This window comes from Streptomyces sp. NPDC049687 (genome assembly GCF_044465285.1).
Classification (GTDB): domain Bacteria; phylum Actinomycetota; class Actinomycetes; order Streptomycetales; family Streptomycetaceae; genus Streptomyces.
This window is the reverse complement of record NZ_JBITLN010000014.1, coordinates 171,580-224,324: the sequence shown is the minus strand read 5'-3', so window position 1 is coordinate 224,324 and position 52,745 is coordinate 171,580. Positions and strand designations below refer to the sequence as shown.

46 protein-coding genes, 1 tRNA gene and 1 pseudogene (1 of these 48 running past the window's edge) are annotated in these 52,745 nt (G+C 70.0%); 21 read left to right on the top strand and 27 right to left on the bottom strand.

What is annotated here, in order from left to right; translation table 11 throughout:
* The 3 genes and pseudogenes from ACIBVL_RS34890 to ACIBVL_RS34880 all read left to right on the top strand — a co-directional run.
* A partial coding sequence (locus ACIBVL_RS34890; protein ID WP_399103716.1) for a carbohydrate ABC transporter permease occupies positions 1-720 on the top strand: 720 nt, incomplete at its 5' end.
* Positions 721-860: 140 nt separating this feature from the next.
* Positions 861-1,175 (top strand): annotated as a pseudogene (locus tag ACIBVL_RS34885) (hypothetical protein); the annotation flags it as partial.
* The gene (locus ACIBVL_RS34880; RefSeq protein WP_399103714.1) at positions 1,175-3,184 is read left to right on the top strand and encodes a beta-galactosidase; all 2,010 of its coding nucleotides are present in this window, start codon (positions 1,175-1,177) and stop codon (positions 3,182-3,184) included. The pseudogene ACIBVL_RS34885 and the gene ACIBVL_RS34880, both read left to right, overlap by 1 nt.
* 140 nt (positions 3,185-3,324) lie before the next feature.
* Here the strand turns inward: ACIBVL_RS34880 and ACIBVL_RS34875 are convergent, their stop codons facing one another.
* The 4 genes from ACIBVL_RS34875 to ACIBVL_RS34860 all read right to left on the bottom strand — a co-directional run bounded on the left by ACIBVL_RS34875 (position 3,325) and on the right by ACIBVL_RS34860 (position 8,156).
* Positions 3,325-4,764, bottom strand: a complete 1,440-nt coding sequence (locus ACIBVL_RS34875; RefSeq protein ID WP_399103712.1) for a GH1 family beta-glucosidase — start codon at positions 4,762-4,764, stop codon at positions 3,325-3,327.
* Positions 4,765-4,894: 130 nt separating this feature from the next.
* Positions 4,895-5,803 carry a carbohydrate ABC transporter permease gene (locus tag ACIBVL_RS34870; RefSeq protein WP_399103710.1) on the bottom strand — a complete coding sequence of 303 codons (909 nt, stop codon included), beginning with the start codon at positions 5,801-5,803 and terminating at the stop codon, positions 4,895-4,897.
* Positions 5,804-5,814: 11 nt separating this feature from the next.
* Positions 5,815-6,825, bottom strand: a complete 1,011-nt coding sequence (locus ACIBVL_RS34865) for a carbohydrate ABC transporter permease (RefSeq protein ID WP_399103737.1) — start codon at positions 6,823-6,825, stop codon at positions 5,815-5,817.
* 5 nt (positions 6,826-6,830) lie between these two features.
* A complete protein-coding gene (locus ACIBVL_RS34860) occupies positions 6,831-8,156 on the bottom strand; it encodes an ABC transporter substrate-binding protein (RefSeq protein ID WP_399103708.1) in 1,326 nt (441 codons plus the stop codon).
* A gap of 348 nt (positions 8,157-8,504) precedes the next feature.
* Here ACIBVL_RS34860 and ACIBVL_RS34855 point away from each other — a divergent pair, with 348 nt between their 5' ends.
* Positions 8,505-9,560, top strand: coding sequence for a LacI family DNA-binding transcriptional regulator (locus ACIBVL_RS34855; RefSeq protein ID WP_399103706.1), 1,056 nt, complete (start codon positions 8,505-8,507; stop codon positions 9,558-9,560).
* A gap of 27 nt (positions 9,561-9,587) precedes the next feature.
* Here the strand turns inward: ACIBVL_RS34855 and ACIBVL_RS34850 are convergent, their stop codons facing one another.
* From ACIBVL_RS34850 to ACIBVL_RS34830, 5 genes are all read right to left on the bottom strand, one after another.
* The gene (locus ACIBVL_RS34850; RefSeq protein WP_399103704.1) at positions 9,588-10,112 is read right to left on the bottom strand and encodes a GNAT family N-acetyltransferase; all 525 of its coding nucleotides are present in this window, start codon (positions 10,110-10,112) and stop codon (positions 9,588-9,590) included.
* Between the two features lie 45 nt (positions 10,113-10,157).
* Positions 10,158-10,230: transfer RNA gene (locus ACIBVL_RS34845), tRNA-His, on the bottom strand.
* A gap of 108 nt (positions 10,231-10,338) precedes the next feature.
* A complete protein-coding gene (orn, locus tag ACIBVL_RS34840; RefSeq protein ID WP_399103702.1) occupies positions 10,339-10,941 on the bottom strand; it encodes an oligoribonuclease in 603 nt (200 codons plus the stop codon).
* A gap of 164 nt (positions 10,942-11,105) precedes the next feature.
* A complete protein-coding gene (locus tag ACIBVL_RS34835) occupies positions 11,106-12,350 on the bottom strand; it encodes a helix-turn-helix domain-containing protein (RefSeq protein WP_399103700.1) in 1,245 nt (414 codons plus the stop codon).
* Between the two features lie 377 nt (positions 12,351-12,727).
* The gene (locus ACIBVL_RS34830) at positions 12,728-13,060 is read right to left on the bottom strand and encodes a hypothetical protein (RefSeq protein ID WP_399103698.1); all 333 of its coding nucleotides are present in this window, start codon (positions 13,058-13,060) and stop codon (positions 12,728-12,730) included.
* Positions 13,061-13,425: 365 nt separating this feature from the next.
* On the opposite strand from ACIBVL_RS34830, the gene ACIBVL_RS34825 reads away from it, so the two are divergent.
* Complete coding sequence (locus ACIBVL_RS34825) at positions 13,426-13,953, top strand: universal stress protein (RefSeq protein ID WP_399103696.1); 528 nt, start codon at positions 13,426-13,428, stop codon at positions 13,951-13,953.
* A gap of 157 nt (positions 13,954-14,110) precedes the next feature.
* Positions 14,111-14,674 (top strand): GPR1/FUN34/YaaH family transporter, encoded by a 564-nt coding sequence (locus ACIBVL_RS34820; protein WP_399103694.1) that lies wholly within the window; start codon positions 14,111-14,113, stop codon positions 14,672-14,674.
* A gap of 233 nt (positions 14,675-14,907) precedes the next feature.
* On the opposite strand, the gene glmS is transcribed toward ACIBVL_RS34820, so the two are convergent.
* Together glmS and ACIBVL_RS34810 are read right to left on the bottom strand one after the other, a co-directional pair.
* On the bottom strand, positions 14,908-16,725 hold the full coding sequence (glmS, locus tag ACIBVL_RS34815) for a glutamine--fructose-6-phosphate transaminase (isomerizing) (protein WP_399103692.1): 1,818 nt from the start codon (positions 16,723-16,725) through the stop codon (positions 14,908-14,910).
* 34 nt (positions 16,726-16,759) lie between these two features.
* Positions 16,760-17,017, bottom strand: a complete 258-nt coding sequence (locus ACIBVL_RS34810) for a hypothetical protein (RefSeq protein ID WP_399103735.1) — start codon at positions 17,015-17,017, stop codon at positions 16,760-16,762.
* A 186-nt stretch (positions 17,018-17,203) separates the two neighbouring features.
* Between ACIBVL_RS34810 and ACIBVL_RS34805 the strand changes: the two genes are divergently transcribed.
* Entirely contained in the window at positions 17,204-18,766 is a 1,563-nt protein-coding gene (locus ACIBVL_RS34805) for a fibronectin type III domain-containing protein (protein WP_399103690.1), read from the top strand.
* A gap of 69 nt (positions 18,767-18,835) precedes the next feature.
* Here ACIBVL_RS34805 and ACIBVL_RS34800 read toward each other — a convergent pair whose 3' ends face one another.
* From ACIBVL_RS34800 to ACIBVL_RS34770, 7 genes are all read right to left on the bottom strand, one after another.
* Positions 18,836-19,723 carry a DUF4429 domain-containing protein gene (locus ACIBVL_RS34800; RefSeq protein WP_399103688.1) on the bottom strand — a complete coding sequence of 296 codons (888 nt, stop codon included), beginning with the start codon at positions 19,721-19,723 and terminating at the stop codon, positions 18,836-18,838.
* 80 nt (positions 19,724-19,803) lie between these two features.
* Complete coding sequence (locus tag ACIBVL_RS34795) at positions 19,804-21,573, bottom strand: IucA/IucC family protein (RefSeq protein ID WP_399103686.1); 1,770 nt, start codon at positions 21,571-21,573, stop codon at positions 19,804-19,806.
* Positions 21,570-22,100 (bottom strand): GNAT family N-acetyltransferase, encoded by a 531-nt coding sequence (locus ACIBVL_RS34790; protein ID WP_399103684.1) that lies wholly within the window; start codon positions 22,098-22,100, stop codon positions 21,570-21,572. The genes ACIBVL_RS34795 and ACIBVL_RS34790 overlap by 4 nt, the downstream gene beginning before the upstream one ends.
* Positions 22,097-23,383, bottom strand: coding sequence for a lysine N(6)-hydroxylase/L-ornithine N(5)-oxygenase family protein (locus tag ACIBVL_RS34785; protein WP_399103682.1), 1,287 nt, complete (start codon positions 23,381-23,383; stop codon positions 22,097-22,099). Before ACIBVL_RS34785 ends, ACIBVL_RS34790 begins: the two co-directional genes overlap by 4 nt.
* Complete coding sequence (desA, locus tag ACIBVL_RS34780) at positions 23,367-24,809, bottom strand: lysine decarboxylase DesA (protein WP_399103680.1); 1,443 nt, start codon at positions 24,807-24,809, stop codon at positions 23,367-23,369. The genes ACIBVL_RS34785 and desA overlap by 17 nt, the downstream gene beginning before the upstream one ends.
* A gap of 136 nt (positions 24,810-24,945) precedes the next feature.
* Entirely contained in the window at positions 24,946-25,755 is an 810-nt protein-coding gene (locus ACIBVL_RS34775; RefSeq protein ID WP_399103678.1) for a siderophore-interacting protein, read from the bottom strand.
* 47 nt (positions 25,756-25,802) lie between these two features.
* Positions 25,803-26,852 carry an ABC transporter substrate-binding protein gene (locus tag ACIBVL_RS34770; RefSeq protein WP_399103676.1) on the bottom strand — a complete coding sequence of 350 codons (1,050 nt, stop codon included), beginning with the start codon at positions 26,850-26,852 and terminating at the stop codon, positions 25,803-25,805.
* Between the two features lie 248 nt (positions 26,853-27,100).
* Between ACIBVL_RS34770 and ACIBVL_RS34765 the strand changes: the two genes are divergently transcribed.
* Both ACIBVL_RS34765 and ACIBVL_RS34760 read left to right on the top strand, forming a co-directional pair.
* Complete coding sequence (locus ACIBVL_RS34765; protein WP_399103674.1) at positions 27,101-27,670, top strand: DUF6232 family protein; 570 nt, start codon at positions 27,101-27,103, stop codon at positions 27,668-27,670.
* Positions 27,667-27,996, top strand: a complete 330-nt coding sequence (locus ACIBVL_RS34760; protein WP_399103672.1) for a hypothetical protein — start codon at positions 27,667-27,669, stop codon at positions 27,994-27,996. The genes ACIBVL_RS34765 and ACIBVL_RS34760 overlap by 4 nt, the downstream gene beginning before the upstream one ends.
* A 12-nt stretch (positions 27,997-28,008) precedes the next feature.
* Here the strand turns inward: ACIBVL_RS34760 and ACIBVL_RS34755 are convergent, their stop codons facing one another.
* The 4 genes from ACIBVL_RS34755 to ACIBVL_RS34740 are packed head-to-tail and all read right to left on the bottom strand — an operon-like array spanning position 28,009 to position 33,703.
* The gene (locus ACIBVL_RS34755; RefSeq protein WP_399103670.1) at positions 28,009-29,169 is read right to left on the bottom strand and encodes an acyl-CoA dehydrogenase family protein; all 1,161 of its coding nucleotides are present in this window, start codon (positions 29,167-29,169) and stop codon (positions 28,009-28,011) included.
* Positions 29,170-29,175: 6 nt separating this feature from the next.
* The gene (locus ACIBVL_RS34750; protein ID WP_399103733.1) at positions 29,176-30,096 is read right to left on the bottom strand and encodes a hydroxymethylglutaryl-CoA lyase; all 921 of its coding nucleotides are present in this window, start codon (positions 30,094-30,096) and stop codon (positions 29,176-29,178) included.
* Positions 30,097-30,104: 8 nt separating this feature from the next.
* Entirely contained in the window at positions 30,105-32,075 is a 1,971-nt protein-coding gene (locus ACIBVL_RS34745; RefSeq protein WP_399103668.1) for an acetyl/propionyl/methylcrotonyl-CoA carboxylase subunit alpha, read from the bottom strand.
* A gap of 11 nt (positions 32,076-32,086) precedes the next feature.
* Positions 32,087-33,703, bottom strand: coding sequence for a carboxyl transferase domain-containing protein (locus ACIBVL_RS34740; protein WP_399103666.1), 1,617 nt, complete (start codon positions 33,701-33,703; stop codon positions 32,087-32,089).
* 96 nt (positions 33,704-33,799) lie between these two features.
* Between ACIBVL_RS34740 and ACIBVL_RS34735 the strand changes: the two genes are divergently transcribed.
* The 3 genes from ACIBVL_RS34735 (at position 33,800) to ACIBVL_RS34725 (ending at position 36,600) form a co-directional block, all read left to right on the top strand.
* Positions 33,800-34,393 carry a TetR/AcrR family transcriptional regulator gene (locus ACIBVL_RS34735; protein ID WP_399103664.1) on the top strand — a complete coding sequence of 198 codons (594 nt, stop codon included), beginning with the start codon at positions 33,800-33,802 and terminating at the stop codon, positions 34,391-34,393.
* Between the two features lie 119 nt (positions 34,394-34,512).
* Entirely contained in the window at positions 34,513-35,670 is a 1,158-nt protein-coding gene (locus tag ACIBVL_RS34730) for an acyl-CoA dehydrogenase family protein (protein ID WP_399103731.1), read from the top strand.
* Between the two features lie 36 nt (positions 35,671-35,706).
* Positions 35,707-36,600 (top strand): acyl-CoA thioesterase, encoded by an 894-nt coding sequence (locus tag ACIBVL_RS34725; protein WP_399103663.1) that lies wholly within the window; start codon positions 35,707-35,709, stop codon positions 36,598-36,600.
* Here the strand turns inward: ACIBVL_RS34725 and ACIBVL_RS34720 are convergent.
* Together ACIBVL_RS34720 and ACIBVL_RS34715 are read right to left on the bottom strand one after the other, a co-directional pair.
* Positions 36,587-37,381 carry a phosphatase gene (locus tag ACIBVL_RS34720; RefSeq protein ID WP_399103661.1) on the bottom strand — a complete coding sequence of 265 codons (795 nt, stop codon included), beginning with the start codon at positions 37,379-37,381 and terminating at the stop codon, positions 36,587-36,589. The genes ACIBVL_RS34725 and ACIBVL_RS34720 overlap by 14 nt on opposite strands.
* Positions 37,382-37,443: 62 nt before the next feature.
* On the bottom strand, positions 37,444-38,928 hold the full coding sequence (locus ACIBVL_RS34715) for a helix-turn-helix domain-containing protein (RefSeq protein ID WP_399103659.1): 1,485 nt from the start codon (positions 38,926-38,928) through the stop codon (positions 37,444-37,446).
* A 111-nt stretch (positions 38,929-39,039) separates the two neighbouring features.
* Here ACIBVL_RS34715 and speB point away from each other — a divergent pair, with 111 nt between their 5' ends.
* The 8 genes from speB (at position 39,040) to ACIBVL_RS34675 (ending at position 48,430) form a co-directional block, all read left to right on the top strand.
* Positions 39,040-40,008: an agmatinase gene (speB, locus tag ACIBVL_RS34710; protein WP_399103657.1), complete on the top strand. Its 969-nt coding sequence runs from the start codon at positions 39,040-39,042 to the stop codon at positions 40,006-40,008.
* Positions 40,005-41,711, top strand: a complete 1,707-nt coding sequence (locus ACIBVL_RS34705) for a thiamine pyrophosphate-binding protein (protein WP_399103655.1) — start codon at positions 40,005-40,007, stop codon at positions 41,709-41,711. The genes speB and ACIBVL_RS34705 overlap by 4 nt, the downstream gene beginning before the upstream one ends.
* A 552-nt stretch (positions 41,712-42,263) precedes the next feature.
* Positions 42,264-42,821 carry an ATP-binding protein gene (locus ACIBVL_RS34700; protein ID WP_399103653.1) on the top strand — a complete coding sequence of 186 codons (558 nt, stop codon included), beginning with the start codon at positions 42,264-42,266 and terminating at the stop codon, positions 42,819-42,821.
* Positions 42,822-42,959: 138 nt separating this feature from the next.
* Positions 42,960-43,355: a hypothetical protein gene (locus ACIBVL_RS34695; RefSeq protein ID WP_399103651.1), complete on the top strand. Its 396-nt coding sequence runs from the start codon at positions 42,960-42,962 to the stop codon at positions 43,353-43,355.
* A 237-nt stretch (positions 43,356-43,592) separates the two neighbouring features.
* Positions 43,593-44,033 carry an Ig-like domain-containing protein gene (locus ACIBVL_RS34690; RefSeq protein ID WP_399103649.1) on the top strand — a complete coding sequence of 147 codons (441 nt, stop codon included), beginning with the start codon at positions 43,593-43,595 and terminating at the stop codon, positions 44,031-44,033.
* 630 nt (positions 44,034-44,663) lie between these two features.
* Positions 44,664-45,470 carry an IPT/TIG domain-containing protein gene (locus ACIBVL_RS34685; protein WP_399103647.1) on the top strand — a complete coding sequence of 269 codons (807 nt, stop codon included), beginning with the start codon at positions 44,664-44,666 and terminating at the stop codon, positions 45,468-45,470.
* Between the two features lie 1,000 nt (positions 45,471-46,470).
* The gene (locus ACIBVL_RS34680; protein WP_399103645.1) at positions 46,471-47,217 is read left to right on the top strand and encodes an IPT/TIG domain-containing protein; all 747 of its coding nucleotides are present in this window, start codon (positions 46,471-46,473) and stop codon (positions 47,215-47,217) included.
* A gap of 193 nt (positions 47,218-47,410) precedes the next feature.
* Complete coding sequence (locus ACIBVL_RS34675) at positions 47,411-48,430, top strand: IPT/TIG domain-containing protein (RefSeq protein ID WP_399103643.1); 1,020 nt, start codon at positions 47,411-47,413, stop codon at positions 48,428-48,430.
* 41 nt (positions 48,431-48,471) lie between these two features.
* On the opposite strand, the gene ACIBVL_RS34670 is transcribed toward ACIBVL_RS34675, so the two are convergent.
* The 3 genes from ACIBVL_RS34670 to ACIBVL_RS34660 form a co-directional block, all read right to left on the bottom strand.
* Complete coding sequence (locus tag ACIBVL_RS34670; RefSeq protein ID WP_399103641.1) at positions 48,472-49,077, bottom strand: hypothetical protein; 606 nt, start codon at positions 49,075-49,077, stop codon at positions 48,472-48,474.
* A 155-nt stretch (positions 49,078-49,232) separates the two neighbouring features.
* Positions 49,233-50,036 carry an endonuclease I family protein gene (locus tag ACIBVL_RS34665; RefSeq protein WP_399103639.1) on the bottom strand — a complete coding sequence of 268 codons (804 nt, stop codon included), beginning with the start codon at positions 50,034-50,036 and terminating at the stop codon, positions 49,233-49,235.
* 202 nt (positions 50,037-50,238) lie between these two features.
* Positions 50,239-52,488, bottom strand: a complete 2,250-nt coding sequence (locus tag ACIBVL_RS34660) for a glycosyltransferase family 39 protein (protein WP_399103637.1) — start codon at positions 52,486-52,488, stop codon at positions 50,239-50,241.
* Positions 52,489-52,645: 157 nt separating this feature from the next.
* On the opposite strand from ACIBVL_RS34660, the gene ACIBVL_RS34655 reads away from it, so the two are divergent.
* Positions 52,646-52,745, top strand: partial view of a serine hydrolase gene (locus ACIBVL_RS34655; RefSeq protein WP_399103635.1) — the start only. The gene runs 752 nt beyond the window's last position; only the first 100 of its 852 coding nucleotides appear in the window; the start codon lies at positions 52,646-52,648; the stop codon falls past the right edge of the window.

Genomic DNA, 52,745 nt, shown 5'->3' with positions numbered 1-52,745 from the left:
TCCTGGCCGGACAAGCTGGGCTTCGACAACTTCACCAACGCGTTCGAGCAGTCGGACATGCTGCACTACTTCGGGAACACGCTGCTCATCGCGGTCCCGGCGGTGCTGGTGACGCTGTTCCTGTCGTCGTGCGTGGCGTTCTACGTCAGCCGCTTCGACTTCCGGGTCAACCTCTTCCTGCTCCTGGTCTTCACCGCGGGCAACCTCCTCCCGCAGCAGGTGATCATCACCCCGCTGTACCGCATGTACCTGCTCATCGACCTGCCCGGCATCACCATGAGCGGCAAGCTCTACGACTCCGCGCTCGGCCTGGTCCTCATCCACGTCGCCTTCCAGTCCGGCTTCTGCGCCTTCGTGCTGAGCAACTACATGCGCTCCCTGCCGCACGAGCTGACCGAGGCCGCCCTCGTCGACGGCGCCTCCGTCTGGCGCCTGTACTGGCAGATCGTGCTGCCCCTGTGCAAGCCCGCGATGGCCGCCCTGGCCACCCTGCTCTCCATCTGGATCTACAACGACTTCTTCTGGGCGATCGTGCTGATCTCCACCGGCGAGAACATGCCGATCACCTCCGCCCTGAACAACCTCTCCGGCCAGTACTTCACCGACCCCAACCTGGTCGCCGCCGGCGCCCTGCTCACCGCGATCCCCACCCTGATCGTGTACTTCACGCTCCAGCGCCAGTTCGTCAGCGGCCTCACCCTGGGCGCCAACAAGGGCTGACGGCCCCCGCGCACAAGCTCCCCCCGAAAGAGACCCTCGTGCACCACCCCTTCACCCCGGTGGCCTCCGTCCCCGTGGACCCGCGGCGTGCCCGCGTCCACGAGGAGGGCTGGCAGTCCTGGAGCCCGAGCGGCGCATACTCCCTCGACGCGCGTCCGCACCGCCCGACGAACGCCAACCGGGCCACCGTCTGCTACCGCCCCGGGGTCGGCGACTACAGCCGGCCCGGCCAGGACCCGGCCGAGTTCACCGGGGCCGCCCGCCAGTGGCAGCACGGCCGGCTCTGGACCAACGACCCCGACTGTCCGACGGCCCGCCCGGCGGTGGAGACCCGGGAGCGGTGGGCGGCACACGTGGAGGCGACGGGCGGCCTGATGGCCTCCAGCGACCGTCTCCCGTCCCTGGATCCGTGGGGCGTGGACACCACACGCCGTCTGCTGTCGGGAGGCGAGTGATGGAACGCGTTCTGAAGGTCCCCGGTATCGCGTACGGCGGTGACTACAACCCCGAGCAGTGGCCCGAGGAGGTCTGGGCCGAGGACGTGCGCCTCATGGCCGAGGCCGGGGTGAACATGGTCAGCGTCAACATCTTCTCCTGGGCGCTGCTGGAGCCCGCCGAGGGCGCGTACGACTTCTCGCGCCTCGACCGCATCCTCGACATGCTGTACACCCACGGCATCGCCGCGGACCTGGCCACCCCTACGGCGGCGCCGCCGGCCTGGTTCTTCAAGGCCCACCCCGAGGCGCTGCCGGTGGACCGGGACGGGCGGGGACTGTCGTACGGCAGCCGTCAGACGTTCTGCCCCTCGAGCCCCGCCTACCGCGAGGCCGCCCTTCGGGTCGCCCGCGTGCTCGGCGAGCGGTACGCCGACCACCCGGCCGTCGTCATGTGGCACGTCCACAACGAGTACGGCTGCCACAACGCGGAGTGCTACTGCGACACCAGCGCGGAGGCCTTCCGGGGGTGGCTGCGGGCCAAGTACGGGGATCTGCCGGCGCTGAACGAGGCCTGGGGCACCACCTTCTGGAGCCAGTGGTACTACGACTGGGACGAGATCATCCCGCCCCGCGCCACCGGCGCCGTCCCCAACCCCACCCACCAGCTGGACTGGCGCCGCTTCTGCAGCGACGAGCTGCTGTCGCTGTGCAAGGCCGAGCGGGAGGTACTGGCCGAGGCCGCTCCCACCATCCCCGCCACGACCAACTTCATGGTGATGTACAACTTCGACGCGCTGGACTACTGGCGCTGGGCGCCGGAACTGGACATCGTCTCGAACGACCACTACCTCCGCTCGACCGACCCCGAGTCGGAGATGGACATCGCGATGAGCGGTGACCTCGTACGCTCTCTCGCGGGCGGCCCCTGGCTGCTGATGGAGCACTCGACGGGCGCGGTGAACTGGCAGCCCGTCAACCGTGCCAAGGGGCCGGGTGAGCTGCGGCGCAACGCGCTCGCCCAGGTCGCCCACGGCGCCGACGGCATCGCCTATTTCCAGTGGCGGGCGGCCAAGGCGGGCGCCGAGCAGTGGCACTCGGCGATGCTGCCGCACGCGGGCACGGACAGCGTGATCTGGCGGGACGTGGTGGCGCTGGGCGCGGACCTGAAGGCACTGGCCGAGGTGCGCGGCAGCACGGGCACCGCCGAGACGGCGATCGTCTGGGACTGGGACGCGAAGTGGGCGCTGGAACTGCCCTCGCAGCCCAGCGAGCAGGTCCGCCAGCTGGAGCTGGTCCGCTCCTGGTACGAGCCGCTGTGGCGGGCGGGCGTCGCCGTGGACTTCGTACGACCGGACGCGGACCTGTCGGCGTACCGCATGGTCCTCGCCCCGAGCCTGTACCTGGTCGACGACCGGGGAGCCACGAACCTGACCGCCTTCGCCGAGCACGGCGGCACGCTGGTGGTGGGCTTCCACAGCGGGGCGGTGGACGCGAACTGCCACGTCCGGCTGGGAGGTTACCCGGGCGCCTTCCGGGAGGCGCTCGGAGTGAGGACCGACGAGCTCTTCCCGCTGCTGCCGGGGGAGAGGGCCGGCCTCGACGGCGGGGGCAGCGGCTCCCTGTGGTCGGAGCGGGTACGCCTGGCCGGCGCGCAGGCGGTGTCCTCGTACACGGAGGGCCCGTTGACCGGAGTTCCGGCGATCACCCGCCACGGCTACGGCACGGGCACCGCCTGGTACGTGGCGACCCTGCCCGACCCGGACACCCTGGCCGCCCTGCTGGCCCGCGCGGGCCGCGAGGCCGGGGTCGCACCGGTGCGCGCCGGAATCCCCCGCGGCATCGAGGCCGTGGTGCGCCGGGGCGCCGACGCCGACTACCTCTTCCTCATCGACCACACGGGCCGGGGCGCGGAGGTCCCGGTCGCGGCCGACGGCGTGGAACTCCTCTCCGGGAAGCCGGTGGACGGTGGGTCGGTGCGGGTGCCGCCCGGGGAGGTCGTGGTGGTGCGGGAACCGGGTTCCGGGTGACTCCTCGGGCCGCGAGGTGACATCCCGCGGGAAACGCCCGTCCGCCGGGGGCTCACGCCGGACTCCCTGAGCAGGCCCTTGAGAAACGCCGGGGCGCGGCACGCCCCCACAGCGTGCCGCGCCCCTCCCCTTTCCCCGGGTCAGGCGGTCTCGGGCGAGGGCAGCGTGCCGGTGCGGGCCGCCTCTCCGTACCAGTGGGCGCTCGACTTCGGTGTGCGGGCGAGCGTCGCGTAGTCCACGTACACCGCCCCGAAGCGCTTCTCGTAGCCGTACGCCCACTCGAAGTTGTCGAGGAGGGACCAGAGGTAGTAGCCCCTCACGTCCGCGCCGTCCGCGATCGCGCGGCGGACCGCCGACAGGTGGCCGTGCAGGTACGCGACGCGTTCCGGGTCGTGGACGCGGCCGTCGGGGTCGGGCTTGTCGTCGTACGCCGCGCCGTTCTCCGTCACGTAGATCGGCAGGCCCGGGGCCTCGCGCGTGTAGCGCATGATCAGCTCGTGCAGGCCCGTCGGGTCGATCGTCCAGCCCATCTCCGTGCGGTCGCCGGGGGTCTGGTGGAAGGCGACGTCGTCCGCGGCCGGCCAGGGGGAGTGGTCGCTCGCGCCATGGCCGTCCGTGCGTGGCCCCTTGACCTGCGCGTCCGCCGCCGAGACCAGCGTGGGGGTGTAGTAGTTCAGGCCGAGCGCGTCCAGCGGCTGGTTGATGGTGCTCAGGTCGCCGTCGTGGACGTACGACCAGTCCGTCAGCGACTTTGTCGCCGCCAGCAGGGTCTCCGGGTACGCGCCCCGCAGGATCGGGCCGTGGAAGACGCCGTTGGCCAGGTCGTCGATCTTCTGGACCGCCGCCAGGTCCGCCGGGTCGCCCGGCGAAAGGGGCCGCACCACCGAGGAGTTGAGGCTGATCGCCACCGTGTTGCGGGCCGGCATGGTGGAGCGGAGCGCCGACGTGCCCAGGCCGTGGGCGAGGTTCAGGTGGTGCGCGGCCCGGAGGGAGGCCACCGGGTCGGTACGGCCGGGCGCGTGCACGCCGGACGCGTAGCCCAGGAAGGCGCTGCACCACGGCTCGTTCAGGGTGATCCAGTTCTCCACGCGGTCGCCGAGCGCCTCCCCGACGATCTGCGCGTACTCGGCGAACCGGTACGCCGTGTCCCGCTCCGGCCAGCCGCCCGCGTCCTCCAGCTCCTGGGGGAGGTCCCAGTGGTAGAGGGTGATCGCGGGCTTGATGCCGTTCGCCAGCAGCTCGTCGACCAGCCGGCGGTAGAAGTCCAGGCCGACCTGGACCGCCGGGCCGCGGCCGGTCGGCTGGACCCGGGACCAGGAGATGGAGAAGCGGTACGCCGACAGGCCCAGCTCCGCCATCAGCGCGACGTCGTCACGGTAGCGATGGTAGTGGTCGACAGCGATGTCACCGTGCTCGCCGCCGGCGGTCTTGCCCGGGGTATGGCTGAAGGTGTCCCAGATCGAGGGGGTGCGGCCGTCCTCCCGCACCGCCCCCTCGATCTGGTACGCGGAGGTCGCGGCGCCCCACAGGAAGGTGGGAGGAAAGGTCACCGGGGTCACCGGCTCTGCGGACTCGGACATGGAAGCGCTCCCATGGATGGTCGTCGAGGTCGTCGAGACCGACCGACGAGGTTGGGGGGATGAAGTGGGGGGCGGAAGGGGCCGGGGCGGCGGTGACCCGGCCCCCCCGGAGGTCACGGGGCGGGGGGCATCAGCCCTTCACCGCGCCCTGCATGATGCCGCCCACGATCTGCTTGCCGAAGATCGCGAAGACCACCAGCAGCGGCAGCGTGCCCAGCAGCGCACCCGCCATGATCAGGGACTGGTCGGGGGTGTACCCGCGGCCGAGGCCCGCGATCGCGACCTGCACGGTCGGGTTGCCGGTCTGGCTCAGCACCAGGAAGGGCCAGAGGAAGTCGTTCCACGTCTGGACGAACGTCAGCATGCCGAGCACCGCCATCGCGGGGCGTGCCGCGGGGAACACCACGTGCCACACCACACGCCAACTGCTCGCGCCGTCCACCCGGGCCGCCTCGATGATCTCGTCGGGCAGCGCCTGGATCAGGTACTGCCGCATGAAGAACACACCGAAGGCGCTCACCAGCGACGGCAGGATCACCGCCTGGAGCTGATCGGTCCACTCCAGCTTGGCGACCATCATGTACAGCGGGATGATGCTCAGCTGCGGCGGCACCATCATCGTGCCGATCACGATCAGCATCAGCGCGCCCTTGCCCCGGAACCGCAGCTTGGCGAAGGCGAAACCGGCGATCGTGGAGAGGACGACGATCGTCGCCGCCGACGTCCCCGCGACGATCGTCGTGTTGAGGAAGGCCTTGCCGAGGTTGGCGTCGCTCCAGGCGAGGTCCAGCTTCTTGAAGAGGCCCGAGCCGAACCAGAGCGGCGGGGGCGTCTGCGCCAGTCGGTTGTTGTCGCGGGAGGCGGCGATCGCCGTCCACACCAGCGGGAACAGCGAGCCGATCGTGAACAGGATCAGGACGGCGTACGCGATCGGGCCGCCGTGCAGTTGGCCGCCCGCCCGGGCGGACTTGGGCCGGCGCACCCGGCGGTCCGCCGGTACGGCGTCCTCCGGCTCGCTCTTGGTCAGGGTCGTCGTCACGGCCGGTACTCCTAACTACTGGCGCGCAGCCGGCGCGAGATGACGTAGTTGACGATGCCCACGACGATCAGGATCAGGAACATCGTCCAGGCGATCGCCGAGGCACGTCCCAGGTGCTGGTTCACCCAGCCCTGCTCGTACAGATACAGGCCGAGCGTCTGGAACTGGTGTTCAGCGCCGCCCGACGCGCCCTTGTTCGCGTCGAACAGGAGCGGCTCGCCGAAGACCTGGCTGGCGCCGATCGTGGAGACGACGACCGTGAACAGGATCGTCGGCCGCAGCGACGGCAGCGTCACATGGAAGAACTGCTGCCAGCGGTTCGCGCCGTCCAGCGCCGCCGACTCGTACAGATCCTGCGGGATCGCCTGCATCGCGGCCAGATAGATCAGCGCGTTGTAGCCGGTCCAGCGCCAGATGATGATCGTGGAGACCGCGATCTGGGACGGCCACTTGTCGTTCTGCCAGTCGATCGCGTCGATCCCGACGAAGTGCAACGCCCAGTTGATCATGCCGTAGTCACGGCCGAAGAGCAGCACGAAGACCAGGGAAGCGGCGGCGATCGAGGTCGCGTACGGCGCGAGCATCGCGACCCGGTAGAAGGTCGAGGCACGGAGCCGGTAGTTGAGGATGTGCGCGAGGCCCATCGCCATCAGCAACTGCGGGACCGTCGAGATGATGCCGATGGTCAGGGTGTTCTTCGCCGCGTTCCAGAAGAACTCGTCGTCGAAGATCCGGGTGTAGTTGCGCAGGCCCACCCACGTCATGTCGGTGGGGGCGGTCATCTCCACCTGGTGCAGCGAGGCCCAGCCCGTGTAGATCAGCGGGAACAGACCGAAGGCGAGGAACAGCAGGAAGAACGGCGAGACGAAGGCGTACGGGCTCCAGCGGATGTCCCGCTGCCAGCGGCGCGAGAGCCGGGCCCGGCGCCGCGTCTCCGCCTCCGTGGCTTTCGCGGGCGGGCGGCCCGGGGCCGCGCCCCCCTCCTTCACGGGGGGCGCGGCGATGTCGTGGCGGGTGGCCATACGGGTCACTTGTCCAGGTTGTTGTCGATGGTCTTGGTGGCCGTCTCCCAGGCCTCCTTCGCCGACTTGCCCTTCGTCACGAGGAAGACGCCGTTGTCGCTCAGACCCTGCTGGATGATCTGGTCCTTCGGGCCGATCACCTGCACCGGGGCGGTCTTGGCGGCCTCGGCGAAGATCGTGCCGATCGGGGAGTCACCGGTCATCTCGTTCTTGGCGCCGGTCACCTCGGGGGAGGTGTACGTGCTCGGCGCGCTCGGGAAGTTGCCCTGCACCTTGAACAGCTTCGTCTGCTGCTCGGGCGCGGTCAGCCAGGTGATGAGCGCCTCGGCCTCCTTCACGTGCTTGCCGCTCTTGGGCACGGCCAGGAAGGAGCCGCCCCAGTTGGCGGACTTGGGCGCGGTGGCCACGTCCCACTTGCCGGCGTCCTCCGGCTTCGCCTTGCCCTTGATGGTGCCGAGCATCCACGGCGGGCAGGCGATGGTGGCGAACTTGCTGTTCGCGATCGTCTGCTCCCAGGTCGGCTGGAACTGGGTCTGGGACTGCACGAGCCCCTCTTCGGCGGCCTTCGCCGCCAGGTCGAAGGCGGTCTTCACCGCCGGGTTCGACTTGTAAATGATGTTGCCGGAGGAGTCGTAGAACTTCTCCTTCTCACTGCCCAGGATCGCGTTGAGCAGACCGCCGGGGGAGTCCATGAAGAAGGTGCCGGCCTTGGCCTTCTTCTTGTACTGCTCGCCGGCCTCGACGAACTTGTTCCAGTCGCCCGTCCACAGCTTGGCGACCTCCGCGCGGTCGGTAGGCAGACCGGCCGCCTCGTAGAGGTCCTTGCGGTAGCAGATGGCCATCGGGCCGACGTCGGTGCCGAGCCCGATCGTCTGACCGTCCTTGGCGGTGGCCTGCGCCCACTTCCAGGCCAGCCACTTGCTCTTGTCCACACCCGAGATCTTGGACACGTCCACGAACTTGTCCGCCTGCGTGGCCACGACCTCGGCGATGTTGCCCACTTCGATGGCCTGGACGTCCATCAGGCCGCTGTTGGTGGTGAGGTGGTTGACGAGCGCCGGGTAGTAGTTCTCGTTCCGCTCGGTGACGTTCTCCTCGATCTTGATGTTCGGGTGGAGCTTCTCGTACTCGGCGTAGAGGCCGGCCTCCTTGAAGCCGAAGGTGCCGAAAAGGCCGAGCGTGATCGTGGTCTTGCCCTTGCCGCTGCCGGACGACGAATCGTCGGATGCGTCGCCGCCGTCGTCGGCACAGCCGGCCAGCAGCCCGGCGCCGAGTGTCGCGACGGTCGCCAGGACCACCACCCGACGGGAGGTTCCGGTACGTGCTCGCATTGCGTCCTCCTGTTGCCCTGACGTGCCGACCCCCCGGCCAACTGCATTGTTGGGCCCGTTGTTTCTCGCTGCGGCTCGGGCGGGGAACGTGCGGGATGTGTATGTGTCAGGTACCGTGGGAGCGCTCCCACAGGTGATGTGTTGAAGAGTCGTCGGTTCGGGCGGGGGTGTCAAGGGTGGGGACACGGAGAGATGCGTTCAGTTATCCGGCTGTTAGCTAACCCCGGAGAGTGGTGCACGTTTGGTCTATTTCGGGGCAGAACAGACCGTTGGGCTCCGGGTTGGCCGAACGGCCGGGACTGTTAGATTCCAGGCCAGCGTGATGACGACGGCGGGAAGGCGGAGCCCATGGCAAGCCACGGAGCGCGGGGGCGGAGTGGCGGTCGGCCCACCCTCGAGGAGGTGGCCGCACGCGCCGGAGTGGGCCGCGGCACGGTCTCCCGAGTGATCAACGGTTCCCCGAGGGTCAGCGACGCGACCCGCGCGGCGGTGGAGGCGGCGGTCGCCGAGCTCGGCTACGTCCCCAACACGGCGGCCCGCGCCCTGGCGGCCAACCGTACGGACGCGATCGCGCTCGTCGTCCCCGAGCCGGAGACCCGCTTCTTCGCCGAACCGTACTTCTCGGACATGCTGCGCGGTGTGGGCGCCGAACTCGCCGACACCGAGATGCAGTTGCTGCTGATCTTCGCGGGTAGCGATCGGGAACGCCAACGCCTCGCGCAGTACCTGGCGGCACACCGGGTGGACGGCGTCCTGCTGGTGTCCGTCCACGCCGACGACCCCCTGCCCGATCTGCTCTCACAGCTGGAGATCCCGGCGGTGATCAGCGGTCCGCGGTCCGCCGCGGAGACGCTTCCCTCGGTGGACTCCGACAACTACGGCGGGGGCCGCTCGGCGGTCGAGCACCTCCTCGCCGGCGGTCGCACCCGCATCGCCCACATCACGGGCCGCCTCGACGTCTACGGCGCCCAGCGCCGCGTCGACGGCTACCGCGACGCCTTGCGCGACGCCGGGTACGAGGTGGACGAGGGTCTTATCGAGCCCGGCGACTTCACCGAGGAGGGCGGCCATCGCGCGATGACGGCGCTGCTGGCCCGTACCCCCTCCCTCGACGCGGTCTTCGCCGGCTCCGACGTCATGGCGGCCGGCGCCCGCCAGGCCCTGCGCGAGGCGGGCCGCCGCATCCCGCAGGACGTGGCCCTGGTCGGCTACGACGACTCGGCCATCGCCCGCCACATGGACCCGCCGCTGACGAGCGTGCGCCAGCCGATCGAGGAGATGGGGCGGCGGATGCTCGACCTCCTCCTCACGGAGATCGCGGATCGCCGTCCGGCGGTGTCACGGGGGTTGGAGCCGCGGCAGGTGGTGCTGGCCACGGATCTGGTGGAGCGGGCTTCCTCGTAGGGCGGGGGAGCGGTTGCCCGCGGCCCCCTACGCGTCGAGCCGCCAGCGCACCTCGCCGTCCTGGGTTTCCTCCGTGGGCGCCAGTCCGGCCGCCCGGGCCACCGCGGCCGAGGCCGAGTGGCCGGGGTGGACGTGGGCGACGATCGTGCGGACGCCCTGCTCCAGCAGCCAGGTCACCAGCCCCTGGGCCGCCTCGGAGGCGAGGCCGCGGCGCTGGTACGCCGTGCCGACCACCCAGGCGATCTCTGCCTGCTCCTCGCCGGTCACCGTGGCCTGGACGGTGCCCACGAGCCGCGATCCCTCCCGGAGAACCCAGTTGAGCCAGGAGACGGCCGGGTCGGGGGAGCCGGCGACGAGGCGTTCGTAGCGGGTCCGCAGGGCGGCGGGGGTGCTGGGGGTGCCGCCGATGAAGGTGTGCAGGGCGGGGTCGTCCAGGACCGCGGCCATGTCCGCCGCGTGCTCGACCCGTAGGGGCAGCAGGGTGAGCCGGGCGGTGGTGATCAGCTGCGGGTGGATGGCGGCCTCCGTATAGGGCGTTCCCCGGAAACGCATCAGCCGGTGACCTCCCTTTCGGGAAGTCACCGGCTGATGACTCAGGGTGAGTGACGGGACTCGAACCCGCGGCATCCTGGACCACAACCAGGTGCTCTACCAGCTGAGCTACACCCACCACGACCGGCGGTTCACTTTGTGTCGTTCTCCGACCGGCCGAGAAAAAGTGTACAGGGTCCGAAGGGGTGCTCGTGCACGCATTTCTCCGGCGGGGCGCCGGGGCGGGTTACCGGGCGGGCAGGACGTGCTTCGCGGCGATCGTCTTGGCGGTGTCGGAGTCCGGCCCCGGCTGCGGCACGAAGACGGCCTCGCGGTAGTAGCGCAGTTCCGCGATGGACTCGCGGATGTCGGCGAGGGCGCGGTGGTTGCCGTTCTTCTCGGGGCTGTTGAAGTACGCCCGCGGGTACCAGCGCCGGGCCAGCTCCTTGATGGAGGAGACGTCGACGATGCGGTAGTGCAGGTAGTTCTCGAGCGCCGGCATGTCACGCCCCAGGAAACCGCGGTCGGTGCCGACGGAGTTGCCGCACAGGGGTGCCTTGCCGGGTTCCCTCACGTGCTCCCGTACGTACGCCAGCACCTGCTCCTCGGCCTCGGCGAGGGTCGTGCCGCCGGCCAGCTCGTCGAGCAGACCGGACGTGGTGTGCATCTGGCGCACCACCTCCGGCATCGTCTCCAGTGCCTTCGCCGGCGGCCGGATGACGATGTCCACCCCCTCGCCGAGGATGTTCAGCTCGGAGTCGGTGACGAGGGCGGCAACCTCGATGAGCGCGTCGTCGGACAGCGAGAGGCCGGTCATCTCGCAGTCGATCCACACCATGCGATCGTTCATGCGACCACCCTAAAGCTGACGTCCGCTTTTGGGGTGCCCCGCGTCGGGGTGGACGCCCCGGGGAAGGTCGCCGCGTTCCGCGCCCAGGGCGTTCGAGGACACGGCACGTACGCGGAACGCCGGACGGGCAGGGATGCCCGTCCGGCGTTCAAGAGGTCAGCGCCTCACATTCCGCTTCGCTGCCCCGGCAGGCTCGCGCGCGAGGTCGCGTACGCCTCGCGGGCGTGTTCCGCCGGGTGTCCGGTCGGGGAGCCCATCGCGGCCGCTGCTGCCGCCGTGCGCCTGACCTGCGGAGGGACCGAGCCCGGGCCGTCCGGATGCAGTGCCGGAGGGGGGCCCGCCGGCGCCGGTGGTGGCGACGACGGTTCGGCCTCCAGGGGACGCTCGCCCTGCGGCCTGCGCGCCCGGTACGCCGCCCGGTACGCCGCCGGGGACGAGCCCAACTGGCGGCGGAAGTGGCCGCGCAGCGCCACCGGTGAGCGGAAGCCGCAGCGGCCCGCGACCTCGTCCACCGAGTAGTCCGACGTCTCCAGGAGGCGCTGGGCCTGGAGCACGCGCTGCGTGATCAGCCACTGGAGCGGTGCGCTTCCCGTCAGCGACCGGAACCGGCGGTCGAAGGTGCGGCGGCTCATGTAGGCGCGTGCCGCCAGCGTCTCCACGTCGAACTGCTCGTGGAGGTGTTCCAGTGCCCAGGCGACGACCTCGGCGAGCGGGTCGGCGCCGATCTCCTCTGGTAAAGACCTGTCGAGGTAGCGCTCCTGGCCACCCGACCGGCGCGGCGGGACGACGAGGCGTCGGGCCAGCGCGCCGGCCGCCTCGTTGCCGTGGTCCGTCCGCACGATGTGGAGACAGAGATCGATTCCGGCCGCCGTGCCCGCCGACGTCAGGACGTCGCCGTCGTCCACGAAGAGTTCTCGTGGATCCACGTGCACGGACGGGTAGCGCTTGGCCAGCGTCGGCGCGTACATCCAGTGCGTGGTGGCGGGGCGGCCGTCCAGCAGGCCCGCCGCAGCCAGCACGAACGCGCCGGTGCACAGGCCCACGATGCGGGCACCCTCTTCGTGCGCCCGGCGCAGCGCGTCGAGCGCCTCCTCCGGTGGCGGAGAAGTGATCGAACGCCAGGCCGGCACGACGACCGTGCCCGCCCGCGAGATCGCTTCCAGGCCATGCGGCGCGGTGAGTTCCAGGCCCCCTGTGGTCCGCAGCGGGCCCTCTTCGCCGCCGCACACCAGCAGGCGGTAGCGCGGCACGCCGGCGTCCTGGCGGTCAATCCCGAACACCGACAGCGGAATGGAACTCTCGAAGATGGGGCCGCCGCTGAACAGCAGCACCGCGACGATCTCCTTGCGGCGTCGCCCGGAGAGTTTCCGGGCCGCGGCTTCCGGCGCGGCAGTGGAGTCGTGGCTCATCCTGCTAAGCCCCCCTCGGTGGTCGCGGCTCCTCGGTTGTGTCGCTCCTGCACGTTTCCCCTCGGTCCTGCACGAGTCCCCCGCCGTAGACAGTCAAGATCGAATCTACTGTGTCGCGTGATGCCGGAGTGGCCAGTTCAGCACCCGGCAGAATGTCGACTTGGCAACTTGGCGTGAAGCATTCGATCACGAAGCGTTGCACTCGTGGGGCGTGCAGGGAAGTGCGCCTCGTCGTAGTGGCCAATCCCCATAGGGTGCGCGGGGCTCCCGAGGGCTTGTCCGCGCAGGTGGCGCGGGGGGTGGGGGGTGGTTACGGCAAGAGATGCACAGGGGGCGGAAGTTGGCTGAAAACCAACGCCCCGGTGCATGAAAACCGGTCAACCGGCCGGTGAGTTTCCCCCGGAGTGACGACCGCCACGGTGTGACCCCGTTCCGGTGCGCTGATGGCGCCCCCGGTGGTGCGCGGGCGGCGTGTGTTCCCCGGCGGGCGGCTGGGCCGCGCCCCGCTCGGACTGGCGCAGCAGCAGCCGGCAGACGGCCGTGACGGCGGCGAGGCCGAGAGCGGTGCCGCCGGCGCCGGCCAGGGAGGTGCCGTACAGGAGGAGGACCACCGGGACGAGCACGCAGGAGAAGGCCGCCCAGCGGATCAGGTCGGTCGTGCGCTCGTCGCCGGGGCGGGTGGGGGAGGGCGTGCGGGACGAGGGCGGCATGGCGGGCTCCTCCCTGGGGCGGCGGTGCACGAGGACGGTGGTCGGGGCGGCGGCGGACGAGGACGGCGGTGCGCGGGACGGTCGTACACGAGGATCAACGCCCGAAGGGGCCGTCGGTCACTCACACGGTAGGCCCGGGGGCGAGTGAACCCTGTGCAAACCGCCTGTACCGGGCAGCAACCATTGCGTTACGGGCGGGCCGTCGTGCATGCTCCCTGGAACCCCCACGGACGTGTGCGGGATCTGGGCATCGGATGCGTGCCGCCGTACCCTTGGGGGTATGGGGTTGGGAAGATGATTCCCGGACACACGCTCCGCCGCTCACCTGCGTCCCACCCATAAAGGATCGATACGCCGAGACAGCCATGGCCGGTCACGAATTCTTCGAACCCGCGGACCGCAAGCGGCCCGTCGCCGACCCCACGGCGGCCGAGCCCCAGGCGGCGGAAGAGGCACGCCCCACCTGCGATCCCGCCTTCAAGCATGGCGTGGTCGTCGGTTTCGACGGCTCCACCTCCAGTGAACGAGCCCTCGCGTACGCCATCGGGATGGCCCACCGCTCCCGCTCGGGCCTGATCATCGTCCACGTCGCCAACCGGCTGCCCACGACCGTGTGGGCGGGCTGCGAGCCGCCGGTCTTCGTCGACGTACCGGACCACCGCACCGAGGTCCTCGGTCTCGAACTCGCCTGCGCGGACTATCTCGCGGAAGTGCCCTGGATTCTCGTCGAGCGCGGCGGTGACATCTGCCACGAACTCGAAGAGGTGGGGCGGGAGTACGAGGCCGACGCGATCGTCGTCGGCTCGACGCACGGCATCGTGGGGCGGATCTTCGGATCGGTCGCGGGGCGGCTCGCGAAGCGGGCGAAGCGGCCCGTCATCGTGATCCCGTAGAGCGATCTCCGGCTCTGTCGTCCCACCGGGGCTCCTGGCTCTCAGGCCTCCCAACTCCTTTGTGCGCCGCATGAATCCACCTCGCCGTAGAGGTGTTTGTGCCCTTGTGAAGGGCATATATCGGTCACCGCGCACAACCGCATGAAGGGAGCCCGCCGTGGACAATGACGTCTCTGCGGGAAGCATCACCACGATCGCCGGCCGACTCGCCCTGGGCATCACCCTGTTGGCGTTCGGACTCGGGTACACCGATCTGATCGACGGCGTGACGGCGGCGGACGCCGTGACCATCGCCCAGTACGTCGGCGGCGTCGCACTGTTCGTCGTCGGCCTGCTGGCCCTCCGGGACCGCGACGGGGCCGGCGGTACGGCCTTCACCGTCCTCGGCGCCTTCTGGTTCACCTGGGCCGTCTCGGCCGGTGACCAGGTCTCCGACAACGCCGCCGGGCTCTTCCTGCTCCTCTTCGCCCTCGTGGCGCTCTCCCTGACCGCGGCGGGCGGGGACCAACTCTCCCGTGGGACCTACGGGTTGTTCCTGGTCGCGCTCGTGCTGACGGCGGTCGCGCGCTTCGCCGACAGTGACTCGCTCACCAAGGTCGGCGGCTGGTTCGCGGTCGCCGCGGGCGCTGTGGCGTGGTACGCGGCGACCGCGGCGATGGCCCACTGGCCCACGGCGCTGCCACGACGGGCTGCCGGCCGGGGTGTGACGGCCACCGGCTGAAAGGGCGGCCGGCGCCGGGGCGGGCTTCCCCGGCGATCTGGACGGACCCCCGTGACAGGTGGCGTCACGTGGGGTCCGTTCCCTGTGCCCCGCCTGGAATTCAGCCTCGTCCACCTGTGGCACCGGGCCTGTGATCAGGTCATCGCCCACGCACGGCACCTGGCTCTTCACCCCGCGGAACCGACCCCCGCGGAACCGAGCCGCGCGGGGCTCGGTTCCGCGGGAGCGAGTCCCTACTCGACGGTGACCGACTTCGCCAGGTTGCGCGGCTTGTCGATGTCCCGGCCGAGGGCCTTCGCCGTGTAGTACGCGAGGAACTGGAGCGGGATGCCCATCAGGATCGGGTCCAGTTCGTCCTCGTTCTTCGGGACGACGATGGTCTGGTCGGCCTTCTCCTGGCACTCGTGGGCCACGGCGAGGATCCGGCCGCTGCGGGCCTTGATCTCCTCCAGGGCCGCGCGGTTCTTCTCGAGGAGGTCGTCGTTCGGGACGATCGCGACCGTAGGGAGGGCGGGCTCGATGAGGGCCAGCGGGCCGTGCTTCAGCTCGGAGGCCGGGTAGGCCTCGGCGTGGATGTAGGAGACCTCCTTGAGCTTCAGGGAGGCCTCGCGCGCCACCGGGTAGCCCCGGACGCGTCCGATGAAGAGCATCGAGCGGGCCTCGGCGAACTCGTCGGCCAGCTTCTTGATCTCCTCCTCGTAGGAGAGGATCTCCGCGATCTGGCCGGGCAGCTTGCGCAGCCCCTCGATGATCCGCTTGCCGTCGCGCACCGAGAGGTCGCGGGTGCGGCCGAGGTGGAGGGCGAGCAGGGCGAAGGCGACCGTGGTGTTGGTGAAGCACTTCGTCGAGACGACGCAGACCTCGGGGCCGGCGTGCACATAGACGCCGCCGTCCGCCTCACGGGCGATCGCCGAGCCGACCACGTTCACCACGCCCAGCACCCGTGCGCCCTTGCGCTTCAGCTCCTGGACGGCGGCGAGGACGTCGTACGTCTCACCGGACTGGGAGACGGCGATGTAGAGGGTGTCGGGGTCGACGACGGCGTTGCGGTAGCGGAACTCGGAGGCGGGTTCGGCGTCGGCGGGGATACGGGCCAGCTCCTCGATCATCTGGGCGCCGATCATGCCCGCGTGGTACGAGGTGCCGCAGCCGAGGATCTTCACGCGACGGATCTTGCGTGCCTCGCGGGCGTCCAGGTTGAGGCCGCCGAGGTGCACGGTGGAGAAGCGGTCGTCGATGCGGCCGCGCAGCACGCGGTCCACGGCGTCGGCCTGCTCGTGGATCTCCTTGTGCATGTAGGTGTCGTGGCCGCCCATGTCGTAGGACGCGGCCTCCCACTCCACCGTGGTCGGCTCGGCCGTGGTGCGGGTGCCCTCCGTCGTGTACGTCCGGAAGTCGTCCGCCTTGAGGGTCGCCATCTCGCCGTCGTCCAGCGTGACTATCTGGCGGGTGTGGGCGACCAGCGCGGCGATGTCCGAGGCGACGAACATCTCCTTCTCGCCGATGCCGAGGACGACCGGGGAGCCGTTGCGGGCGACGACGATACGGTCCGAGAAGTCGGCGTGCATGACGGCGATGCCGTACGTGCCCTCGACCACGCGGAGGGCCTGGCGGACCTTCTCCTCCAGGGTCTCCGCCTGGGAACGGGCGATGAGGTGGGTGAGGACCTCGGTGTCGGTCTCGGAGAGGAACTCGACGCCGTCCGCCTCCAGCTTGCGGCGCAGGTCGGAGGCGTTGTCGATGATGCCGTTGTGGACGACGGCGACCTTGTTGTCGGCCGACATGTGCGGGTGGGCGTTCACGTCGGAGGGGGCGCCGTGGGTGGCCCAGCGGGTGTGCGCGATACCGGTGGTGCCCTTGAAGCGCGCCGGGACCTTGGTCTCCAGGTCGCGTACCCGGCCCTTGGCCTTGACCATCTTCAGGCCGGCGGTCTTCGGGGAGGTGACGACTATGCCCGCGGAGTCGTAGCCCCGGTACTCCAGGCGCTGCAGGCCTTCCAGCAGCAGGGGAGCCACGTCACGCTTCCCGATGTATCCGACGATTCCGCACATGTATAGGTATCCCTCAGTCCTGGAGTGGGTGGACTCACCCGTAGACGATGCGCCGCAACTGCCTGACCGACAGCTCCGGCGGCGCCACCGCCCGGTATTTCAGATCCGCCCCGATCCGTTCGAAGATCTCCGTGTTCACCAGGCCTTGGGCCTGGAGTTCACGGTGGCGGCGACGGACGTAGTCCTCGGTCGTCTCGTCGAAGTAGGCGAGGACGTCCTGGATCACCCGCAGTGCCTCGCCCCGCTGGAGGGGCGTGGACCGCATCAGATGATCAACAAGTTCGTCGTGCACCCGGTAGATCCTGAGGTACGCGAGCGGGTTTCGCAAGAAACCTGCCCGATTTCGGGCAGGACCCTGTTAAGGGGTCTTGGCGGAACCTTGAATGTGTTATGAGCGCCTGTTCGCGCACCGTCCATGTGGCGTCTTGCGGTCCGTCGTCCGGGGCGACGAGTTTCAGACGTCATGGACACTCCTCGCATGGGCGTACCCGAGCAGCTCGCCGAGCGCATGAGCATGGCCGAGCAGCACGAGTACCTGCGCGCAAGATTCTCCCGCCGCACGATGATCCGCGGCGGTGCCGTCACGCTGGGCGCCGTCACGGGTGGCGCGTTCGTGACCGGGGCCACGGCCCGGGCCGCCGTACCGACGCAGCCCCTCACCCACACCGAGACCGTCGACGGCTCCCTCGTCGCCCCCTTCGGCCGTCACCTCGCCTGGGGCAACGACCCGCGGACGGAGGTCACCGTCTCCTGGCAGGTCCCGGTCGCCGTGAAGAAGCCGTTCATCCGGATCGGCGCGCACCCCTGGGACCTCTCCCGCAAGATCGAGGCCGAGGTGCGCACCCTTCACACCCCCGCCGGGGTCGGCGCCAGCGGCGACCACAGCCAGTACTACCTGCACGCCGAGCTCACCCAGCTGCGCCCCGGCAGGACCTACTACTACGGCGTCGGCCACCAGGGCTTCGACCCGGCCGAGCCGCACCTGCTGGGCACCCTGGGCACCTTCACCACGGCCCCCGCCCACAAGGCGCCCTTCACCTTCACCGCCTTCGGCGACCAGGGCGTCAGCTACCACGCGCTGGCCAACGACAGCCTGATCCTCGGCCAGAACCCGGCCTTCCACCTGCACGCCGGCGACATCGCCTACGGCGACCCGGCCGGCCAGGGCAAGACCTCCGACACGGGCTTCGACTCGCGCACCTGGGACCAGTTCCTCGCCCAGACCGAGTCCGTCGCCAAGTCGGTCCCGTGGATGGTGTCCTACGGCAACCACGACATGGAGGCCTGGTACTCGCCCAACGGCTACGGCGGCGAGGAGGCCCGCTGGAACCTTCCGGACAACGGCCCGGACAAGAAGAACCTCCCGGGCGTCTACTCCTTCGTCTACGGCAACACGGCGGTCATCTCACTGGACCCCAACGACGTCTCCTTCGAGATCCCGGCCAACCTCGGCATCTCCGGCGGCACCCAGACGACGTGGTTCGAGGCGCAACTGAGGAAGTTCCGGGCCTCGAAGGACATCGACTTCGTCGTCGTGTTCTTCCACCACTGCGCGTACTGCACCTCCACCGCGCACGCCTCGGAAGGGGGCGTGCGCCAGGAGTGGGTGCCGCTGTTCGACAAGTACCAGGTGGACCTCGTCATCAACGGCCACAACCACCAGTACGAGCGCACGGACGTCATCAAGGGCGACACGGTCACCAAGAAGCTCCCGATCGGCGGCACCGCCTACCCCGAGACCGAGGGCGTGGTGTACGTGACGGCGGGCGCGGCGGGCCGCAGCCTGTACGCCTTCAGCGCCCCGGACTCCTACGAGGGTCACGAGCACGAGGTCGACTCCGTGGCCTCCTTCATCAACACCAAGGACGGCAAGGTCGACGAGACCGTCACCTGGTCCCGTGTCCGCTACCTGAACTACTCGTTCCTGCGCGTGGACGTCACCCCCGCGCCGAAGGGCCACTACACGACCCTGACGGTCCAGGGCATCGCCGAGACCGGTGACCGGATCGACCACTTCACGGTGGCCCGCAAGGCCAAGTAGGCCGAGCCGCCCCGAAGTGCGCCCGGAGGGCGGGGCGCACCACCCGCCGGCGGGCGGTCCTCACCGGCGTCACAGACGCTTGAGGACCGCCTGTTTGGCCATCGTGAACTCGTCGTCCGTCAGGACACCCTCCCGGTGCAGCTCGCCGAGCTCGCGCAGCCGGCGCAGAAGCGCGTCGTGGTCGCCGCCGGGACTCGGGCCGTCCGGTTCGGGCCCGGACGGCCGCAGGGCGGGCCGTAGGGCGTCCTGCGGGCCGGTGGCCGGATGCGGCAGCCGGGCCTGCACCGCCGCCGCGACCAGCGCCATCAGCGGGTCCTTCTTGAACCCCCACAGCTCCACGGCGTTGGGGTCGTACTTCGGCGGGGCCTTCGTGGGCGCGTGGCGCACCCGGAACCGCAGGTGGCCGTTCTCCAGGCCGACGGCCGGCTGCCACTCGACGCCGGTGATGTCCTCGACGCGGATCGTGCGGGTGCCGGCGGAGGCCTTCGCGTCCTCCGTCTTCCAGTTCCACTCCAGGCGCACGTGGTCGCCGTCGAAGCTCGCGGTGCCGTCCCCGGCCGAGCAGGACAGCGGCACCGAGGGGCCGGGCAGCAGATACGCGTCCACGGGACCGGCCGGCACCTCGTCGAGCAGGAGCGCGTGCCGCACCTCGTCCACGAAGTACTCGGCGACGCCGTACCGGTCGGATTCGACGATCAGCTGGTAGGGGTCGTGCGGCTCGGTCAGCCGGCCGCCGGTGGCGTGCAGCAAGGGGTCGGCGCCGTCCCGCAGCCGCAGCCTCAGCCGCCCGGTCCGCTTCCCCTGTTCGAACGAGATCCCCGCCAACGCCCCCAGGGGGAGGACCAGTTCACCCAGTTCCTTTCGCAGCAGTCCGACGCCCTTGTCCCGCCCCGGCGTCAGCCGCAGCGCGTCACCGTCGAAGACCCAAGTGCCGTCCTTCTGGAGGATTTCCGCCATGTGATGATTGTTCCAAGAGGTCTGCGCAAAGACACGACGGGCGCCCCGAGGACCGTACTCGGGGCGCCCGTCCGTCTTGATCAGAACCCTGTGACGGGATTTTTCAGGGTGCCGATCAGCTGGAGGGCGCCCGACGGGTCCGCCAGGTCGACCATCTGCCTGTTGTCGCGCAGCTGGAGCCGGTTGAGGCAGGACAGGGCGAACTCGGGGGCGAACATGTCGTACTGGCGGAACTTGTCGGCCAGTTCGGGGTTGGCCTCCTGGTAGGCACGGGTGACCTCGGCGACCGTGCGCCAGAAGTCGTCCTCCGTCAGGATCCCCTCGGTGGCCAGTTCGGCCGCGAGGAAGCGGAAGAAGCAGTCGAAGACGTCCGTGAAGATGGACAGCAGCTTCTTGTCCTCGGGCACCTCGACGCGGATCCGCCGCACCTCCGGCGGCAGTACCGCGTCCGGGTCCATCACCGCGATCTCCTCGGCGATGTCCTTGTAGATCGCCCGCTGCACGACCCCGTCCTTCAGCACCAGGATCGTGTTCTCGCCGTGCGGCATGAAGACCAGGTCGTAGGCGTAGAAGCTGTGGAGCAGGGGCGTGTAGTACGCCTGGAGGTAGGCGCGCAGCCACTCGGCCGGCGCCAGCCCCGACTGCTCGACGAGCGCGCCGGCGACCGACCTCCCCTCGTGGTCGACGTGCACCAGGGACGCCATCGTCGCGAGCGACTCCCCGTCCTGGAGCATCGGCACCGGGCTCTCCCGCCACAGCGCGGCCAGCATCTTGCGGTACGGCGAGTAGCGGTCCGTCGCCGCCTCGTACTCCAGGTGCCGGTAGCCCACGGCCGCCCGCTCCCGGATGATCGACAGACCGGCCGACTTGAGCACCGGATCGTTGTCGATCAGCTGGGCGAGCCAGTCGTTGATCGCCGGGGTCGCCTCCATGTACGCCGCCGAGAGGCCGCGCATGAAGCCCATGTTGAGGACGGACAGAGCCGTCTTCACATAGTGCTTCTCGGGGTGCGACCGGTTGAAGAAGGTCCGGATGGACTGCTGGGCCAGGTACTCGTCGTCGCCCTCGCCCAGGCAGACGAGGTTCTTGCGCGCGACCTCGGCGGCGAAGGTGACGGTGAGCTTGTTCCACCACTGCCAGGGGTGGACGGGGATGAGGAGGTAGTCGGCGGGGTCGAGGTGCTGCTCGCGCAGGATCCCGTCGAACCGCTCGACCGTCTCCTCGCCCAATTCCTGCCGTACGAACGTCTCGTACTCGATCCCGACACCCGCCGTGAACGCGGCGCGCGACCGGTGCGCGGCCAGCCACACCAGCCGGACCGGGCTCGCCGTCTCCGGGGCGTACGACAGGTACTCGTGGACGCCGAAGCCGAGCCGCCCGTTGTTGGCGACGAAGCAGGGGTGGCCCTCGGTCATGCCGGTCTCGATGGCCTGGAAGCCGCTTCTGACCAGCTCGGCGGAGGTGATCTGCGGTTTGGTGAGCTTGTAGCAGGTGCCGGAGAGGGTGGAGGAGATCTCCTCCAGGTAGACCGGCAGGATCTCGTCGCTCAGCCCCAGCGCCTGCTTGAGCTCGATGAAGAAGTCCAGCGCGGCGACCGGCAGTTCGGCCCCGTCGCGGGTACGGCTGATGGAGTCGGCGTCCACCTGCCAGTGGTCCAGGGCGCGGCGTACGGCGGTGAAACGGTAGTACGTGAGCCCGTCGTCGCTGCGGACGACGTACCGCCCGCCCTGCTCCTCGGGCATGATCAGCCGTTCGTGGGCGAACTCCGCGAGGGCTTTGCGGACCAGCAGACGGTTGGCCTTCTCCCAGCGCTCGGGGGAGAGGTGGGCGACGGCGTCGGCGAGGCTCATGCGGCCACCCCCGTCGCGGCGAGGAACCGCTCCCGGGTGCAGAAGCTCAGCAGGGCCTTCTTCTCCGGCTTCTGGATCTCCCGTTCGGGCACGAATCCGACGGCTTCGTTCAGGGCGTGGACGGCCTTGTTGGACACGTCCGGCTCGACGACGACGCGTCGCACGGACGGGTCCTCGAAGAGGTGTGCCATCACGGCGGTGATGACGGACCGGGTGAAGCCGTGCACGGGCGTGTCGGTCGGGGGCGTGAGGAAGTGCATGCCGACGTCGCCCGGCTGCGGCTCGTAGAGGCCGACCAGCTCGCGGTGGGCGGGGTCGTACCTCTCCATCAGGAAGGCGGGGACGCCGTCGAGCAGCCCGAGCAGCGCGTGATGGTGCTCGTCGGCGGCGATCTCCAGGTAGGCCCGCTCGACGTCCTCCAGCTTGGCGTCCTGCATCATCCAGAAGGCCGCCTTGGGGTGGGTGACCCAGGAGTGCAGAAGCTCGGCGTCCTTCAGGGGGTCGAGCGGGCGGAAGGTGAAGGTCATATGCCGAACTCCTGGAACGCGATGGTCTTCTCGACCGGGTAGTACTCGCTGCCGAGCAGCTCACGGATGATGCAGCTGTTGCGGTAGGCGCCCATGCCGAGGTCGGGGGACGTGATGCTGTGCGTGTGCACGGCGGCGTTCTGCAGGAACACGCCCCGGCCCGTGGTGTCGATGGCGTAGTTGCGGGTGACGTCGAAACGACCGTGGTCGTCGAAGCGGAGACGGTCGCGGACCGGCTCCAGGAAGGCCGGCGGCTCGTAGTGGTAGCCGGTGGCCAGCACCAGGCCCTCGGTGGCGATCTCGTAGTCCTTGCCCTGCTCGTCCTGGCGGAGGCCGAGGGTGTACGTGCCGTTCTCGTACCGTGCGCTGTGCAGCGTGGAGTTGGTGAGCAGCCGGGTGGGGACGGGCCGGTCGCCGTACTCGACGTCCTTCTGGTAGAGAAGGTCGAAGATCGAGTCGATGAGGTCCGAGTTGATGCCCTTGAACAGGCCCTTCTGCTGCTTCTCCAGCCGGTAGCGGGTCTCCTCCGGCAGCGCGCGGAAGTAGTCGATGTAGTCCGGGGACGTCATCTCCAGGGTCAGCTTGGTGTACTCCAGCGGGAAGAACCGCGGGGAGCGGGTGACCCAGTTGAGCCGGTAGCCGTGGACGTCGATCTCGGAGAGCAGCTCGTAGTAGATCTCGGCCGCGCTCTGGCCGCTGCCGACGATGGTGATGGACTTCTTCGCCTGGAGTTCCGCCTTGCGGCGCATGTACTGCGCGTTGTGGAAGAGGTCGCCGTCCAGCCCGCGGCAGGGCTCGGGGACGAACGGGACCGTTCCCGTGCCGAGGACCAGACGGCGGGCGCGGTACACATCTCCGGCCGTGGTCGTCACGACGTACAGCTCGTCCTCGTACGTCACCTGCGCGACCGTCGTCGAGAAGCGCACGCTGCTCAGCTTGCCTGCGGCCCACCGGCAGTAGTCGTCGTACTCGACCCGGAGCGGGTAGAAGTTCTCGCGGATGTAGAAGGAGTAGAGCCGGCCCTTCTCCTTCAGGTAGTTGAGGAAGGAGTACGGCGAGGTCGGGTCGGCCAGCGTCACCAGGTCCGACATGAACGGGGTCTGGAGGTGGGCGCCGTCGAGGAACATGCCGGCGTGCCACTCGAAGTCGGGCTTGGACTCGAGGAAGACGCCGTCGAGTGCGTCGATCGGCTCGGTGAGGCAGGCGAGGCCGAGGTTGAAGGGGCCGAGCCCGATCCCCACGAAGTCGTAGGTCTTTTCCGTGGTTTCAGGAAGCGCGGTCAAGGGACTCTCCCAGGTACTGCTCGGCGTGGCCGGCGATCAGGTCGAGGACGGCGGCGATGTCGGCCGCGGTGGTCTCGGGGTTGAGCAGGGTGAACTTCAGGTAGTGGCGGCCGCCCACCTTGGTGCCCGCGACCACCGCGTCGCCGGAGGCGAACAGGGCCTTGCGGGCGTACAGGTTGGCGCGGTCGATCTCGGCGGGGTCGGTGACGGCGGCGGGGATGTGGCGGAAGACCAGGGTGGACAGGGACGGCTGCACGACGACGTCGAAGCGCGGGTCGGCGGCGAGCAGGTTCCAGGCCTCCACCGCCAGGTCGCAGACCTCGTCGAAGAGCTGCCCGATGCCGTCGGCGCCCATCACCCGCAGGGTCATCCACAGCTTGAGCGCGTCGAAGCGGCGGGTGGTCTGCAGGGACTTGTCCACCTGGTTGGGGATACGTTCCTGCACCATCCGGCGCGGGTTCAGGTACTCGGCGTGGTAGGTGGCGTGGCGCAGCGTGGCCGCGTCCCGGACCAGCACGGCGGAGGAACTCACCGGCTGGAAGAAGGACTTGTGGTAGTCGACGGTGACGGAGTCGGCGCGCTCGATGCCGTCGATGCGGTCCCGGTACTTCAGGGAGGCGAGCAGACCGCAGCCGTAGGCCGCGTCGACGTGCATCCAGGTGTCGTACTGGTCGCAGAGCTCGGCGATCTCGGGCAGCGGGTCGATCGAGCCGAAGTCGGTGGTGCCGGCGGTGGCGACGACGGCCATGGGGACGAGGCCGTCCTGCTCGCAGCGCTCCAGTTCGTGGGCGAGGGCGACGGTCTGCATGCGCTTGTCGTGGTCGACGGGGATGGAGACCACGGCGTCCTGGCCCAGGCCGAGCAGTTTCGCGGACTTCTTCACGCTGAAGTGGCTGACCTCGGAGGCGAAGATGCGGAGTTTGCCGAGGTCGTCGGCCTTGGCCTCCTCCCGGGCCAGCAGCAGCGCCTGGAGGTTGGACTGCGAGCCGCCGGAGGTGAAGATGCCGTCGGCGGCCGGTCCGAGGCCGATGCGCTCGGCCGTCCAGTCGATCAGTTTCCGCTCGATGAGCGTGCCACCGGCCGACTGGTCCCAGGTGTCGAGGGAGGAGTTGACGGCGGAGAGGACCGCCTCGCCCAGCACGGCGGGGATGACGACCGGGCAGTTGAGGTGGGCGAGGTAGCGGGGGTGGTGGAAGTAGATGGCGTCGCGGAGGTAGACCTCCTCCAGCTCGTCGAGCACCGCGGCGGTGTCGTACAGGGGCTGGTCGAGGTCGATCCCCTCGATACGGGGTGCGAGGGCGTCGACCGTGACGCCGGTGAACGGACGGTCGGTGGCGGCGAGTTTGGCGGCCACCCGCTCGACTCCTTCGGTCACGGAGCGGCGGTACTGCTCCGCGGTCGTGTCATTGAGCAGGTGCGAGCGCATGTGGGGGCCCTCCGGGGGTGGGGACGGGTCCGCTGCGGGACGGACTCAGGGGCGGAGCCTCGGGTTCAACTTAGGTAAGCCTAACCTAATTAACCCGGCTGAAACTCCGCCCCTGCCGTGACCGTGATCACGTCGGTCACTCCTGCTCGCGCAACTGCTCCTCGCTCAGACCCTGGCGCCAGTACCCGACGAAGGTGACCCGGCGCCGGTCGATCCCGCGCTCCTGCACGAAGTGCCGGCGCAGCGCCTTCACGGACCCCGACTCACCGGCGATCCAGACGTACGGCCGCACGGCGGGCGGGAGTTGGGCGGCACGGAGCGCGTCGAGCGAGGACCCGGCGCCCAGCCAGGTGACCTCGGCGTCCGCCAGGGTGATCAGATCCTGCGCGGTGCCCGGATCGCGCGCCTCCAGCCACACCCGGACACGCTGCCCGGCCGGGAGCGACTCCAGGATCGACGAGATCGCCGGAAGGGCCGTCTCGTCCCCCCACAGCAGCATCAGATCGCAGTCCGCGGGCGGCCGGAAGCGGATCGCCCGGTTGTCCGCGACGGCCGGCCCGAGCAGCACCACCCGGTCGCCGGCGCACGCGCGCGAGGCCCAACTGGAGGCGGGCCCGGCAGGGGTGTGCAGCACGAAGTCGATGTCGATCTCGTCCGGATCGCGCCGCAGCGCCCGGAGCGTGTACGACCGCATCACCGCCCGTACGTCATCGGGCAGTTCCCGCCATCCCTGCCACCACCCGTCACCGAGCTCGACGGGCACGGCGGGCGCGTCCTGCCCGGGGTGCGGGAGGAAGAGGGAGAGGGACTGGTCGCGCCCGTCGGAGAAGAAGTGCCGCAGGTCGTCCCCGGCGAAGGTCACCCGGACCACGGACGCACCGAGCCGTCTCGTCCGCGTGACCTGGAGGGAGAAGAAACGGAACGGGGCGGCGACGGCCGTGGTCATGGGGGTGCTCCTGGAGACGTGGGGGACGGCTACTGGCCCAGGGCCGGTCAGGCGACCTTCTTCGCCTTCTCGAGGGCCTCGGCGAGGCTCTCGAGCAGCGGCACGCACTTGTCGTACGACAGGATCGGCTCCGGCGAGCGGGCGATGATCTGACCGGCCTTCACGGCGGGAAGCTTCTTCCAGGTCGCCTCGGTGATCGCGGCGGGCTGCAGCGCCGAGGACCGGTCGTCCATCATGATGATGTCCGCCGCGTACTTGTCGACGTTCTCCCAGCTCAGCGACTCGTACCAGCCGCCACCCTCCTTCTTCGCACTCTCCGGAGGCTCGACGAAGTTCACGCCGAGGGCCTTGAAGTACTCAAGGTCGATGGAGAGGTTGGTGCCGGAGACGTAGAACAGCTCGGCGCTCGCGGACCCGGCCATGACCTTGATGTCGGGCTTGGCCTTCGCCGCGGCGCGCAGCCGCGTCGCGGCGGCCTCGAACCGCTTCTTCGCGTCGGTGACCTTGGCCGCGCCCATGTCCGCGCCGAGGGATTCGGCGAGCTCCCACATGCGTTCCAGCGGAGCGGTCAGCTGACGGTCGTAGACGGAGATGCCGACGCTCGGGGCGAGCTTGGCGATCTTGTCCTTGGACGCCTCGGGGACGTACCAGAGGGTGCCGGCGTCGTCGAACATCGTGGAGATGAGGACGTCGGGCGCGAGGGCCGCATACTTCTCGACGTTGAACTCGTCCCACACGTTGCCCAGGATCTCGACCTTGGATATGTCCATGTCGCCGGCCTGGACGTCGGCCTTGCCGTCGGTGGTCTTGGTCGGGCCGAAGACACCCTTGACCTGGACGCCGTAGTCGTAGAGGGCGGCGCCGACACCGGTGAAGGCGACGATGTTCGCGGGGATTTTGTCGAGCTCGACCGTGGTGTCGCGGTCGTCCTTGAAGGTCCAGGGACCGGACTTGGCGGAGGCGCTCGCCGACGATGCCGAGCCACTGCTTTTCGCGTCGTCGTCCCCGCAGGCCGCGAGCACGGCACCGAGGCCGAGGGCGCCACCGGCGGCCAGGATGCCGCGGCGGGTGAGGTGGTTGGCGCTGGCGTTGGGCATGAGAGTGGCTGCTTTCGAACGTGCGGATCACCGCCGGACAATTCGAAGGTAGGTTAGCCTAACCTCAGCACATGTCCAGAGGGGGGAGTGCCGTGATCCCGAACCTGTGGCATCTCTGTGCTCCGCCCTCTTCAGTCAATTTGCCGTTTGTGAGCGGGAGTTGGCCGTAAATCGCCTCTTGCTGAACACGCTTCGGGCGCTTAATGGTCCCCACGTGGTCACAAGTGCACGTGCTGACGGGGGAACGTGTGGAGACTCAGGGAACAGTTGGCGGGCCGCTGCCCGAACCGCCGCTTCCGCAGGGCGCGGGCGGTGTCGATCTCAAGGTGAGCAAGCGGCTGTTGTGGGTGGGCGAGGCCGCCTACCCGCTGCACAACATCACACGCGTCCATACGTTCGTGCTCAGACCGAAGCGGGGGGAGGCCGTCAACGACTTCCTGAAGTGGGCGGCCGTCGCCTTGGTGGTCTACCTCGTCGCCATGAACTTCATGGCCGACGACAGCATGGCGGTGCTGCTGACGCTCCTGCTGGTCGCCACGCTGATCACGCTGGGCGTGCGACTGGCGAAGGTGTGGACCGCCCCGAACGAACACGTCCTGGCCGTCGAGACGTCCAGCGCGTCCACGGCCCTGGTGACGCTGCCCAATCCGGCCCAACTGCGGACGCTCGTCGACTACATCGTCAACGCCATCGAGCACCCGGAGGCGGAGTTCGAGATCCGGGTGGAGAAGGTGCTGGTCAACCCGAGGAACTACCACTTCGGGGACACGGTGAACATGTACGGCGGCCTGGCCAACACGGGGATCGTGAAGAATTGAACACCTTCAACTTCAGCCACGGCGGCGCCGGTGACCAGGTCAACATGGTCAACACCTCGAACAGCATCGGCATCGTCAAGGGGCAGACGGGCACCCCCGCGGACCAGGCGATCGCGCTGCTGATGCGAGAGGTCGAGGAACTGCGCGGCCGGCTGACGCCCGAGGCCGCGCGGACCGTCGACGGCAACCTGCCGGTCGTCGCCGACGGCACACGCGCCCCCGGTGAGCGGCTCACGGCCCTGGCGGCCGTCTCCGGCGCCCTGGCCGCGGCGGGACAGTCCGTGCTGGGCCTGATCGACGGGGTGCGGCAACTCCTCGGCGGATAGGCCCCGTCGGCGTCAGCCCGCCAGACCCAGCTCCCGGGCGATCAGCATGCGCTGGACCTCGCTCGTGCCCTCGCCGATCTCCAGGATCTTGGAGTCGCGCCACATACGTGCGACCGGGTACTCGTTCATGAAGCCGTAGCCGCCGTGGATCTGGGTGGCGTCGCGGGCGTTGTCGACGGCGATCGTGGACGAGTAGAGCTTGGCCAGGGCCGCCTCCTTCTTGAAGGGATCGCCGGCCACCAGCCGGGACGCGGCGTCACGCCAGGCCAGCCGGGCCGTGTGGGCCTTCATCTCCATGTCGGCGATCTTGAACTGGATGGCCTGGTTGGCACCGATCGGACGCCCGAACGCATGCCGCTCCCGGGCGTACTTCACCGACTCGTCCACGCACCCCTGCGCCAGCCCGGTCGCCAGCGCGGCGATCGCGATCCGGCCCTCGTCGAGGATCCGCAGGAACTGCGCGTACCCGCGCCCCTCCTCGCCCAGCAGGTTCGCCGCCGGGACCCGCACGTCGGAGAAGGACAGCTCACGGGTGTCGGAGGCGTTCCAGCCGACCTTGGAGTAGGGCTGCGCGACCGTGAAGCCCGGGGTGCCGGACGGGACGATGATCGCGGAGATCAGCGGCCGGCCGTCCGGCTTGCGGCCCGTGACCGCAGTGACCGTCACCAACCCCGTGATGTCGGTTCCCGAGTTGGTGATGAAGCACTTGGTGCCGTTGATCACCCACTCGTCGGTGGCCGGGTCGAGGCGGGCCGTCGTACGCGTCGCGCCCGCGTCCGACCCGCCGTCGGGCTCGGTGAGCCCGAACGCGCCCAGGATCTCGCCCGAGCACAGCCGCGGCAGCCACTGGCGCTTCTGTTCCTCCGTGCCGAACAGATGGACCGGCATGGCGCCCAGCGAGACGCCCGCCTCCAGGGTGATCGCCACCGAGGAGTCGACGCGCGCCAGCTCCTCCAGGGCGATGCCGAGCGCCAGGTAGTCGCCGCCCATGCCGCCGTACTCCTCCGGGAACGGCAGCCCGAACAGGCCCATACGGCCCATCTCGCGGACGATCTCGTACGGGAACTCGTGCCGCTCGTAGAAGTCGCCGATCTTCGGGGCGACGACGTCATGGGCGAACTCCTCGACCGTACGGCGGAGTTCTTCCAGCTCGGGGGAGAGACGGTGGTCCATGGCGGGTCACTGCTCCTTGTGGGACAGGGCTCGGACGGTGCGGGAGGGGCTGGGTCGGCCCAGGTGGTCGGCCATCCACACGCTGGTGGCGACGAGGCGGCCGAGGTCGACCCCGGTGTCGATGCCGAGGCCGTGCAGCATCCACACGAGGTCTTCGGTCGCGAGGTTTCCGGTGGCGGACTTCGCGTACGGGCAGCCGCCGAGGCCGCCCGCGGAGGCGTCGACGGTGGTGACGCCCTGCTGGAGCGCGGCCAGGGTGTTGGCGAGCGCCTGGCCGTAGGTGTCGTGGAAGTGCACGCCCAACGCCTCCACCGGGGCGTTCGCTTCGGCGAGCGCGTCCAGCAGCGCGACGACGTGACCCGGCGTCGCGACGCCGATGGTGTCGCCGAGGCTCAGCTCGTCGCAGCCCAGGTCGAGCAGCGCCCGGCACACCCGCACCACCTGGGCGACCGGTACCGCGCCCTCCCACGGGTCGCCGAAGCACATGGAGAGATACCCGCGCACATGCACGCCCTGTGCCTTGGCCCGCGCCAGCACCGGCTCGAACATCGCCAGTGCCTCGTCCACCGTGCGGTTGAGGTTGGCCTTCGCGAAGGACTCGGTGGCACTGGCGAACACCGCGACGCGCGTCGCCCCCAGCGCCAGTGCCCGGTCCAGCCCGCGTTCGTTCGGCACGAGGACCGGGAGCGCCACGGGCAGGTCGGCGACCAGCGGGTACAACTGCTCGGCGTCGGCGAGCTGGGGCACCCACTTGGGGTGCACGAAACTGGTGGCCTCGACGGTGGTGAGGCCCGCGTCGGCGAGGCGGCGGACGAACTCCGCCTTCACCTCGGTCGGCACGCTCACCTTCTCGTTCTGCAGCCCGTCGCGTGCGCCGACCTCGTGGATCCTGACCCGCGCGGGCAGGCCCCGGGCGGGTACGACCATGGGGAGTGTCACCGGTCCTCCTCTGCCGGGGCCGCCCCCGGGGTTTCCGCCGGGTTGATGACGGCCAGCACCTGGTCCATGGCGACCGTCGTGCCCGGGGACACGTCGAGTTCGGCGACGGTGCCGGCGTGCGGGGCGGAGATGACGTGCTCCATCTTCATCGCCTCGACGACCAGCAGGCTCTGGCCCGCGGTCACCTCGTCCCCGACGGCGACCTTCACCACCGTCACCGTCCCCGGCATGGGCGCGGTGAGCGAGTCGGCGCCCGCGTGGGCTCCTCGGGTGAGGGAGGCGGCCACCGGATCGTGGTCGCGTACGTGCCATGCGTCGCCGTCCCGGCCGAGCCAGTCGGCGGCGCGGTGGAAGGTGTGGCGGACGCCGTCCAGCGTGACCGACACCCGGTCCTCGGTGACGGTGTGGGTGCCGCGCGGGACGTACTCGATGGGTTCCTGCGTCCGCAGATGGAAGCCGACGGGCTGGGGGACACCGCCGAGCCGCCACCCGCTCGGCACCGAGAAGGGGTCGGTCCAGCCGCCGTCCCCGCGCGGCCGCAGCCCCTCGAGACGTACGGCGGCCGCGGCCTCGTAGACCTCCTCCGGCACCTCCGTGGAGACCAGTTCGTCCACCACCCGCTCGACCAGCCCCGTGTCCAACTCGCCCGCCACAACCGCCGGATGGGCGAGGAGCCGGCGCAGGAACCCGGCGTTGGTCGGCACGCCCAGAGTGACCGTCTCCGCGAGGGCCGCCCGGAGTTTTCTGAGCGCGGTCGCGCGGTCGGGGCCGTACGCGATCACCTTGGACAGCATCGGGTCGTAGAGGCTTCCGACCTCGGTGCCCTCGCTGAGCCCGGAGTCGGTGCGGACCCCGTCGCCCTGCGGCTCGTACAGCCGCAGTACCGTCCCGCCGGACGGGAGGAAGCCACGGGCGCCCTCTTTGACCGACACCGTCTCGGCGCAGACGCGGGCCTCGATCGCGTGCCCGGTGAGCCGTACGTCCTCCTGTCCGAAGGACAGGGCCTCGCCCGCCGCCACCCGCAGCTGCCACTCCACCAGGTCGAGTCCGGTGACGAGTTCGGTGACCGGGTGCTCCACCTGGAGGCGGGTGTTCATCTCCATGAAGTGGTACGAGGAGGGGTCACCGCCCGGGACGATGAACTCCACCGTGCCCGCGCCCCGGTACCCGCACGAGCGGGCCGCCTGCACGGCCGCCTCGCCCATGCCGGCGCGGGTCCTGTCGTCGAGGAGCACACTCGGCGCCTCCTCGATGACCTTCTGGTGCCGCCGCTGGAGGGAGCACTCGCGCTCGCCGAGATGGACGACGTTCCCGTGGCCGTCGGCCAGGACCTGGATCTCGATGTGCCGGGGCCGGTCGATCCACCGCTCGACGAGGAGCGTGTCGTCCCCGAAGGAGGCGCGGGCCTCGCGGCGGGCGGCGGCGATCTCGTCCGCCAGCGCGGAGGCGTCCCGCACCAGCCGCATGCCCTTGCCGCCACCGCCGGCGGACGGCTTCAGCAGCACGGGTACGCCGATCTCCCGGGCGGCGGCGATGAGCTGGTCGTCCGTCAGACCGCTGCCGCTCGACCCCGGGACCACGGGTACCCCGGCGGCCTGCACGGTCTCCTTCGCCCGGATCTTGTCGCCCATCAGGGCGATGGCGTCGGCGGGCGGCCCGATGAAGACCAGGCCCGCGTCGGCGCACGCGCGCGCGAAGGCCGCGTTCTCCGCGAGGAAGCCGTATCCGGGGTGGACGGCCTGGGCGCCGGTCCGCGCGGCCGCCTCCAGCAACCGCTCCACCGACAGATAGCTCTCGGCCGCCGGTGCCGGACCGATCCGTACGGCCGTGTCGGCCTCCCTGACGTGCCGGGCGTCCGCGTCGGCGTCGGAGAAGACGGCGACCGAGCGCACCCCCAGCGAGCGCAGCGTAGCGATGACCCGTACGGCGATCTCGCCCCGGTTGGCGACGAGCACGGTGTCGAACACGAGTCCCCTCCTCACATCCGGAAGACGCCGAACTGGGGGTGACCCAGGGGCGCGTTGGCACAGGCGGTCAGGGCGAGACCCAGCACCTGGCGGGTCTCCAGCGGGTCGATGACCCCGTCGTCCCAGAGCCGGGCGGTGGCGTAGTAGGCGTTGCCCTGACGCTCGTACTGGGCGCGGATCGGGCTCTTGAAGGCCTCTTCCTCCTCCACCGGCCACTCCTGCCCCTGAGCCTCGAGCTGGTCGCGCTTGACCGTGGCCAGGACGGAGGCGGCCTGCTCGCCGCCCATGACGGAGATCTTGGCGCTCGGCCACATCCACAGGAAGCGGGGGGAGTAGGCCCGGCCGCACATGGAGTAGTTGCCCGCGCCGTAGGACCCGCCGACGACGACGGTCAGCTTCGGGACCCTCGTGCAGGCGACGGCCGTCACCATCTTCGCGCCGTGCTTGGCGATGCCCCCCGCCTCGTAGTCCTTGCCCACCATGAACCCGGAGATGTTCTGCAGGAACACCAGCGGGATCCCGCGCTGGTCGCACAGTTCGATGAAGTGGGCGCCCTTCTGGGCCGACTCGGAGAACAGGATGCCGTTGTTGGCGACGATCCCGACCGGGTGGCCGTGGATCCGGGCGAAGCCGGTGACCAGGGTCTGCCCGAACTCGGCCTTGAACTCGGCGAAACGGGAGCCGTCGACCACCCGCGCGATGATCTCCCGTACGTCGTAGGGGGTACGGGAGTCGACCGGGACGGCGCCGTACAGCCCGTAGGGGTCGACCTTCGGCTCCACGACGGGCGCGACCTCCCAGGGGAGCGGCCCGCGCGCGGGGAGCGTGGCGGCGATGGTGCGCACGATCCGCAGGGCGTGGGCGTCGTCCTCCGCGAGGTGGTCGGTCACGCCCGACACACGCGCGTGCACCTCGCCGCCGCCCAGTTCCTCCGCGGTGACGACCTCACCGGTGGCGGCCTTCACCAGCGGGGGGCCGCCGAGGAAGATCGTCCCCTGGTCGCGGACGATGACGGCCTCGTCGCTCATCGCCGGGACGTACGCCCCGCCGGCCGTGCACGAGCCGAGGACGGCCGCGATCTGGGGGATGCGGGCCGCCGACATCCGGGCCTGGTTGTAGAAGATCCGCCCGAAGTGCTCACGGTCCGGGAAGACCTCGTCCTGCATGGGCAGGAAGGCGCCGCCGGAGTCCACGAGGTAGAGACACGGCAGCCGGTTCTCCAGGGCCACCTCCTGCGCGCGCAGGTGCTTCTTCACCGTCATCGGGTAGTACGTCCCGCCCTTGACGGTGGCGTCATTGGCGACGATCACGCACTCGCGCCCGCTGACCCGCCCGATCCCGGCGATCACCCCGGCGGCCGGGGCCGCCCCGTCGTACATCCCGTCGGCGGCGAGCGGCGCCAGCTCCAGGAAGGGCGAGCCGGGGTCCAGCAGTGTGTCCACCCGGTCGCGCGGCAGCAGCTTGCCGCGCGCGGTGTGCCTGGCCCGCGCCCGCTCGCCGCCGCCGAGCCGAGCGGCGGCCAGCTTGCCCCGCAGCTCCTCGACGAGTGCGAGGTGAGCCTGTTCGTTGGCCTGCCAGGCCTCCGACGCGGGGTCTGCCGCGCTCGTCAGCTCCGGTGCCTCGTGCATCCTGCGGTTCCCCTCACCCGGTGATCGCCTGTTAATGAGCGTTAACCATCTCCATCAGGTTAACGAGCGCTAACCTCCCTGTCTAGAATTACGGGCATGGCCACCAGAACCGACGCCCCCACCCGCCGCGAGCAGATCCTCAAGGAGGCCGCGAGGCTGTTCGCCGAGCGCGGTTTCCACGGAGTCGGGGTAGACGAGATAGGAGCCGCGGTCGGCATCAGCGGCCCGGGTCTGTACCGGCACTTCCCCGGGAAGGACGCGATGCTCGCCGAGCTGCTGGTGGGGATCAGCGGCCAGCTCCTGACCGGCGCGAAGCGCCGCCTGGCGGAGGCCGACGGGGGTTCGGCGGAGGTGGTCCTCGACTCGCTCATCGAGGGGCACATCGACTTCGCGATCGACGACCGTCCCCTGATCACCCTGCACGACCGCGAGCTGGACCGCCTCCGCGACAGCGACCGCAAACTGGTCCGCCAGCTCCAGCGGCAGTACGTCGAGCTGTGGGTGGAGGTGGTCCGGGAGATCTACCCGGCCCTCACCGAACCGGCGGCCCGCTCGGCCGTCCACTCGGTCTTCGGCCTGCTGAACTCCACCCCGCACCTCGCCCGCCCGGGCGCTCTCCCCAGCCGTACCGCCACCGCCACCCTGCTGCACCGGATGGCGAGGGGGGCCTTCGCGGCGGCGGGGGCGTGACGAGCGTTACGGCCGAGGGTGCTTGGATACCCTGGACGCCTCTCGCTACCCACCGGTACGGTAATCATCTGAGCAAGCGCTTAGATATGGAACCTTTGAGCCAGGTGGAGGTGGCGGCGGTGCGCCGTACGGTGTTCAACGAGGATCACGAGGCGTTCCGGGAGACCCTCCGGGCCTTCATCGAGGCCGAGGTCGTCCCCGTCTACGACGAGTGGTTCGCCGCCGGCCAGGCGCCGCGCGACTTCTACTACAAGCTCGCCGAGCTGGGCCTCTTCGGCATCAACGTGCCGGAGGAGTACGGCGGCGCCGGCATCGACTCGTACAAGTTCGAGGCCGTGATGTACGAGGAGACCGCCCGCGCCGGCGTCCACTTCGGCGGCTCCGGCGTGCACGTCCTGCTCGGCCTGCCGTACATCAAGATGCTCGCCAACGACGAGCAGAAGAAGCGGTTCCTGCCGAAGTTCGTCTCGGCCGAGGAGATGTGGGCCCTCGCGATGACCGAGCCGGGCACCGGCTCCGACCTCGCGGGCATGAAGACCACCGCCAAGCTCAGCGAGGACGGCACCCACTACGTCCTCAACGGCTCCAAGACCTTCATCACCGGCGGCGTCCACGCCGACCGCGTCATCGTCTGCGCCCGCACCGCCGCGCCCACCGCCGAGGACCGCCGCCACGGCATCTCCCTGTTCGCCGTGGACACCAAGTCCGAGGGCTACTCCATCGGCCGCAAGCTCGACAAGCTCGGCCTGCGCACCTCCGACACCGCCGAGCTGGCGTTCGTCGACGTCAAGGTGCCCGTCGAGGACCTCCTCGGCGAGGAGAACAAGGGCTTCTACTACCTCGGCCACAACCTCGCCTCCGAGCGCTGGGGCATCGCCTTCGGCGCCTACGCGCAGGCCAAGGCCGCCGTCCGGTTCGCCAAGCAGTACGTGCAGGAGCGCACCGTCTTCGGCAAGCCGGTCGCCCACTTCCAGAACACCAAGTTCGAGCTGGCCGCCTGCCAGGCCGAGGTGGACGCCGCCGAGGCCGTCGCCGACCGCGCCCTCGAAGCACTCGACGCCGGTGAGCTCACCCCCGCCGAGGCCGCCAGCGCCAAGCTGTTCTGCACCGAGGTCGCCCACCGCGTCATCGACCGCTGCCTCCAACTGCACGGCGGCTACGGCTTCATGAACGAGTACCCGATCGCCCGCCTGTACGCGGACAACCGCGTCAACCGCATCTACGGCGGCACCAGCGAGATCATGAAGTCGATCATCGCGAAGGACATGGGTCTGTAAGCCCACCGCAATTACTGGCCGCTACAACTAGACGCCATGAGCCAGGCACTTCAGGATCTCCTCGATCTGCTCGACCTCGAGCAGATCGAGGAGAACATCTTCCGCGGCCAGTCCCGCTCCGCCGTCGTCCCCCGGGTCTTCGGGGGACAGGTGGCGGCGCAGGCGCTGGTCGCCGCCGGGCGCACGGTCCCCGCCGACCGGCACGCCCACTCCCTGCACGCGTACTTCCTGCGCATGGGCGACCCGGGCGCGCCCATCGTCTACAACGTCGAGCGGATCCGCGACGGCCGCTCCTTCACCACCCGGCGCGCGGTCGCCGTGCAGCACGGCCGGCCGATCTTCGCGCTGTCGGCGTCCTTCCAGACGTACGAGGAGGGCCTTGACCACCAGGCCCCCATGCCGCCCGCGCCCGACCCGGAGACCGTCCCCACCGGCCAGGAACGACTGCGCGGCTACGACCATCTCGACCCCGCGATCGTCGAGCGGTTCCTCCAGGCCCGTGAGGCGATCGACCTGCGGTACGTCGACGACCCGCCGTACGGCAGGTTCGGCGAGCCGCGCGAACCGCACAGCCAGGTCTGGTTCCGCGCCAACGGCAAGCTCGACGGCGCCATCGACGAGCCGCTCCTGCACGTCGTCCTCGCCACCTACGTCTCCGACATGACGCTCCTCGACTCGGTCCTGCTCGCGCACGGGCGCGGCGGCTGGGCCGTCGGGGACGTGGTCGGGGCCTCCCTGGACCACGCGATGTGGTTCCACCGGCCGTTCCGCGCCGACGAGTGGCTGCTCTACGACCAGGAGTCGCCGTCCGCCTCCGGCGGGCGCGGCCTCGGCCAGGCCCGCATCTACACGCAGGACGGACAGCTCGCGGTCTCGGTGATCCAGGAAGGGGTCGTACGGGTACCGAGGCCCGCGCCTACTTCTCCGTGAGCCCGGCCTCCGCCAGCAGGTAGGCGATCATCGGGTCGTAGTGCCGCGGGCTGACGACGTGGTCGTCGAGGGGTACCGCCACCTGCACGGTCCCCTCCGCCTCGGCGATGAACAGCGCCGGGTCGTTGCAGTCGGCGTAGCCGACGGAGTCGATGCCGTGCTGCCCCGCGTAACCCGCCCAGCCGTGGTCGGCGACGACCAGGTCGGGCAGCGGCCGCCCCTTGCGCTCCAGCCCGGTCAGGATCGCCCTCATCGGCTCTCTCGAGTGGGTGTGCCACAGCGAGGCCCCGTGCTCGAGGACCGCCACGTCGGCCACTTGCCAGACGTACCCCTCGTCCGTCTGCAGCCCCTCCGGGATCACGACGATCTGGCAGCCGGCCGTGCGCAGCGCGGCGGCGGTGGCCCGGTGCACGTCGAGCAGCCCGCCCGGGTGACCGGTCGCGAAGAGCACCCGCTGGCGCCCCTCGGCGGCCTTGCGCAGCCGCGCCGCCAGCCGGTCCAGGCCGTCGACGGTCAGCTCGGGATCGATGGTGTCCTGCCCGTACCGGTACTCGGGATCGTCGTTCACCCCGACCCTTTCCGCCATCACCGCGAGCACGTCCTGCTCGTCGGTCCAGCGGTCGCCGAGTTCCAGGCCGAACCAGTAGTTGCGGTTGCCGTTCGCGAGCTGGCGGAAGTGGGACAGGTTGTTCTCGCGCGGTGTGGCGACCTCACCCGCGATACGGGTTCTGACGAGGTGCTCGACGAGCTCGGCGCGGCTGGGGATCCCGGGTATCGGCATGGTCTCCATTGTGAGGCAGCGGGCGGTGCCCGGCTGCGCCGTTCCAGGCGCTGGGACGTGCGTCACTGGCCGATCACGCGCAGCGCGAACCACAGCTCCATCCGGACGTCCGGATCATCCAGATCCGCCCCCAGCAGCGCCGCGCACCGCGCGATCCGCTGCCGCACGGTGTTCCGGTGCACCCCCAGCGCGACCGCCGTCCGGTCCCAGCTGCCGTGCAGCGACAGCCAGGTGCGCAGGGTCTCGGGGAGGGCGGGGGAGACACCCAGAGGCGCCAGGAGCGCGCTGGCGTGCTCCCGCGCCTCGTCGGCCGCGACCAGCTCGGCGAGGCCCGCCCGCCCCCGGTGCCGGACAAGGGGCGCACGGATCGCCCTGGCCCGCGCCAGCGCCCGCCCGGCCTGGCCGTCCCCGGCCGCCAACCGCTCCGCCGCCACCGCGGCGCTCACCCCGAGCGTCCACCCGGGCAGGGCTCCCGGCTCCCGGTCCGCCGGCACGAGGACACGTACGACACCGGCGGCGAGGTCCACCAACGGCGACCCGAGCGCCGCACCCAGCGCGGAGGCCGCGACGGGGTCGGGCGCCCGGGGTTCCGGGCGGGCGTGTACGACCAGCCAGCGGTCGGCGCCCAGCAGGGGTGCCACCTCCTCCGGCGGGCTGCCCAGCAGCAGTCGTACGAGGGCGGAGGAGCGGGCCGCGCCCGAGCCGCTCCGCTCCTCACCGGTGAGGAGGGAGAGCAGGACGGCGGCGACCGAGGCGATGGTGTGGTCGCCGGGTTCCCGGCGCGGCGCGGCGACACCGAGGACGCGACCCCGCCCGGCACCGAGGGCGTAGGCGGCGAGGTGGATGCCGGAGGGGACGGTGTCACTGGCGGTGGCCGACCCCCGGGCGACCAGCTGCCGAGCGAGCCCGGCCAGAGCACCTTCCGCTGCCACCGCCGCCGGGTTCTCCGCCCCCGGCACCCGTCCCGCCGCCGCGATCTGCGTGCCCTCCGGGCCGTACAGCACCGCCCGGCCTCCGACGCGCCGGGCCAGTTGCCGCAGGACGGACGGCACCGGGTCCGGGCGGGAGGCGGCCGAGGCGAGGCCCTGCTGGGCCTCCGTCACACGGCGCAGCTCGGCCGTACGGGCCCCCTCCATCAGATCCCAGACCGCCCGGCCCACCGCCGCGAACGTCGTCCGCGGGGGCACCTCCAGCAGCGGCAGCTCGTACGCCTCGCAGGCCGCGACCAGCGCCCGCGGCACCGTGTCGTGCACCGGCGCCACCCCGAAGCCGAGCGCCGCGCCGCCCGCCGCCACGATCCGCGAGACGTAGTCGTCGAAGTACGTCCCCGACCCGGCCGCCTCCGGAATGTGCACCCCCGCCGTCAGCAGCAGCTCGCCGCCCAGCAGATACGGATACGGGTCGGCCATCTCCGAGGCGTGCGCCCCGTGCAGCACCGTGCCGGTACCGGTCGGCCCGGCGATCTGGCGCAGCTCCAGGTCCTCGCGGGCCAGCAGGGAGGCGAGGGACACCGGCGGGGTGAGGGGAACGGACGGCTGCTTGGGCATGGTGTGCGTTCCCTTCACTTCATGGGTGCGAGATGGATGAAACGTACACTTCGCGCCCGCTTTTCGGTCACCTATCGTCGAGGCAGTCCCCCAGGAAGAAGGCATGCGACCATGACCGGCAACGAGACGCCCCGCGGCCCCGTCGACTCCTCCCGCGTCCCGAGGTACGCCGGCCCCGCGACCTTCGCCCGGCTGCCCCGCCTCGACGAGGTCGGCCGCGCCGACGTCGCCGTCGTGGGCGTGCCCTTCGACTCGGGCGTCTCCTACCGGCCGGGCGCGCGCTTCGGCGGCAACGCGATCCGCGAGGCGTCCCGGCTCCTGCGCCCCTACAACCCCGCGCAGGACGCCTCCCCGTTCGCCCTCGCGCAGGTCGCGGACGGCGGCGACATCGCCGTGAACCCGTTCGACATCAACGAGGCGGTCGAGACGATCGAGGCGGCCGCCGACGACCTGCTCGGTACGGGCGCCCGCCTGATGACCCTCGGCGGCGACCACACCATCGCCCTCCCCCTCCTGCGTTCGGTGGCGAAGAAGCACGGCCCCGTGGCCCTGCTCCACTTCGACGCGCACCTCGACACCTGGGACACGTACTTCGGCGCCGAGTACACGCACGGCACCCCGTTCCGCCGCGCGGTGGAGGAGGGCATCCTCGACACGTCGGCGCTGTCGCACGTCGGCACCCGCGGCCCCCTCTACGGCAAGCAGGACCTCACCGACGACGAGAAGATGGGCTTCGGCATCGTCACGTCCGCCGATGTGATGCGGCGCGGCGTGGACGAGGTCGCCGACCAGCTGCGACAGCGCATCGGCGACCGCCCCCTCTACATCTCCATCGACATCGACTGCCTCGACCCGGCGCACGCCCCCGGCACCGGAACCCCGGAGGCGGGCGGCATGACCTCCCGCGAACTCCTGGAGATCCTGCGCGGTCTGGCATCCTGCGATCTGGTCTCGGCGGACGTCGTGGAGGTGGCCCCCGCGTACGATCACGCGGAGATCACGTCGGTGGCCGCGTCCCACACGGCGTACGAACTGACCACGATCATGTCCCGCCGGATTGCAGAGGCTCGTTCGAAGTGACCCACGACCACGACCTGGTACTCCGCCCGACGGAAGCGCAGATCTCCGCGGCTCTGAACCCCCCTCCGGGCCGCATCGGCGGAGACCTGGTCGTGGAGACCCTGGCCGCCCTCGGCACCACCACGGTCTTCGGCCTGCCGGGCCAGCACGCGCTGGGCATGTTCGACGCCCTGCGCCGCTCCTCCCTGCGCTACGTCGGTCTGCGGGTGGAGAACAACGCGGGTTTCGCGGCGGACGCCTACGGCAGGGTCACCGGCGAGGCGGCCCCGCTGCTGCTGTCGACCGGCCCCGGCGCGCTGACCTCGCTGCCGGCGCTCCAGGAGGCCGCCGCGGCCTCCGCCCCGGTCCTCGCGATCAGCAGCCAGGTCCCCACCGCGGGCCTGGGCGGCGGCCGCCACGGCTATCTCCACGAACTGCCCGACCAGGCGGCCTCCTTCCGGGGCGTGGTGAAGTCGGTCCACACCGTCCGCACCCAGTCCCAGATCCCGTCGGCGATCGAGGCGGCCTGGAAGTCGGCCCTGTCGGCCCCGCCCGGTCCCGTGTGGGTGGAGATACCCCAGGACGTCCTGCTGGCGGAGACGACGATCCCGGTGGTGACGGGCGGCGACGCCTTCCCGGAGGAACTCCCCCCGCGCCCCGAGCTGACCGCCGTGGCCGCCGACCTCCTGTCCCGCGCCGCCCGCCCGGCGATCATCGCGGGCGGGGGAGTCGTACGGGCGGACGCCTCGCGGAAGCTGCGACAGCTGGCGGAGCGGATCAACGCTCCCGTCGTCACGACCCCCGGCGGCAAGGGCGCGTTCCCCTGGACGCACCCCCTGTCCCTCCAGTCCTGGCTGGAGGACCGCCACACCACGGACTTCCTGGAGGACGCCGACGTACTCCTGGTCGTCGGCTCGGGCCTGGGTGAACTCTCCTCGAACTACCACACCTTCAAGCCGCGGGGCCGCGTCGTCCAGATCGAGGCCGACCTCGGCAAACTGGAGTCCAACCACCCGGCCCTGGGCATCCACGCGGACGCGCGCCTGGCGCTGCAGGCACTGCTGGAGACGGTGTCCGTACGCGAGGACGCCGAGGCCCCGGAGCGGGTCCGCACCCTGCTCACGAAGGTCGCCGACCGCCTCGCCGCCCAGGAACTGACCCTGGAACAGGGCCTGTTGTCATCGATCCGCAGGGCCCTCCCCGCGGACTCCCCGTCCTTTTGGGACATGACCATTCTGGCGTACTGGGCCTGGTCGGCCTTCGACGCGATGGGCCCGGGCCACATGCACTCCGCCCAGGGCGCCGGCGGTCTCGGCTACGGCTTCCCGGCGGCCCTCGGCGCGGCGGTCGCCGACCCGACCCGCCCGGTCCTCGCGGTCTCGGGCGACGGCGGAGCCCTCTACTCGATCGCCGAACTGGCCACCGCCCGGCAGTACGAACTCCCGGTCACCTGGCTCATCGTCGACGACGGCGGTTACGGCATCCTCCGCGAGTACCTGACGGACGCCTTCGGTGAGACGACGGCGACGGAACTGGTCCGCCCCGACTACGTGGCCCTGGCGGAGTCCTTCGGCGTCCCGGCGACCCGCACCTCCCCGGAAACCCTGGCAGCGGACCTGAGGAACGCCCTGGCCACGCCGGGCCCCTCCGTGGTCGTGCTCCCGGCCCTCCTGCGGATGTTCGCGCCGACGCACCTGGACCAGAATATCCGCACTGTCGGATAAGGCGCAGAGTAATTCACCCGTTCGGCCTTGCCCTGAATTGCCTCCGCTATCGTTTGTACCGGTGTGAATGCACCAAATAGATATTCGCTGTATCGATCACGCAGAGTCCCCGCCGCCCCCGGTGGTCTTCTCGCCCGAACCCGTGGAAACCCGGCAGTTTCGATCATGAACATCGAACCGGGCAGCCCCATCGGCATTTTTTTCGCCACGATGCAGGAAATCAAGAAGGATCTGGACGAGCGTTGGGAAGTCCTGGTCGGATGAGTGATTGCGGGATCGTCCGCGACGTCGCGGACGTTTCCTGGCGGCGCACACCTGCGAACCGCATGGGTGGCCATGTCAACGGCATTCGCGAAGATTCACTCCCATGTGGAGCGCACTGAGGCTTCTCAGGGAAATAACCGACCGCTCCCAGCCCCCTTGCGCTCCTCGGCATTTCCGGTTCCGCTCGTCCTTCCCGCACCCCCTGGGTACGGTTGGATCACTCGTCGACGACGGGTGCCTCGCATGTGCAGTGACCAACGAGTTGGATGACCGCTCCGGGAACCGGATATGAATGAAGATAATCATCGCGCCTGTCACTCGACCGGAAGAACGTTTCCCTTCTCGCGCCCCGATTGTCGGCCGCTCGGATTGTGCAACGAGCGGTGCCCGGCCCCAGGAGAAGAGGAAAAGGAGGCGATAATTCTCCGGTTCTCGTGCACCCCTGCATCGGTTCCGGCCTCACGGCGGCACACGCGTGAATTGCTGTCGTCGTGGCAGATCGTCCCGCAGGTGATGGACACGGTGGTGCTTGTGGTCTCCGAGCTGGTCACGAATGCCGTGCAACATTCTGGTGGAAAACGGCCGCCCCACCGGGATGACCGCCCCCGGTACTTCGAGCTGGGGATGTACTTACGGGCGAAACATGTACGTGTCGAAGTCCATGACGACGAAGACCGTCTGCCGGTACACGTGGAAGCCTCCGAGTACGCGGAGGGCGGAAGAGGCATGGATATCATCCGGTTTTGCGCGCGCCGCTGGGGGGCGCGCGGACTTTGCACCGGAGGGAAGGTCGTCTGGTGCGATGTGAGCCTGGCCGACTCCTCTCCCCGCGGGAAAACACCATGACCGACCGGTCGGTTGCCCGATTCCGGTCTCCTTCGACCGGTGTCCATTGCGCCGCATCACCCCAGTGGCCTAACAGGCCGCATTCCAGAGTGTCCCCGGACATGAGGTTTCGTTCCTCAAAGCATGATTCTGCGTCCGGTGTCCCCGACTGATACTGCCGCTCTGCCCGAGGGCCGCCGGGGTGCCGTGGTCGGGACCGTGCACTGGAGCAGCGGGGACGTGATGGTCCCCGTGGCACGGTCCGAGCCGGCGGCGAAGGAGAAGGAGCAGCAGGCGCAGGTGCCACTGCTGCCGGCTTCCTCACCGCTGCCGCGCCGACAGGCCGCAGGGCCTCGCCACGCCGCCCCGCCCCAGTCCGCAGACCTGCACCTCACGCCGCTGTATGCGGCGCTCGCCTCCGAATGGGAGGCGCGGGGCGCGGTGTTGCCCGGCGCCCCGGACCCGGACTGGCGGTTCGCCTCGTGGCCCGTGATGGACGCGGAGGTCTGCAGGACCCTGAGGAACCTGCGCCTGCAACGCGCGGTTCCGGAGTAGGGGCGGCGCCGGCCGTCACGGGGTCGGTGAAGGAGTCCTCCATGAGTCCTTGAGGAGTACTTTTCATACGATCGTTGTAATCATCTGCCCCAAGCGGCCCCTCTTGCCAGGCTGCCGCCCGGTTTTACCACCGAAAGCCACTTAGCGTGAGCGCATCCAGCAACAGCCAGTAGCCGAAGATGCAAAAGGAGCTGACTCGTGGAGCGTAGGCATATCGGTGGCGGGTGGACAGGCCTCGTGACAGCAGCCCTGGTGACCGTGGTGGCTGTCGCCTCTCCGGCAGCCGCTGCCCCGTCGGCCACGAGCGTCACCGCGTTTCCCGCCGTGACTTCCGTCGGAACGTCGGTCGATCTCACCGCGACGGTCACCTGCGCGTCCGACCCGGGCGGAGGTCTGGGCGTGACGTTCTTCGACGGCGCTGAACTGCTGGACACGGTGCCCGTCGTGGCCAACGGTCAGGCCACGTACACCACCTCGTTCACCACGCCTGGCGTTCACAAGATCACTGCTGCCTACAACGGCAACGCCTCCTGCGACGCCTCCAGCAGCACGGCCTCCGTCCAGGTCTCGCCCTCACCTGCTCCACCCATCGGGTTCCCCGGCTTCTGCCTGCTCACCTGTGGGGGGCTGCTCAACTTCGTGGTCGGGAGCATCAACAACCACATCGATGTCGGCTGAACACCGAGGCCGCTCAGCGAGTTTCTGACAAAGAGAGCCGGGATCCGGTCGAGGGCCCCCGAACAGCTCGTGATGCGACATCACGGAGCTGTTCGGGGGCCCTTTTCGTATGCGCCGATAACGACGGTCCTCCTTACCGCACTTGCGCGGGAATGAAACGCCTTCATCGTCGCGCATCAGGGTGCACGCAGGTGCTCTGGAAGCTCTTTGGGGGTCGTACGACTTCGAGACCGTAGGCACCCGCCCCCCTTACGGGTGACATTCAGACAGTTCTCTTGTCATTCGCATCACCCGTATGGATCAATGGAATTACCGAGGGGCGGCCCATCCCACTCGTGGTGGCGGGCATCGCTGATGCCCGCGACCTGGCTGACGCACATCCGTAGCCCGTGCGACTGCGCCGCCGCCCATGCCGAGAGCTGCACGACAGGTCCTCGGCGGCTCTTCGAAGGCCGTCACAGGCGACCGAAGATCGTGACCTCTCGCCCGGCGCTGTGATCGTCCCACACCACACCCGGGCCATCTCCCCCTCCGGCGCGGCCGTGCCGACTCGGCACGAAGCCACGCAGGCGTCCGCGGGGAGCGGCTGACGCGCCGCGCACGACAACAACCCAGTCCAGGAGGACTCCCATGTCGGAAACCACTCTGCTCCCGATCCTGTCGCAGCCGACGCTGATCGCCGCGGTCCCCGGCTTCGGGCCGACCGCCGGCGGCAACTCCGTCCTGCTCATCGGCACCAACCTCGGCGGTGCGACCTCGGTCACCTTCGGCGGCACCCCCGCGACCATCGTCTCCCAGGACCTCTTCGGCTTCCTGCTCACCGTGATCGCACCGCCGCACGCCCCGGGCAACGTGCCCGTCGTGGTGACCACCCCGGCCGGTGCCAGCGCCCCGGCGAACTACACCTACCTGGGGCCCATCGTTCCCCCGCCCCCGACCGTCCTCGCCTTCACCCCGCCCACCGGCCCGACGACCGGCGGCACCCCCTTCACGATCGTGGGGACCAACCTCACCGGCGCGAGCGTCACCTTCGACGGCGTCCCCGCCGTCGGGGTGAACGTCGTCGCGGGCGTGGTGCTGACCGGTGTCACGCCGCCGCACGCCGCGGGCAACGTGTCCGTCGTCGTGACGACCCCCGCCGGCAGCGCCACCGTCGCCGGCGGATTCACCTACGTCGGCCCGGCACTGCCCACGGCGGTCTCCATCACCCCGTCCGTCGGCGCCGTCGTCGGTGGTACGCCGTTCGCCATCATCGGCACCAACCTCGCCGGGGCGACCGTGACCATCGGCGGTGTCCCGGCGACCGGTGTGGTCGTCGACGTCACCGGCACGGTGCTCGCAGGCGTCACCCCCGCCGGAGTGGCAGGAAACGCGGAAGTCGTCGTGACGACCCCCGCCGGCAGCGTGACCGTCGCAGGCGGATTCACCTACGTGTGATCGATGCGAGCGTGGGGCCCGGACAGCGATCGATGTCCGGGCCCCACGTGCGTCCCCTGTGGGTCCTAGATCGTCCTGGGGGAGCCCTTGAGTGCGAATTGATGCGCCTTCGTCATTCGGAATCAATGCAGGGCTTTTTCCGATGTCGACGGACGGGGTATAAGGGAATATTTTCAGTAGTTGGGCGGGTGATTCGTCCGGGAAATGCGCCCCTGGGTGCGCCCCACCGATCGGGTGACTGGAGGGAATATCCCTTGCGGCATATTCCGGGCCCTGTATCAATGGGAGGTATCCAACCGGTGGGCAGCCCAACCTCTCCGGGGGGCACGATATCCGGTCCGGCCATTACCTGCCTTGCGCGTAGGGCGGTCCAGTGTCGGGCTTGATGCCGTGATGGGCACCCCCGAGAGGAGTGGATCCCCCAGCCGGCGCCATTTCCATGGCGCCGGCTGGGCGGTTGTTGGCCGCCTGCTCGATGAGGCCCCGTCCGGTACCGCGTCGCGCCGCCGTCGCTTCAGCCGGTCATCGGGAAGGGCGCAGCGCTCTCGCCGTCCGCGCCGTCGTCACCAAGGCCGGAGTCGACGCCTCGGCCACCGCCGACCCGGTGCTCCGGCCGCCACAGAACGCCCCGGCATCGACCGCGACGGGCCCCCGACCCGGCGCAAAATCCGATGTGCGCTCCCCCGTTCGGGTGAGTCCCGGAATTGACATCTTGTCAGCGGTGCCGTCCATGTGGGTCACTTGGTACATCGAACCGGTGGGCCGCCCATCCCATCCCGGGGGAATCGTGGTAAAGGCGGCCTCTGCCGGTTTTTCCGCTGTACGCAGGAAATCCGATGCGTCCGGCAGGGCAGTCCCGTCGCCCCTCAGCTCCCACAGAGGACGACCACGACCGGCGGGACCGAATCGCCCCGTCTCCCACGGCCATAGCGCGCATTCATCGCTCGCTGGGGCCCGCCGGCTCGACATGTCCCATTCCTGTCAGCGAGGAGAAATCGTCATGCCTATCTCTCCGAACCAAGGCTCCACCGGCGGCGGCACACTCGTGACCATCACCGGTACGAACCTGTCCGGGACCAGCGCGGTGAAGTTCGGCAGCAAGTCCGCCACCAACGTCACCGTCGTCAGCCCGACCCAGGTCACCGCCGTGTCCCCGTCCGGGACCGGCACGGTGGGGGTCACCGTCACCACGCCCGGCGGGACCAGCAACCCCGTGCCGTTCTTCTACGTCGGCGCCCCGTTCAAGGGCTCACTCGGGGCCACCTCCGGGCCGTTGGCCGGCGGCAACACCATCACCCTCAACGGAGTCGGCCTGTCCACCGCAACCAGCGTCTCCTTCGGCGGGGTGACCGCGACTCCGACGGTGATCTCCGACGCCCAGCTGAGCGTCACCGTGCCGGCGGGACTGGCTGCCGGGCCGGTCGGGGTGAGCGTGACCACGGCCGGCGGGACGAACAACGGGCTGACCTACACCTACATCGAGGTTCCCGGCATCACGACCGTCGCCCCGTCCTCCGGGCCGGAGTCCGGCGGGACGAACGTGACCATCACCGGAACGAACCTCGACACCACCGACTCGGTCACCTTCGACGGTACGCCGGCGCCGTTCGCGGTGGTCAACGCCACGACGCTGTCGGTGGTCACGCCACCGGGAGTCGCGGGAGCCGTCGACGTGGTCGTCAGCAACCCGGCGGGATCCGACACCGCCGTGGGGGCCTTCACCTACGTCGCGGGCCCCGGAATCTGACGGTCGCCCGAGTCCAGCGCCCGGCCTCCAGCCGGGCGCCTGCGGGTGGGCTCAGGGTTCCGGCCGGATGCCGACGAACCTCCCCGCCCCACGCACGAGGCTGTCACCCAGGGCGCTCGTCCGCCCTGTCGGCTCTGTCGGCCTCCGAACCCAACAGGCTGAGATGTCACACCAGTTGTCATAGGAGCACTTCATGGCCCCCACGGTCAGTACCGTCAGCCCCTCACAAGGCCCCACGACCGGCGGAACGACCGTCACCATCACCGGGGCCGGTCTGACCGGTGCCACAGCCGTGCGGTTCGGCAGCACGGCGGCCTCCTCGTACACCGTGAACTCGAGCACGCAGATCACCGCCGTGACCCCGGCCCACAGCGCGGGCTCGGCACCAGTGACGGTGGTCAGCCCCACGGGCACCAGCAACTCGGTCCCCTTCACCTACGTGACGGTCGCGCTGCCGACGGTCACGGCCGTCACGCCCTCCGCCGGGCCGATGTCCGGCGGCACCACGGTCAGCGTGACCGGGACCGGGCTGACGGGCGCGACAGCGGTGAGATTCGGCGGTACGCCGGCGACGTTCACGGTCAACTCGGCGACGCTCATCACCGCCGTCACTCCCGCGGGCGGCGCCGGAGCGGCCGAGGTCGTCGTCACCACCCCGAGCGGGCAGAGCGCCGTTTCACCCGGCTCGTACTTCTTCTACGCGGCGTCCCCCGTGCTGCAGAGCGCCGTTCCCTCCCTCAGCCCCGCAGCCGGTGGCACCATCGTGACGCTGACGGGCAGTAACCTGCTCAACGCCTCCGCGGTGCTGTTCGGCGGCACCAACGCCACCTCCTACACCGTCGAGTCGTCCACACAGATCAAGGCCCAGGCACCCGCGGGCGCCGGGGCGACACAGATCACCGTCATCACGCCCGGAGGAACCAGCAACCCCCTGCCGTTCAGCTACGTCGCCGCTCCCACCCTGACCGGACTGGTCCCCACCAGCGGACCCACCTCAGCGGGCACCGTGGTCACGCTGACCGGAACGGGCTTCTCGACCGCGTCGGCCGTCCAGTTCGGCATGACCGCGGTGGGATTCACGGTGGTCTCCGACACCCAGATCACCGCGACCGTTCCGGGCGGCCCCGCAGGACCCGTGACCGTCACCGTCACCTCCGAGGGAGGGACCAGCGCGGGACTCACCTATACCCGCGTCGCAGCGCCCGCCATCTGACGACTCCCCCTCCTCCGTGGTGCTGCGAGTCGGCCAGTGGTTCAGCGGAACCAGAAGAAGATCGTGTCGTCCGTGCGCCCCAGCCGCCGCGCGGTCTCCCACTCGTCCGCCTCGAACCTCATCAGCTCGGCTAACCTCCCCGCCGTCCCCGTGAACTCCCGGTCCAGCCGGTGCAGCACCCTCTCGTACGACTCCGCCAGCGCCGCCGCCCGCTGCGCCGGCAGCACCCCGATCTGCGGCATCGCGTCGCCGGGATGCGGCAGCCGCAGCGGCGGGCCGCTGAAGAGGAAGGACACGGGCAGGACGTCCGACGGGACGCCGTGCCGGGCGAGTTCGGTGTCCAGCGCGTAGAACCAGGACGGCCGGCGCCACACCCCGAGGTCCGTGGTGTCGGAGAAGTGCGGGGCGACGGTCTCCTGGAAGGCGTACGTGTAGGCGGGGCACAGGTCCACGCTCGGCGGGTCCCCCTCGACCAGCTCCTCCAGCGCCCGGCTCACCGACACCTCCAGGTCGATGCCCTGCTCCCGCAGCCGTGCGTCGGTCTTCTCGCACCGCTCGCGCACGATGGTGTACATCCGCTCCTGTTCCCGCGTCCGCTCCACCGCCGTGAGCAGCCGGATCACGCTGCGCATGTCACCGGTGCTCATCTCCAGGCAGTAGCCCACTGGTTCGTCCTCCCCGTCCCGATCCCGGCCCTGGTCATGACCATGATCCACCACTGGCGTACGGCCCCGCACACGCCACAGGGCCCTCCCGGGAAAACCCGGGAGGGCCCTGCACCGTGCGTACCGCGCCGCCTGTCCTACCAGATCGCCTCGATCCACTCCGGGTGGTCGATGAACGGGTTGCGGTTGTGCTGGTAGGTGTCGTAGATGACCTGGTTGCGCTTCTCCTCGAAGGCGCTCGGCGGGTCCTCGTCGTTCCACTGCTTGAGAACGGAGAGCTTGCCCATGTAGGGGTTGCTGCCGTTGTTGACCTTCTCGTTGGGCTCCAGGTCGGCGAAGCCGTCGTCGCCTTCGTAGCGGACCGCCATGTAGAGGATCATGCGGGCCACGTCGCCCTTGTCGGCGTCGCGCGGCTCGAAGGAGTCGGAGTCGACGAGGCTGCCGCCCCCGTTCGTGACCGTGCTGCCGCCGTTGTCGAAGTCCAGGTTTCCGCGGATGCTGTTGACCTGTACGTCCGCGGGGCGCAGGTGGTGCAGATCCGTGCCGGGACCGGTCACCTCGCCGAAGTCGCCGTGGGACTTGGCCCACACGTGCTCGCGGTTCCAGTCACCGACGTCGCCGCCGTTGAGGGACTTGCTGCGCGAGACACCGCTGTACAGCAGGATGACGTTGCTGCTGTTGTTCGGGTCCTGGTCGGTGACCTTCAGCGCGTTCCAGACCGCGGAGTACGAGATCTTCGTGACGTTGGCGCTGATGATCGTGTGCAGCGACGACTTCAGGCTCGTACCCGTCTTGCCGACCGCGTTCTTGTAGTACGTCGAGTCGTACGCCGTCGTGGTCGCCGCGGCGGGGGTCGCGGTGAGCGCGGGCGCGGTGAGGCCGGCCAGGACGGCGGCGGTGGCCAGCGCCACCGACTTCCATCGGCGTGTGCGTGTCGCCATGTGGGGTGTCCGATCTACGCGGGTTGAATGGAGGCGGCAATCGGGAGAGTGACATGCACATGCGGTCATGGCAATGAATCCGACATGTCGATCGGATGACGGGAACCGGCAAACCGCCCCTTGTCCACGCGAGTCGATGTGCCGACGGCCCACGGAAAACGGCCCCTGACAGGAGAGTCGGGGGCCGTTGGGGCTGTTCCGTTCAGCTCACGTCGGACGGGTCCAGCCGGTAGACGGTGGACGTGCCGACCTGGGAGGAGGTGTCCGACTCGGAGGCCTCGGCGGACTCACTCGACGCGGAGCCGTACTCGCTCGCCTTCACCGCCGTCCCGTTCTGCCGCACCCAGTCGGTCAGCTCCTGGTTCTGGACGTTGTCGCCACCCATGCCCATGCCGCCGCCGAGCTGGATGTAGTGCAGTTCCCCCTTCTTCACCAGCTCCTTGAGCTTGGCCAGGGTCATCGCGTTGTCGGACCCGGTGAAGCCGAACATGGAGATGACGGGCTTGCCGGTGCTCAGGATCATCTGACCGGCGCTCTGCGAGTTGGACACCGCGATCAGCCACTTGGCGCCGTCCTGGTGCTTCTCCAGGTACGAGACGAGCTGGCTGTCGGCGCCGCCCATACCGCCACCGGGTCCGCCGCCCGTCCCGCCGCCCGAAGCCGTGCCGTTCTCGCCGCCGCCCGGGAACTCCCCGCCGGTGCCGCCCGGTTGGCCGCCCTGGCCACTCGGCGCACCGCTGGGAGCACCGCCGCCCTGGGGCAGTTCCCCGGTGCCGCCGCCGGGGAACTCCCCGCCCGTCTGGCCACCCTGTCGCGTACCGCCCGGCATCTGACCGCCGGGTCCGCCGTCGCCGCCCCCGAAGCCGCCCCGGCCGCCACCGCCGCCGGGACCACCCATGCCGCTCCCGGTGGACGGGCCCGCGGTGGGGTTGGTGCCGCCCATGCCGCCACCGGCGGAGGAACCGAACGCGGGAGACGCGGCGTACGCCGTCGGACCCGCGAGGGCCGCCACGATCGCCGCGGCGACGGACACGCCGAGCAGCCGGAGCCGGGTGCCCGAGCTCGCGGACCGCAGGACGAACAGGCCCACGATCGCGAGGACCATGACCAGGCCGATGACCGGCCACAGCCAGGTGTTCCAGCCGGTGGCCCGGCGCAGCAGCACGATCGCCCAGACACCGGTCACGGCCAGCCCGGCGGGCAGCACCCACGACCAGCGCGCGTCACCGCCGCGGAAGGCCCGCCACAGCATGACTCCGCCGCCACCGCACAGCGCCGCGACGCCCGGGGCGAGCGCGGTCGTGTAGTACGGGTGCATGGTGCCCTCGGCCAGGGCGAAGGTCAGGTAGTGCAGCAGGGTCCAGCCGCCCCACAGCACCAGCGCGGCACGGGTGAGGTCGGTGCGCGGGGCGCGCCCGCACAGCACCAGGCCGGCCACGAGCGCGATGCCCGCGAAGGGGATCAGCCAGGAGATCTGACCGCCGAGGACGTCGTTGAACATCCGGCCGATGCCCGCGGTCCCGGCGAAGGTGCCGCCTCCGCCGCCCCCGCCTCCGCCGCCCCCGCCGTTGCCCTCGCCGCCGAGGACCCGGCCGAGGCCGTTGTAGCCCATGATCAGGTCCCAGGCGCTGCCGTCGGTCGAACCGCCGATGTAGGGGCGGTCGTCGGCGGGCACCAGGGACACGGCCGCGGCCCACCAGAAGCTGGAGACGGCCAGCGCCACGGCGGCCGGCACCAGGTGCACGACCTTCTTCCTCCAGCCCTGCCTCGACGCGTACACGTACACGGCGAAGACGGCGGGAAGGGCGATGTAGCCCTGGAGCATCTTGGTGTTGAAGGCGAGCCCGAAGCACACCGCGGAGCCGATGAGCGGCAGCAGCTTCTCGTCCCGCGTGGCCCGCAGGGCGAGGGCCGCGCCGGCCACCATCAGCAGCACCAGGACGGTGTCGGGGTTGTTGTCGCGGTTGATGGCGACGGTGATCGGCGTCAGCGCGAGCACGAGCGCCGCGACGGCGGCCGCCGCGTGCCCGAAGGCCCGCTTCACCGAGGAGTGCAGGATCCAGATCGTGCCCAGCGCCGCCGCGATCTCCGGCGCCATCATCTGCCAGGTGCCGAAGCCGAGGATCCGGCAGGACAGTCCCATGATCATGAGGGCGAACGGCGGCTTGTCGACGGTGATGAAGTTCCCGGCGTCGAGTGAGCCGAAGAACCACGCCTCCCAGCTCTTCGTACCGCTGTAGATGGCGGCGCTGTAGAAGCTGTTGAGGCTGTTGCCCGACAGGTTCCAGCCGTAGAGCACCGCCGCCAGGACCAGGATCGCGATCAGCGCGGGCAGCGACCAGCGCGGCGCCCTGTCGGGTGGCGGAGCGAGGGGAGCCGCGTCGGACGGGGCCGGCGGCAACCAGTCGGGGGAGACGGTCGAGTGGGGGAGCGGATCGGTGGCTGATGTCACCCTGCGCATGCTGTACGGCGGTTGTGGGTGGTCGCTGTGGTGAAGCTGGCCGACGCCTGTGAAGACGCACAGGGAGTCGTAACGCGTTGACCAGGCTTTGCCCAATACCCCAGGGCGGTCGTACAACCTTTCACCCGAACCGATGAGTCAACTACGCATGACTCGGACCCCTGCACGCAGGAGAGGACTGGTCGCCACGGCACTCGGCACCGGTGTCCTCATAACCGGCGTGGCCGCCGCCGCACCCGCCTCGGCCG

What these genes read in the sequence shown, in the direction of transcription:
- orn (WP_399103702.1), bottom strand. Translation starts at nt 10,941, where the DNA reads ATGAACGATCGCATGGTGTGGATCGACTGCGAGATGACCGGCCTCTCG.
- ACIBVL_RS34835 (WP_399103700.1), bottom strand. Translation starts at nt 12,350, where the DNA reads ATGAGCCACGACTCCACTGCCGCGCCGGAAGCCGCGGCCCGGAAACTC.
- ACIBVL_RS34775 (WP_399103678.1), bottom strand. Translation starts at nt 25,755, where the DNA reads ATGACCACGGCCGTCGCCGCCCCGTTCCGTTTCTTCTCCCTCCAGGTC.
- ACIBVL_RS34860 (WP_399103708.1), bottom strand. Translation starts at nt 8,156, where the DNA reads ATGCGAGCACGTACCGGAACCTCCCGTCGGGTGGTGGTCCTGGCGACC.
- ACIBVL_RS34740 (WP_399103666.1), bottom strand. Translation starts at nt 33,703, where the DNA reads ATGCACGAGGCACCGGAGCTGACGAGCGCGGCAGACCCCGCGTCGGAG.
- speB (WP_399103657.1), top strand. Translation starts at nt 39,040, where the DNA reads ATGACCGGCAACGAGACGCCCCGCGGCCCCGTCGACTCCTCCCGCGTC.
- ACIBVL_RS34805 (WP_399103690.1), top strand. Translation starts at nt 17,204, where the DNA reads ATGGGCGTACCCGAGCAGCTCGCCGAGCGCATGAGCATGGCCGAGCAG.
- ACIBVL_RS34680 (WP_399103645.1), top strand. Translation starts at nt 46,471, where the DNA reads ATGCCTATCTCTCCGAACCAAGGCTCCACCGGCGGCGGCACACTCGTG.
- ACIBVL_RS34720 (WP_399103661.1), bottom strand. Translation starts at nt 37,381, where the DNA reads ATGCCGATACCCGGGATCCCCAGCCGCGCCGAGCTCGTCGAGCACCTC.
- ACIBVL_RS34735 (WP_399103664.1), top strand. Translation starts at nt 33,800, where the DNA reads ATGGCCACCAGAACCGACGCCCCCACCCGCCGCGAGCAGATCCTCAAG.
- ACIBVL_RS34685 (WP_399103647.1), top strand. Translation starts at nt 44,664, where the DNA reads ATGTCGGAAACCACTCTGCTCCCGATCCTGTCGCAGCCGACGCTGATC.
- ACIBVL_RS34855 (WP_399103706.1), top strand. Translation starts at nt 8,505, where the DNA reads ATGGCAAGCCACGGAGCGCGGGGGCGGAGTGGCGGTCGGCCCACCCTC.
- ACIBVL_RS34790 (WP_399103684.1), bottom strand. Translation starts at nt 22,100, where the DNA reads ATGACCTTCACCTTCCGCCCGCTCGACCCCCTGAAGGACGCCGAGCTT.
- ACIBVL_RS34725 (WP_399103663.1), top strand. Translation starts at nt 35,707, where the DNA reads ATGAGCCAGGCACTTCAGGATCTCCTCGATCTGCTCGACCTCGAGCAG.
- ACIBVL_RS34670 (WP_399103641.1), bottom strand. Translation starts at nt 49,077, where the DNA reads ATGAGCACCGGTGACATGCGCAGCGTGATCCGGCTGCTCACGGCGGTG.
- ACIBVL_RS34875 (WP_399103712.1), bottom strand. Translation starts at nt 4,764, where the DNA reads ATGTCCGAGTCCGCAGAGCCGGTGACCCCGGTGACCTTTCCTCCCACC.
- ACIBVL_RS34750 (WP_399103733.1), bottom strand. Translation starts at nt 30,096, where the DNA reads ATGGTCGTACCCGCCCGGGGCCTGCCCGCGCGGGTCAGGATCCACGAG.
- ACIBVL_RS34665 (WP_399103639.1), bottom strand. Translation starts at nt 50,036, where the DNA reads ATGGCGACACGCACACGCCGATGGAAGTCGGTGGCGCTGGCCACCGCC.
- ACIBVL_RS34675 (WP_399103643.1), top strand. Translation starts at nt 47,411, where the DNA reads ATGGCCCCCACGGTCAGTACCGTCAGCCCCTCACAAGGCCCCACGACC.
- ACIBVL_RS34880 (WP_399103714.1), top strand. Translation starts at nt 1,175, where the DNA reads ATGGAACGCGTTCTGAAGGTCCCCGGTATCGCGTACGGCGGTGACTAC.
- ACIBVL_RS34830 (WP_399103698.1), bottom strand. Translation starts at nt 13,060, where the DNA reads ATGCCGCCCTCGTCCCGCACGCCCTCCCCCACCCGCCCCGGCGACGAG.
- ACIBVL_RS34795 (WP_399103686.1), bottom strand. Translation starts at nt 21,573, where the DNA reads ATGAGCCTCGCCGACGCCGTCGCCCACCTCTCCCCCGAGCGCTGGGAG.
- ACIBVL_RS34800 (WP_399103688.1), bottom strand. Translation starts at nt 19,723, where the DNA reads ATGGCGGAAATCCTCCAGAAGGACGGCACTTGGGTCTTCGACGGTGAC.
- glmS (WP_399103692.1), bottom strand. Translation starts at nt 16,725, where the DNA reads ATGTGCGGAATCGTCGGATACATCGGGAAGCGTGACGTGGCTCCCCTG.
- ACIBVL_RS34825 (WP_399103696.1), top strand. Translation starts at nt 13,426, where the DNA reads ATGGCCGGTCACGAATTCTTCGAACCCGCGGACCGCAAGCGGCCCGTC.
- ACIBVL_RS34755 (WP_399103670.1), bottom strand. Translation starts at nt 29,169, where the DNA reads ATGGACCACCGTCTCTCCCCCGAGCTGGAAGAACTCCGCCGTACGGTC.
- ACIBVL_RS34700 (WP_399103653.1), top strand. Translation starts at nt 42,264, where the DNA reads ATGAATGAAGATAATCATCGCGCCTGTCACTCGACCGGAAGAACGTTT.
- ACIBVL_RS34865 (WP_399103737.1), bottom strand. Translation starts at nt 6,825, where the DNA reads ATGGCCACCCGCCACGACATCGCCGCGCCCCCCGTGAAGGAGGGGGGC.
- desA (WP_399103680.1), bottom strand. Translation starts at nt 24,809, where the DNA reads ATGCGCTCGCACCTGCTCAATGACACGACCGCGGAGCAGTACCGCCGC.
- ACIBVL_RS34715 (WP_399103659.1), bottom strand. Translation starts at nt 38,928, where the DNA reads ATGCCCAAGCAGCCGTCCGTTCCCCTCACCCCGCCGGTGTCCCTCGCC.
- ACIBVL_RS34850 (WP_399103704.1), bottom strand. Translation starts at nt 10,112, where the DNA reads ATGCGTTTCCGGGGAACGCCCTATACGGAGGCCGCCATCCACCCGCAG.
- ACIBVL_RS34770 (WP_399103676.1), bottom strand. Translation starts at nt 26,852, where the DNA reads ATGCCCAACGCCAGCGCCAACCACCTCACCCGCCGCGGCATCCTGGCC.